We start from the raw sequence: 55,272 nt of genomic DNA on the forward strand, positions 1-55,272 counted from the left end.
CTCGTCGCGCGCGGTGACGGCGGCCCGCGCGATGGTGGCGGATCTCCCGGCGGCCGTCTCCCCGCCGCCCGAGCCGGAGCCCGAGCCGGCCATCCCCTTCGAGCAGGCGTGGCCGGAGGGCGTGGGGTCAGCCCCCACCGTCCCCGACGGGGCGCGCGTGAGCGCCCGCTGGGGCCCCGGCCCCCGCCGGATGCTGGTGGTGCAGATCGCCGCCCCGGTCGGTTCCTTCCGGGTCGCCAAGCGCTGGTTCTACGATCTGGAGGTGGAGGGCCAGTGCCAGGCCGACGACGCCGCCACCGGCGCCACGCGGTGGCTGTGGTGGGACGCCGACGCCGCCGTCCTCGCGGCGTCCCCGCACCGCAACCGGACCGAGGGGAACGACAACCCGCTGCGGCTCGCCGGGCCGGTCCCGCCGCTCACGGTGGCGATGGCGGCGGTCACGCTCGTGGGCCTGTGCCAGGAGCAGGACGTGTATACCGCCCGCGAGGTGGCCACGGGTCTGGGCACCGGCTCGGTGCGGCTGGCCATGGCGGCGCTGCTGGCCGACTCCCCCGACGTCAGCCCCGCCAAGATCGTCGCCGCCCTGGACGCCGACCCCGCGCTGCTTCCGGCCTTCTGGCCGGTGCTGACCCAGTCCGTCCGGCACGCCGCGACCCACGACAAGCCCCCGCACTGGCTGAACCGGATCCTGGACGCCGCCCTGCGGCACGCCGACACGCTGGCCGAGGCGTCCCGGCGCGGCCTGATCCCCGCCGAGGACGCCGCCTGGCCGGGCCTGGGTACGCTGGCCGATCGCCCCGGGCAGACGGCCGCCCTGCGGAAGGCGCGCGAACTGCGGCAGGCGTTGGGGCTGTAACCGGCCGTCGAAGCGGTCCGTCGACGGCCGCGTCGGGTCAGGACGCGGAGCGGTCCGGGCGGCGCAGCCGCGCCCGCAGCGCGGCGGGCGGGCGCACGCCCGAGGCCAAGATCAGGGGGACGGCCGCGAGCAGCATGGCGAGCAGGTCGGCCCACAGCGAGATCAGCCACGGGGTGGTGCCGTGCAGGATCACGCAGACCCAGACCACCAGGCTGCCCCACGCGGCGGCGGCCCACTGCCGCGCATCCCAGGCGCGTCCGGCCCGGGCCAGGCCGCCGGTGCGCAGCGCGGCGACGCCGAGCGCGACCGCGGTCAGCACCCCGGCCGTGGCGGCGGTGATCAGCGGGCCGCTGGCGGCGTAGGCCAGCAGCGCCAGGGCCACGCCCACCAGCGCCGTGCCGCGACGGCTCCGCGCGTCGGACGCCTCGGGCGCGGGCGGGACCAGGCCCGCGTCGTCCCGCCGCGCGACCAGCACGAAGGGGACGGCCACGCAGGCGGCCACCAGGACCGCGACCCACGCGGGGATCGGCAGGTCCGGGACGGCCAGCGCGACCAGGTGCAGGCCGAGGAACGGGAGCACGGAGAACACGCCGTAGGACTCCCGCCACGGCCGCTTGATCCGGCCCAGGTGGGCGGCGACGCCGTCCACGCCGAGGGCCCCGGCCCAGGCGAACAGCGGCAGGACGGCGGGCACCTGCGACTCGAACCGGAACTGCGGCAGGATGGCCACCAGCGCGCTGGTGAGGATGAAGCAGCACGCGACGGCGCCGGTCAGGCCCGCCGCGAGGGTCGCGGCGCTGGGCCGCGGCCGGCTCACAGCGAGAGACGTTCCTTGACCACGGCGGCGAGCCGCTCGGCGATCTGCTGGGCGCGTTCGCCGGTGTCGGCCTCGACCATGACCCGCACGAGGGGCTCGGTGCCCGAGGGACGCAGCAGCACCCGTCCGGCCTCGCCGAGCTCGCGCCCGGCGGCCGTGACCGCCGAGTTGACCTCGGGGTCGATGCCGGCGCGGGCCTTGTTGACGCCCGAAACGTTGATCATCACCTGCGGCAGCCGGGTCATCACGGCCCCGAGCTCGGCCAGCGAACGGCCCGTCGCGACCATCTGGGCGGCCACGTGCAGCGCCGTGAGGACGCCGTCGCCGGTGGTGGCGAACTCACTCATGATGACGTGCCCGGACTGCTCACCGCCGAGAGCGAACCCGTTGTTGTTCATCGACTCCAGGACGTAGCGGTCGCCGACCTTGGTCTGGTCGACCGCGATGCCGTGCGCCTTCATCGCCTGGAAGAAGCCGAGGTTGCTCATCACGGTGGCCACCACGGTGTTCACGTGCAGCGCGCCGGTCTGCTTGAGCGCCAGCGCCAGGATCGCGAGGATCTGGTCGCCGTCGATCAGTTCTCCCGCGGCGTCCACGGCCAGGCAGCGGTCGGCGTCCCCGTCGAAGGCGAAGCCGACGTCGGCCCCGTTCTCCACCACGGCGCGCCGCAGGTCGTCCATGTGGGTCGAGCCGCAGTTCTCGTTGATGTTGAGGCCGTCGGGCCCGGCGTGGATCGTCGTCACCTCGGCGCCGGAGCGCGCGAACGCGTCCGGGCCGGTGTGGAAGGCCGCGCCGTTGGCGCAGTCGAGGACCACCTTCAGGCCCGCCAGGCGCCCCGGCTCGCCCAGCGAGGCGACGAGGTGGGCGACGTAGTGGTCCACGGCGTCCGGCTGATCGACCACGCGGCCGACCTGCGCGCCGGTGGGGCGCGTCCATTCGGCGTCCAGGCGGGCCTCGATCATGTCCTCGAGGTAGTCGTCGAGCTTGACCCCGCCGCGCGCGAAGAACTTGATGCCGTTGTCGGGCATCGGGTTGTGGCTCGCCGACAGCATCACGCCCAGGTCGGCGTTCAGGTGGTTGACCAGGAAGGCCGCAGCCGGGGTGGGCACGACGCCCACCTTGACGACGTCGACGCCCGCCGACGCGAGGCCGGCCACGACGGCCGCCTCGAGGAACTCGCCGGAGGCCCGGGGATCACGCGCAACGAGGGCCACCGGACGGTGACCCTCGAACTGCCCGGTTTCACCGAGCACGTGCGCCGCCGCCACCGAGAGCTCGAGAGCGAGCTCTGCGGTGAGGTCGACGTTCGCCCTGCCCCGGACCCCATCGGTACCGAAGAGCCGTGGCACGGGCGTCAGCGCTTGCTGTACTGCGGAGCCTTGCGGGCCTTCTTCAGACCAGCCTTCTTGCGCTCCTTGACGCGGGCGTCGCGGGTGAGGAAGCCGGCCTTCTTCAGCGCGGGGCGGCTCGCCTCGGCGTCGATCGCGTTCAGCGCACGGGCGATGCCCAGGCGCAGCGCGCCGGCCTGGCCGGTGACGCCGCCGCCGATGATCTTGGCGATCACGTCGTAGGAGCCCTCGACGGCCGCGGTCACGAAGGGCTCGTTCACGGTCTGCTGGTGCAGCTTGTTCGGGAAGTACTCCTCCAGCGAACGGCCGTTGATCTTGAACTCACCGGTGCCCGGCACGAGCCGGACGCGGGCGATGGCCTCCTTGCGGCGGCCGGTCGCGGCACCCGGCGCGACGACGGCGGGGCGGACGCCCGGCGCCGCCGAGGAGGGCGTGCCCTCGGCGCGGTACATGATCTCGCGATTCTCACCGTCGGTGAACGTCGCGGTCTCGTCGATGACTTCTTCGGTGGCGTTGTCGGTCACGTTGTTTCCTTGGGTCACTGAGCGATCTTCGTGATCTCGTACGCCTGCGGCTGCTGCGCGGCGTGCGGGTGCTCAGGGCCGCCGTAGACCTTGAGCTTCTTGAGCTGCTGACGGCTCAGCTTGTTCTTGGGGAGCATGCCCCAGACGGCGCGCTCGACGGCCTGCCGGGGATCCTTCTCCAGCAGTTCGCCGTACGGCACGGCCTTCAGGCCACCCGGGCGGCCCGAGTGCCGGTAGGCCATCTTGGTGGTGGCCTTGTTGCCCGAGAGGGCGATCTTGTCGGCGTTGACGACCACGACGAAGTCGCCGGTGTCGACGTGAGGCGCAAAGGTGGCCTTGTGCTTGCCGCGGAGCAGCGTCGCGACGGTCGTCGCGAGACGACCCAGCACGACGTCGGAGGCATCAATCACATGCCAGTTCCTGGTGACCTCGCCAGGCTTAGGGCTGTACGTAGACACGGACGACCAATCTTCCATCGATGAGCAGACATTCTTGCGGGTGGCGCGGGGCACCCGGGGGCACACTCCAGCGCAACAGCGACTCATCCTACCGCCGCGCGTCCGAGGCACCAAATCAGCGCTCAGGAGCGCGGACACCCGCGGCGGGCGATGCCCGCGGGAGGATCTGCCGGGAACCGGCTCCGAAACGGCGCGGGAGTGGCAGTGTTGGTGCATGAGTTCAAAGGCGAACAACGCACCCTTTCACGTGAGCCATCCCGATGACGTGCGCAACGTCGTGCTCGTCGGCAACGCGGGGTCGGGCAAGACCTCGCTGTTCGAGCAGCTGCTGCGCGCGCGCATCCCCGGGTACCGCGGCGAGAAGGACACCCCCGAGCGCCTCTCGCAGCTGTACCTGGCGTCCCTGGAGAACGGTGACGTGGTCGTCAACCTGCTCGACGCCCCCGGGCACCCCGACTTCGTCGGCGAGTTGCGCGCAGGACTGCGCGCCGCCGACGCCGCCATCTTCGTCGTCAGCGCGGCCGACGGCGTCGACGCCGCGGCGCAGGCGTTGTGGGACGAGTGTGCGCGCGCCGGCATCCCGCGCGTGATCGCGCTGACCAAGCTGGACGCCGCCCACGACGACTTCGACGTGGTCGTGGAGGAACTCAAGGACAAGTTCGGCGAGGGCGTCCTGCCCACGCACGTGCCCGTGGGCCGGGGCACCGGGATCAACGGCACCGTCGGCGTCCTCTCGCGGCGGTTCCGGGACTACAGCGGCGGCGCGCCCGTGCTGCACGAGGCGGACGCCGACCATGAGGCGCTCGCCGAGCCGCACCGCGGCCCGCTGATGGAGGGCCTCATCCAGGAGGCCGAGGACGACGACCTGATGGACTCCTACCTCGAGGGCACCGATCCCGGGCGCGACTACCTGCTCAAGGACCTCATGAAGGCGACGGCGGGCGCGAACCTGTACCCGGTCGTCCCGGTCGTCCAGGGCATCGGCCTGGGCGCGGAGGAACTGCTGTCGCTGATGAAGCAGGGCTTCCCGACCGCCAGCCTGCACCCCAACCCCGAGACCGTCCGGCTCAACGGCGACCCCGAAGCGCCCCCCGTGACCGATCCCGAGGGTCCGCTCGTCGCCCAGGTCATCCGCACCACGACCGACCCGTTCGCGGGCCGGCTGTCCATGGTGCGGATCTTCGCCGGCACGATCCGGACCGACGACACGGTGCACGTGAGCGGGCACCGCTCGTTCTTCGTGGGCGAGGACGACGCCGTCCGCCCCGACCACGACGACGAGGAGCGCATCGGCCAGATCCAGCACGCGGTGGGCACCGACCTGAAACCCAAGGGCGTGGCGATCGCGGGCGAGATCGTGATGATCCCCAAGCTGACGACCGCCGAGACCGGTGACACGCTCACCTCCCGCGACGACGTCGTGGTGGTGCCCAATTGGCGCACGCCCCCCGCGCTGCACCCGGTCGCGATCCGGGCCGCCACCCGCAACGACGAGGGCAAGCTCGCCGTCGCCCTGCAGCGGCTCGCGCTCGAGGACACCGCGGTGCGCGTGAGCCGCGGCGTCCGGGACCAGTTGGTGCTGTGGACCACCGGCCAGGCGCACGCCGACCTGCTGCTCAACCGCCTCAAGGACGCCTACGGCGTCAACGTCGAGCCCGAGGAGGTGCGGATCGGCTACCGCGAGACGCTCGTCGCGCCGGCGAGCGCGATCGGGCGCCACGTGAAGCAGTCCGGCGGCCACGGGCAGTACGCGGTGGTGAACATCGAGGTCGCCCCCCTGCCGCGCGGCGAGGGCTTCCAGTTCGTCGACAAGGTGGTGGGCGGGGCCGTGCCCCGGCAGTTCATCCCGTCGGTCGAGAAGGGCATCCGGCACCAGCTCGAGAAGGGGGTCGCCACCGGCCACCCCATGGTGGACGTCCAGGTGACCCTCACCGACGGGAAGGCCCACTCGGTCGACTCCTCCGACATGGCCTTCCAGATGGCCGGCGCGGCCGCGCTCAAGGAGGCCTCCCAGGGCAACGTGGCGCTGCTGGAGCCGATCGACAAGGTGACCATCACCGTGCGCGACGACTACATGGGCGCGGTGATGACCGACCTGCCCGGACGCCGCGGGCAGATGCTGGGCTCCGACACCGAGGGCCGGCTGGTGACGATCGAGGCCCTGGTGCCGCAGTCGGAGTTGGCGCGCTACGCGATCGACCTGCGCGGCCTGACGCACGGCACGGGGTCGTTCACGCGGGCCGCGCACGGCTACGAACTGCTGCCCCCGGCGCTGGCCGACGAGCTCATCGGCTAGTCCCCCCGGCTCACCTCGTCCCGGGGCTCGTCCGCTACGGCGCGACGGGCCCCGGTTCGGCGTCCCGGGGCTCGTCGTCGACGGGGCGCTTGGCGCGCGGGAAGACCCACAGGCGCAGCATCAGGTAGATGTAGATGCCCTCGATGCACGCCGCCGTGACGCGCGCGACCATCAGGGGGACGTTCAGGGCGCCGAGCAGCGAGCCGAACCCCAGGATCCAGATCACGTAGTTGCTGATGATCACGAAGGTGTACTTGCCGGACTGCTTGCCCAGATCCCCGTGCTCGCGGAAGTTCAGCCAGCGGTTGAGCGCGAAGGCGTAGACCGAGGCGATGCCGTAGCCGATCGAGAAGATGACGCCGTAGGGGATGCCGTGGTCGGGCACGACGACGTCGACCAGCCGCAGGATGCCCATGTCCAGCAGGAACGCGCTGCCGTTGATGATCGCGTACCCGATGAACGTGACGGGGACCAGTCGCTTGAGCCAGTCCGGCAGCGCCTCACGCAGGCGCCAGGTGAAGCCCGCGAACCACCGGGCCGCGGGCCCGTCGCCGGGTTCGTGCTGGGGTGCACCCACGATCGTCCCTTCCGGCGCCGGTTCGGCGCCCGCCTCCACGCTCATATCTGCCTCAGGAACGCGATGATGCCGTCAGCGAGCATCTGCACGGCGATCGCCGCCAGCAGCATGCCCGCGATCCGGGTCAGCAGCACGGTGCCCGAGTCGCGCAGCACCTGCCTGATCGCCCCGGCGTACCGGAGGAACACCCACACGAGCAGCATGGCCGCGACGAGCGCCAGCCCGACGGTCACGTAGCCCCACACGTTCCCGTTCGCCGACTCCACGGCCAGCATCATCGCGACGATCGAGCCGGGGCCGGCCAGCAGCGGGATGCCCAGCGGGACGATCGCGATGTTGGTGTTGGACTCCAGGGTCTCGTTCTCCCCCGCCCCGGTGAGGAGCTGCATCGCCACCAGGAGCAGCAGCAGGCCGCCGGACACCTGGAGCGCCTCGATGGTGATGTGGAGGTAGTCCAGGATGAAGCGGCCGAACACCGCGAAGACGCTGATGATGCCGAAGGCGACGACCGCCGCGTTGCGCGCGGACGCCCGACGGGCCTCGGCGGACATGCCCCGGGAGAGCCCCAGGAACACCGGGAGCAGGCCGGGAGGATCCAGGATGACGAAGAGCGTCAACAGCGTCGAGAAGAACAGCTGAGGGTCGAACACGGGCCAACGCTACTGCCCCGGGGCGAGGATGCGGCCCCGAACCGGTCAGAGAGTGAAGACCGGAGTGGTGCCGGCGGGGATCGCGCCGTTGTCGACGATCTGCTTGCCGAACGGGAAACAGGTCACCGGGATCATCTTGACGTTGGCGATCGCGAGCGGGATGCCGATGATGGTGACGGCCTGCGCCGCGGCGGTGGTGAGGTGGCCGATCGCCAGCGGGATGCCGCCGATCACGAACCAGATCACGTTCATCAGCGCCGATCCGAGGCCCGCCCTGGGCTTGTTCACCACGGTCTTGCCGAAGGGCCACAGGGCGTAGGAGCCCATCCTGAACGAAGCGACGCCCACGGGGATGGTGATGATCAGCAGGCAGGCGACGATGCCGACCAGGAAGTAGCCCAAGGCCAGCCAGATGCCGCCGAAGAGCAGCCAGATCAGGTTGAGAATCGTGCGCACGTGGTGCCTCCTTGTGTCGCGTCCCAGCCTAGCGACGCGGCGGGCGCGCCACAGCGGTGATCCCCCGGAGGCGCACCGGGGCGGGGAGCCGCGGCACCCGGGTTCCCCCCGATCCACGGCCGGGAGCCGACGCCTCACCCGCGAGGGTCCCGCGTCGGCCCGTCCGCGCGGCGGCCCTGGGACGCTTCCGCCCGCCGCCGCCCGCCGCGTCCGGGACAGACCGCGGCGCCGGTATCCTCGACCGGTGACTTCCCGACCCGACGACCGGCGCCGCGTCCACCGCCAGGTCGTCTCCTACGTCCGGCGCTCGGCCCGGATGAACCCGTCGCAGGAGAAGGCTTGGGCGGCCCACGCGCCGCGCCTGGTCGTCGAGGTGCCCCGCGGCGATCGCTCGACCTCGATCCGGCCGGACGCCGGCGTGGACTGGTCGGCGACCTTCGGGCGCGAGGCCCCGCTGATGATCGAGATCGGCTCGGGGCGCGGCGAGGCGCTCGCCGCGCTGGCCGCGGCGCACCCGGAGGCCAACGTCGTCGCGTTCGAGGTGTTCCAGCCCGCGGTCGCCTCGACGCTGTCGCTGCTCACCCGCCGGGACATCGGCAACGTCCGCATCGTGCTGGCCGACGGCGCCCAGGGCCTGCGCCGGCTGGTGCGGCCCGCCGAACTGGCCCAGCTGTGGACCTTCTTCCCCGACCCGTGGCACAAGGCTCGGCATCACAAGCGCCGGCTGGTGGACCCGGGGTTCGCGGCCCTGGCGGCGTCCCGGCTGGCGCCGGGCGGCCACTGGCGCCTGGCCACCGACTGGGAGGACTACGCCCTGGCGATGCGGGAGGTGCTGGACGCCGCCCCCGGGCTCACCCCCGCGCCGGGCGCCGACGCGGACGGCTGGGCCCCGCGGTACGCCGACCGGCCCGTCACCAAGTACGAGGCCCGCGGCGCCGGGGCGGGGCGGACGATCCACGATCTTGACTACGTCCGCACCGACGACCCGGTGGACGCGCCGGCCGCGGACGCCGACGACGTCGGTGCCGGTGCCGGGGAGCCCGTCGGCGACCTGGTGCACCGGACGCCGCTGGCCCACCCCTTGGGCCAGGACCCGTTGTGACGCGCTACCGGATCGACCTGGCCTACGACGGCACCGACTTCCACGGCTGGGCCGTCCAGGACGGGCTGCGCACGGTGCAGGGCACGCTGCAGGAGTGGATCACGCGGGTGCTGCGCCTGGACGCCCCCGCCGAGTTGACCGTCGCGGGCCGCACCGACGCCGGGGTGCACGCCCGCGGCCAGGTCGCGCACGTGGACCTCGCCCCCGGCGTCGCCGAGGAACTCCAGCGCCGACTGGACCGCGTCCTGCCGCCCGACGTGGTGGTGCGCCGCGTCGCGGAGGCGCCCGACGGCTTCGACGCCCGGTTCGCCGCGGTGTGGCGCCGCTACGTCTTCCGACTCTCGGACGCCGCGGGCGACCCGCTCACGCGCGCGACGCGGGTCCGGGTGCGTGGGCCGCTGGACGTGGCGGCGCTCGACGCGGCCGCCCGACGGCTGGTCGGGCTGCACGACTTCGCCGCGTTCTGCAAGCGCCGCGAGGGCGCCACGACGATCCGGGAGATCCTGGAGGCGCACGCCGAACGGGACGAGGAGGGCACCGTCGCGGTGACGCTGCGCGCCGACGCCTTCTGTCACTCGATGGTGCGTTCGGTCGTCGGCGCGCTGGTCGCCGTCGGGCAGGGCCGGCACGATCCGGCCTGGATCGACGACCTGCTCGCCCGGCCGGAGCGTGCGGGGGATGTCACCGTGATGCCGCCGTACGGTCTGGTGCTGGAGGAGGTCGGCTACCCCGCCGACGCCGACCTGGCGGCCCGCCAGCTTCAGGCCCGCGCCCGACGAGACAGCGAGGAACAGCCGTGACCCACTACTTCGAGACGCCGACGGGCGAGGAGCACCGCCGCACGGTGTCGGCCCGGTTCTGGGACACCGACTGGGAGTTCACCACCGCGGCGGGCGTGTTCTCCTCCGACGGACTCGACCTGGGGACCGGCGTGCTGCTGCGCACCCACACCCCCGCCCCGGGCGCCCGCCGCCTGCTGGACCTGGGGTGCGGCTACGGCGTCCTGGCCGTGGCGCTCGCCAGCGCCTCCCCGGACGCCGAGGTGGACGCCGTCGACGTGAACGAGCGCGCGCTCGCCCTCACGGCCGACAACGCCCGGGCCCACGGCGTCGGGGAACGGGTGCACGCGCTGCTGCCCGACGCCGTGGCTCCCGACGCCCGCTACGACGAGATCTGGTCCAACCCCCCGATCCGGATCGGGAAGCAGGCGCTGCACGACCTGTTGCTCCAGTGGCTGCCGCGGCTGGCCCCCGGCGGCGTCGCGCGCCTGGTCGTGGGCCGCAACCTGGGAGCCGACTCGCTGCAGCGCTGGCTGATCCAGCAGGGCCACCGCTGCGACCGCACCGCCTCGGCCAAGGGGTTCCGCGTCCTGGAGGTCCGCCCCGCTTCCTGAACGCCCCCTTGGCAAGGGCGGCGGACGCGTCTAGGGTGGGCCCCACATTGGAGGCGGACGACGGTTGCCGCCGGAGAGGAGTTGCGAATGGGTATTGGCGACAAGATCTCGAACAAGGCTGAGGAACTCGGCGGCAAGATCGAGCGCGGGGTCGGTGACCTCACCGACAACGAGGAGCTCGAGGCCAAGGGCGCGGCGAAGGAAGCCGCCGCCAAGGCCAAGCAGGCCGGGGAACACGTCAAGGATGCAGCGAAGGATGTCGTCGATGACGTCAAGGACGCCACCCACGACAAGCGGCACTGACTGACGCTTCTCTCAGCAACACGACTACCCGGAGCGGGGTGGCGGGCGCAGGCCCCCACCCCGCTCCGCTGCGCTACCCTGATCTGTGGACCCGTGTGGGGGAACCCGGTGAGAATCCGGGGCTGACCCGCAACCGTGAGGCGCCAACCCGCGCCGCAGTCGGAGCACCCGCCCGGACCCAGCCAACCATTGACCCGTCGAGGAGTGCGGGGCGGCGACCACGACACGTCCACCGTTGATCGGCCCGCGCGACTCAGTGAGGAACTCGATCCGGATGAACGTCCGACGCAACGCCATCGTGGCCGGGATCGCCACGGTGCTCGCCCTCTGCCTGACCGGAGTGCTCCCCGCGCACGCCTCCGACCCCGCGGCCGCCACCAAGGCGGCCGGGTGGGTCGCACAGCAGAGCATCGACGACCCGGCCAAGGCCACCGACGCGCTCGTCGCCCTGGCCGCCGCCAACGACCCGGCGACCGCCCCCGCGGTCGAGAAGCTCACCGCGGTCCTCACCGGGAAGGGCAAGGACTACGCCGCCGGCTCGCCGGAGGCCGCCGCCAAGGTGGCCGTGGCGCTGGAGTCGGTCGGCCAGGACCCGCGCACCGCGGCCGGCGCCGACCTCATCGCGGCCGTCAAGGGCGGCATCGCCGCGGACGGCAGCTTCGGCTCCTACCCCGGCCCGTTCGCCACGGGCCTTGCCGCGGTGGCTCTGACCCGCGCCGACGAGGCCGTCCCGGACGCGCTGGGCAGCAAGCTCCTCACCTTCCAGAACGCCGACGGCGGCTTCACCTACGAGGCCGGGCAGCCCTCCGACGCCGACTCCACCGCGCTGGCCATGCAGGCGCTGAGCGCCCTGGGCGACCAGGACAACCTCGACAAGGCGATCGCGTGGGCCCAGGCCAACGTCCAGGCCGACGGCTCCTTCGCCGGCTTCAACCCCGTTAACTCCACCGCCGTCATGGCGGCCGCGCTGGCCCCCACGGGTCAGAACGTCGCCGACTCCGTGGCCTACCTCGTCGGCCAGCAGCAGCCGGGCGGCGCCTTCCAGAACGCCGGCGCCGACGACCTGTTGGCCACGGCGCAGGCCACGCTCGGCCTGGCGGGCGTCTCCTATCTGGACGCCGCCTGGTCCGAGGCTCCCTCGCCTTCGCCGACCGCCACCCCGGCCGGGACGACCGGTCCGGCCGCTTCGCCCGGCGCGACCGCCGGCGCGACCCCCGCGCCGACCGGCGCCCCGACGGCCACCGCCCCCGGCGGCGTCGACCCGTCCGGCTGGTTCGGGCCCGCCGCGGCGGTGCTCGTGCTGGCCGGTGCGGCGGTCGTGGGCTTCCGGAGCAGGGCGTCATGACCGGCCTTCGGCGCCTCGGCGCGGCCGTCGCCGCCGCAGCCCTCCTCGTGCCGGCCGCCGCGACGCCGGCGCACGCCGCGCCCGACGTCGCGCCCTGCACGGGGGTCTGGGTCGTGGTGGAGGGGCAGCGCTCGGCCTGCGCGTCCGAGCACGCCACCGGCCAGCAGGCCCTGACGTCGGCCGGCTTCACCGTGGAGGACTCCTCGCCCGGGATGCTGTGCCGCATCGGCGGACGCCCCGACACCTGCACCGTCGCGCCCAGCGGCTACTGGTCCTACTGGCAGGCGCCGCGCAACGCCGAGGGCGGCTGGGACGCCTGGACCTACTCCCAGCTCGGCTACACGAACTCCCACCCCGCGGCCGGCGCCGCGGAGGGCTGGGTGTTCGGCGACGGTCGGACGCCTCCCGCCCCCTCCCGGCGACCGACGAGGTCCCCGCGGATCAGGGCCGTCCCCGGAGGGGGGTCCCGCGAACGCCGGGCGCGACGACCTCACCGGGGTCGTCGTGACCGGGGCGGTGCTGCTGGTGGGCGGCGCCGCCGTCGCCACGGTGCTGGCCCGGCGCCGGCGTCCATGAGCCAGGTCCACCCCTGGGCCTGGTGGGCGTGGGCGCTCGGTCTCGCGGCCGCTCTCTCCCTCACCACCAACCCGCTCCTGATCGCGCTGGTCGTCCTCGCGGCGACCGCCGTCGTGCTGCTGCGCCGCACCGACGCCCCGTGGGCGCGCTCGATCGGGGTCTACTTCGTGCTGGCCGGCTTCATCGTGGCCTTCCGGCTGTTCTTCCACGTGCTGATGGGCGCCCACGGGGGCGGCACCGTGCTGTTCTCCCTGCCCGAGATCCACCTGCCCGCCTGGGCGGCCGGGATCCGGCTGGGTGGGGCCGTGACCGCCGAGGGCGTCACCTACGCCGTCTACGACGCGCTGCGGCTGGGCGCCATGCTGCTGTGCCTCGGCGCCGCCAACGCGCTGGCCAACCCCAAGCGCGCCCTGCGCAACGTCCCCGCGGCCCTGTATGAGGCGTCCGTCGCGATCGTGATCGCGCTGTCGGTGGCACCCCAGCTGATCGAGTCGGTCCAGCGGGTCCGGCGCGCCCGCCGGCTGCGCGGCGGCGCGGGTCGCGGCTGGCAGGCCGTCCGCGCCGTGGTCATCCCGGTGCTGGCCGACGCCATCGATCGCTCGCTCGCCCTGGCCGCGGGCATGGAGGCGCGCGGCTTCGGGCGGACCCGCGCCGGCTCGGGACCGTCCCGGCCGCTGGGTGCGGCGCTGCTCGCGGCGATGTTCGCGGCGACGCTGGGCGCCTTCCTGGTCCTGGGCGCCCCCGGGGCGGTCGGCTGGGGCCTGGCGCTGCTGGCTCTCGGCGTGGCCGGCACGGTGCTGGGGCTGCGCCGCAGCGGACGCCGGCTGGCCGTCAGCCGCTACCGTCCCGACCCCTGGACACCGCGCGACACCGCGCTGGCCGGCTCGGGGCTCGTGGCCTTCGCCCTGGCCGCCGCGGCGGACTCGGGCGCCTGGCCCGCCGTGCACGCCGCGTTCCACCCCTCGACCTCGCCGCTGAGCTGGCCGACCCTCCACCCGCTCATGCTGGTGCTCGCGGCGGCCGCCGCTGCGCCGTTGCTGCTCACCGCCGCCCCGCGTCCGGCCGAGTTGGGAGCGCCCGCGTGATCACCTTCGACGACGTGACCATCACCTACCCCGAGGCCGTTGCCCCCACCCTGGAGCGGGTGAGCTTCACCGTGCCCGAGGGCGACCTGGCGGTCGTGGTGGGGCGCACCGGCACCGGGAAGTCCACCCTGCTGGGCGCGATCAACGGTCTCGTCCCGCACTTCACCGGCGGCGTCCTGGCCGGGGACGTGACCGTCGCGGGGCGCTCGACCCGCGCCCACCGGCCCCGCGACCTGGCCGACGTGGTCGGCTGGGTGGGCCAGGACCCCCGCGCCGGCTTCGTCACCGACACGGTGGAGGAGGAGATCGCCTACGGCATGGAGCAGTTGGGGCTCCCCCCGGCGGCGATGCGCAAGCGCGTCGAGGAGACGCTCGACCTGATGGGCATCGCCGCCCTGCGCGGCCGCCCGCTCGCTGACCTGTCCGGGGGGCAGCAGCAGCGCGTCGCCATCGCGGCGGTCCTGGCCGCGCAGCCCCGCGTCCTCGTGCTCGACGAGCCCACCTCGGCGCTCGACCCCACCTCGGCCCAGGACGTCCTCGGCGCGCTCACCACGCTGGTCCACGAGGTCGGCCTCACGGTGGTGCTGGCCGAGCACCGCCTCGAGCGCGTCCTGCACCAGGCCGACACCCTGATCTGGCTGCCGCAGGGCGCCCGGGGCGTCGAGGTCGGTCCGCCCGCCGACGTCCTGCTGCGCTGCGACGTCCGGCCGCCGCTGGCCCAACTGGCCCGCGCGCTGGACTGGGACGAAGTGCCGGGCTCGGTGCGGGACGCCCGCCGCCGCGCCCAGCGCGAACGCATCGTCGTCACGCCTCCCGGCGTCGTTCCGCTCAGCGAGGGCCCGACGCGCGTCCGCGCGCGCGACCTGAGCGTCGCCTACGGCGCCACGGTGGCGGTCAACCACCTCGACCTGGAACTCCGGGGCGGCGAGGTCACCGCGCTGATGGGCCGCAACGGGGCCGGCAAGTCGTCGCTGCTGTGGGCGCTGCAGGGCGGCGTGCGCAGCACCGGCGCGCTCGAGATCGACGGGTCCGATCCGCGCGACCTCCCGGCGCCGCAGGCGCGGCGGCTGGTCAGCCTGGTCCCCCAGACCGCCGCCGATCTGCTCTACCTGCCCAGCGTGGCGGCCGAGCTCGCCCAGGCCGACCGGGAGACCGGCAGCGCCCCCGGCACGGCCGCCCGGCTGCTCACCGGCCTGGGCTCGGCCCTCCCCCCGGACGCCGACCCGCGCGACCTGTCCGAGGGGCAGCGCCTCAGCCTCGTCCTGGCGATCCAGCTGGCCGCCGAGCCGGGCGTCCTGCTGCTGGACGAGCCGACCCGGGGCCTCGACTACGCCATGAAGGACCGGCTGGCGCTGATCCTGGGTCGGCTGGCCGCCGACGGCCAGGCGGTCGCGGTCAGCACCCACGACGTGGAGTTCGCGGCCGCGGTGAGCCGCCGCACCCTCGTGCTCGCCGGGGGGGACATCATCGCCGACGGGCCGACCCGCGAGGTGCTGACCAGTTCCCCCACCTTCGCCCCGCAGACCGCGAAGGTGTTCGCCCCGGTCCCCGTCCTGGTGCCGGCGGAGCTGGAGGGGGCGCGGCGATGAGCATCCTGCAGCGGACGCCGACCGTCACCGCCCCCGCACCGACCGCGCCCCCGGCCCCCCGGCCGTGGCGGCGCGGGGCGATGCTCGCCCTGACCGCGCTGGCCGGCCTGGTCGCGTTCGCCTGGCCCCTGTTCCTCGCGCCGGGGTCGGTGGTCAGCCCGCTGCAGGCCCCGCTGGTGTTCGCGCTGGTGCTGCCGCTGATCCTGGCCGTCGTCGTCGCCGACCTGACCGGGGACGGCATGGACGTCAAGGCGCTGGCCATGCTGGGGGTGCTCGCTGCGGTGGGGGCGATCCTGCGGCCGTTGGGCACCGGCACCGCCGGAATGGAGCCGATCTTCTTCCTGCTGATCCTCGGGGCCGGGTGTTCGGCCCCGGCTTCGGCTTCGCCCAGGGCGCGCTCACCCTGTTCGCCTCGTCGCTCCTGACGGCCGGGGTCGGGCCGTGGCTGCCCTACCAGATGATCGCCGCGGGGTTCGTCGGGCTGGGGGCCGGGCTGCTCCCCGCGCCCGCGGCTGGGTCGAACTCGCGCTGCTCGCCGCCTGGGGCTTCGCGGCGTCGTTCGCCTACGGCTGGCTGATGGACTTCGCGTTCTGGCCCTTCGGGTTGGGGACCTCGACCCAGTTCTCGTTCGACCCGACCGCGGGACCGCTGCGGAACCTCCACGTCTTCGTCCTCTACAACCTCGTCACCTCCATGGGGTGGAACCTGGGCCGCGCCCTCACCAGCGTCGCCCTGATCGCTCTGCTGGGCCCGGGGCTGCTGCACGTCCTGCGCCGCGCCGCGCGCCGTGGCGGTTTCGCCCGTTGACGCGGGGTTGTGTCCACGCTCCCCGGTAATAGGGTGGGACACGAACGCGGGCCGCACACCCGCGGCTGACGCAGACATGAGAGGAAGTTCTTCGATGGCGACCTACACCCTTCCTGAACTCGGCTACGACTTCGGGGCGCTGGAGCCGCACATCTCCGGCGAGATCATGCAGCTTCACTACACCAAGCACCACCAGGCCTACGTGGACGGCGCGAACACGGCGCTGGACAAGCTCGCCGCCGCACGCGAGTCCGGCGACCTGGCCAACGTCAACAAGCTGGAGAAGGACCTCGCCTTCAACCTGGGCGGCCACATCAACCACTCGGTGTTCTGGAAGAACATGTCCCCCGAGGGCGGCGGTCGCCCCGAGGGCGACGTCGCAGCCGCGATCGACGAGTACTTCGGCGGCTTCGAGGGCTTCCAGAAGCACTTCAACGAGACCGCCAAGGGCCTGCAGGGCTCCGGCTGGTCGATGCTGGTGTGGGACACCATGGGGCAGCGCCTCAACATCCAGCAGCTGTTCGACCAGCAGGGCAACCTGCCGGCCGGCCAGCTCCCCATCCTGCAGCTCGACATGTGGGAGCACGCCTTCTACCTGCAGTACAAGAACGTGAAGGCCGACTACGTCGACGCCTGGTGGAACGTCGTGAACTGGGACGACGTCGCCGACCGGCTCGCCAAGGCCCGCACGGTCGGGGAGCTTTACTGATCCGGACTCCTCGGGCCCCCGCGTGAGGGGTTGACGAGGACGGGACGGCGTCGCCAGACGCCGCCCCGTTCCGCGTTCGGCCCTCAGGAACGCACGGCAATCTTGGGCAAAAGCACAGAATAAGTTGAGAATCTCTCAGGATCGGGGGAAGCTGAAGGGGTTTGAATCCCTTCTGTCACCCAGGAGCCCTTTCGTGCCTCTCTCACCCAAGCTCATCGCCGTCGCCACGAGCGCGGCCGTCCTGATCGCCGGTGGCGCCACCGCGGTCGCGGCCAGCACCCAGCCGGCCCCCCAGGTGACGGCGGTTCCCGCGGCCCTCATCGAGACCCCGCAGGCCATCGAGGTCCTCGTCTGGGCCGACGGCGGCGCCAAGCGCGTCTCCATCACCGACGCCACGGTGGCCTCCGCCCTGGCCGCCGCCGAGCTCACCCTCGGCGAGCACGACCGGGTCTCCCCCGCTCTGGGCAGCCAGCTCACGGTGGGCGACTCGATCAAGGTGTCCCGCGTCTCGGTGTCGCAGGAGACCCAGCAGGTCACCCTCGAGTTCGCCAGCACCCAGGTCCAGGACGCCACGCTGGCCAAGGGCGAGACCAAGGTGAAGACCAAGGGCGTCGCCGGCCTCCGCGAGGACGTCGTCGCGACGACCACGGTGGACGGCCAGGTCGAGGGGACCGAACTCGTCTCCCAGACCGTCGTGCGCGAGCCCGTCAACCAGGTGACCGCGGTCGGCACCAAGAAGGCCGAGGTCACCTCGCGCTCGTCCGAGCGGACGCCGGTGCCGGCGCCGGCCAAGACCACGACCAAGCCGAAGGCGTCCACGACCCCCAAGCCGGCCGCACCGAAGCCGACGACGCCCAAGCCCGAGACGTCCCAGCCGCCGGCCTCCGGCGGCGCGCTCGACCTGCGCCGCGCCGACATGTGGGACCGGATCGCCAAGTGCGAGTCGACCAACCGCTGGAACATCAACACCGGCAACGGCTACTACGGCGGCCTGCAGTTCGACCTGCCGACCTGGCGCTCGGTCGGCGGCACCGACTTCGCCGCCTACCCGCACCAGGCCTCCCGCGAGCAGCAGATCACCGTCGCGAACCGGCTCTACGACAAGCGCGGCCTGCAGCCTTGGGGCTGCCGCCACGCAGCCTGATCGCCGCCACGAGCCCCGCCCGGACATCCGGGCGGGGCTCGTCGCATGTCCGGACCTGAGCATCACGGCGCGCCACAGACGCACACGCGACAGCGCCCGGCCCCCTGACGGGGACCGGGCGCTGTCTTACGCCTCAGGCGAGGATCACTCGGCGTCCGCGGCGGGCTCGTGGCCCTCCATGGCGTCGACGAAGCCGGCCGCCTTGGCCGCGTCGGCGCTGTTGAACCAGACCTCCGCGATCGTCTGGTCGTACCAGCGGGACTCGGGGGTGTGGAACTTCATCGAGTCCTCGTTCCCCTTGATGTCGAAGCCGGCGGGCGGCTCGGTGCCCAGGTAGGAGCCCTCACCGAACTTGGACGCCTCGGCGTCCTCGGCGGGGGTCTCGATCGCCTTGGCGGCGGCGGCCTTCGGGGCCTCCTTCTTGGCCTTCTCCGCCTTGGGGGCGGCGGCCTTCGGGGCGGCCTTGGCCTTGGCCTTGCGGCCGTCCTCGACCGACTCGGTCACGATCTCGATGATCGCCATCGGGGCGTTGTCGCCCTGACGGTTGCCGATCTTCGTGATGCGGGTGTAGCCACCGTCGCGGCCGGCCATCTGCGGGGCGATCTCCGCGAACAGGACGTGGACGACGTCCTTGTCGGTGATCGTCTTCAGCACGATGCGGCGGTTGTGCAGGTCGCCGCGCTTGGCCTTGGTGATCAGCTTCTCGGCCAGCGGGCGGACCCGCTTCGCCTTGGTCTCGGTGGTGGTGATCCGGCCGTGCTCGAAGAGCTGGCTGGCGAGGTTCGCCAGGATGATGCGCTCGTGGGCCGGGCTGCCGCCGAGACGGGGACCCTTGGTGGGCTTGGGCATGGTGTGTATCTCCTAGGCGATATCAGAACTGATCGGGATCGTCGGCGAAGTCATCGCCTTCGGGGTAGCTGCTCAGCGCCGCCAGCGGGTCGAACCCGGGCGCGCTGTCCTTCAGCGCCAGCCCCATCTCGGCGAGACGCTGCTTGACCTCGTCGATCGACTTGCTGCCGAAGTTGCGGATGTCGAGCAGGTCCTGCTCCGAGCGGGACACGAGCTCCGACACCGTGTGGATGCCCTCGCGCTTGAGGCAGTTGTAGCTGCGCATCGTGAGCTTGAGCTCCTCCACCGGCAGGGCCATGTCGGCGGCGTACTGCTCGTCGATCGTGGACGGGCCGATCTCGATGCCCTCGGCGTCGGCGTTGAGCTCGCGCGCCAGGCCGAACAGCTCCACCAGCGTCTTGCCGGCGGACGCCACGGCGTCGCGCGGCGAGATGGCCGGCTTGGTCTCGACATCGACGATGAGCCGGTCGAAGTCGGTGCGCTGCTCGACGCGGGTGGCCTCGACCTTGTAGGTGACCTTCAGCACGGGGCTGTAGATCGAGTCGACCGGGATGCGGCCGATCTCGGAGTCGGGGCTCTTGTTCTGGCTGGCCGACACGTAGCCGCGGCCGCGCTCGACGACGAGCTCCATGTCGATCTTGCCGGACGCGTTCAGCGTGGCGATGTGCAGCTCCGGGTTGTGGATCTCCACACCGGCCGGCGGCGCGATGTCCGCCGCGGTGACGGCGCCGGCGCCGTTCTTGCGCAGGTACATGACGACCGGCTCGTCCTCCTCGGACGACAGCACGAGCTGCTTGATGTTGAGGATGATCTCGGTGACGTCCTCGACCACGCCCGGGAGCGTGGAGAACTCGTGCTGGTTGCCCTCGATCTTGATCGAGGTCACGGCCGCGCCGGGGATCGACGACAGCAGGGTACGACGCAGCGAGTTGCCCAGGGTGTAGCCGAAGCCCGGCTCCAGGGGCTCGATGACGAACCGCGAGCGGTAGTCGTCGACGACCTCTTCGGTCAGCGTCGGGCGCTGTGCAATAAGCATGGATGCGTTCCTTTCCACCGCCCGCTATTTGACGGTGTCCAGTGTGGGACCGGCACGGTGCCGGGCCCGAAACTCGTGGTGCGGGACGTGCCCGCGGGGGTGAACCGTCGGCGTCCGGGCCGGGACCGAAGTCCTGGCCCGGACGCCGCCGGGATCACTTGGAGTAGAGCTCGACGATCAGCTGCTCCGACACGTCGATCACGATCTGATCGCGCGTCGGGAGCTGGTGCACCAGGATCCGCATGCGGTTCGGGCGCACCGTCAGCCACGCCGGGACGACGCGCTCGTGGTGCGTCTCGCGGGCGATGACGAACGGGTCGAGGTTCGCCGACTTCGGCGCGACGTCGATGATGTCGTACGGCGTCACGCGGAAGCTCGGGATGTTGACCTTCTTGCCGTTGACCAGGAAGTGGCCGTGCACGACGAGCTGGCGGGCCTGACGACGGGTCGAGGCGAAGCCGGCGCGGTACACGACGTTGTCCAGGCGGGACTCGAGGATCTGCAGCAGGATCTCACCGGTCTTGCCGGACTTGCGCTGCGCCTCCTCGTAGTAACGACGGAACTGCTTCTCCAGCACGCCGTAGGCGAAGCGGGCCTTCTGCTTCTCACGGAGCTGGAGCAGGTACTCCGACTCCTTGGTGCGGCCGCGGCCGTGCACACCCGGGGGTACGCGCGACGCTCGAACGCCTTGTCGTTGCCCACCAGGTCGGTGCCGAGCCGGCGGGACTTCTTGGTGATGGGGCCGGTGTAACGGGCCATGGTTGATCAGTCCTTCTTATCTATCGACTCGGGCTCAGACGCGGCGGCGCTTCGGCGGACGGCAGCCGTTGTGCGGCACGGGGGTGACGTCGGAGATCGGACCGATCTCCAGGCCCAGCGCGCCGAGCGAACGGATGGCGGTCTCACGGCCGGAGCCGGGGCCCTTGACGAAGACGTCGACCCGCTTCATGCCATGGTCCATGGCGCGACGACCGGCGGCCTCGGCGGCCATCTGGGCGGCGAACGGGGTCGACTTGCGGGAGCCCTTGAAGCCGACGGTGCCGGCGGACGCCCAGGAGATCACAGAACCGGTGGGGTCGGTGATCGAGATGATGGTGTTGTTGAACGTGCTCTTGATGTGAGCCTGCCCGGAGACGATGTTCTTCTTCTCCTTGCGGCGGACCTTGCCCTTCGCCGCGGCAGCCTGAGCCTTGGTACGGCCTGCAGTAGCCATATGTGTCAGATTCTCCTGGTTTCGTTAGCCGAGTGGCCCCGCGTCAGCGGGCCTTCTTCTTGCCGGCGACAGCCTTCTTCTTGCCCTTGCGCGTGCGCGCATTGGTCCGCGTCCGCTGGCCATGGACCGGGAGGCCCATGCGGTGACGACGGCCCTGGTAGCTGCCGATCTCGATCTTGCGACGGATGTCGGCGGCGACGCTACGACGAAGATCACCCTCGGTCTCGTAGCTGGATTCGATGAAGTCACGCATCGCGACGAGCTGCTCGTCGGTCAGGTCCTTCACGCGGACGTCGCCGCTGATGCCGGTGGCGGCCAGGATCTCCTTGGCACGGGTGCGACCGATGCCGAAGATGTAGGTGAGGCCGATCTCCAGACGCTTCTCGCGCGGGAGGTCGACTCCGATGAGACGTGCCATCAGGCGGTTCCCTTTCTCGTGTCGGCCCGTGGGCCGCGAAGGTGTGTGGCGTGCGGCGTCCCGTGCGCCTGAGCGCGGGCCCCGGCCTTCGTCCGGAGGTGGTTCCGACGGGGAGGCACGTGAGCACTGGGCTCACTCCCCGGCGGGTATGCCGTCACGTTGTTGTGTTGTGTTGGAGGGGCTCCAACGGTGATTGCGTCCCTCCGGCCACGCAGCGGGCTGATCAGCCCTGGCGCTGCTTGTGGCGAGGGTTCTCGCAGATCACCATCACGCGACCGTGCCGGCGGATGACCTTGCACTTGTCGCAGATCTTCTTGACGCTCGGCTGAACCTTCATCGAGCTACTTTCTGCTTGGCGCCGCACACGGGTGTCCCCGCACACGACTGGGTGGATTTCGTTGAGAACTCGGACTACCGGTGCCGGAAAACGATGCGGCCGCGGGTGAGATCGTAAGGGGACAGTTCGACGACCACTCGGTCAGACGGGAGGATGCGGATGTAGTGCTGCCGCATCTTGCCACTGATGGTCGCCAGCACCTTGTGCCCGTTCGTGAGCTCCACACGGAACATCGCGTTGGGCAGAGCCTCGACGACGGTGCCCTCCATCTCGAGGGCGCCTTCCTTCTTAGCCATGATCTCCTTGGTTGCAGACATGCGTCTCCTGTGGACACAGGTGACCGACTGCCTATACTACTCCGGCTCAGGCCCACCCCCAAATCGGAGCGGACGGCCGACGCGCGGCCCCGAGCGCGGCTCAGAAGGGGAGGAAACCCAGGACGCCGATCACCAGCACCAGCAGGAGGACGGCGCCCACCACCGCCCCCGCGACACCCAGGACCAGGCCCGTCGACGGGCTCTTGGCCTGCGCCAGTTCCCCGGGGGGCTGCGTGCCGGCCTGCACGACCGCCGGCACGTCGTAGGTGACCTCGCCCGGCACCACCTCGACGACCGGGGCGATCTCCCCCAGCGTCCGAGCGGCGAAGGCGGTGTCCAGCAGGCGGGGGTAGGCGTCGGCGTCGACCTGGCCGCCCTCGTACGCCGCGTTCAGGCGCGCGACGATGCGCTCGCGTTCCCCATCCGAGAGGGGCGCGTCGGGCGTGGCGCGGTATTTCGAGGATCGCGGCAGCTCAGGCATGGCCCCAGCCTAGCCGCGGCACCCTCCCCCGGCACCGGGCTCCCCCGGACCATGCCCTCAGAACAGGCCGACGATGCGGCCGTCGGGGCCCAGGTCCATCCGCTCGGCCGCCGGGTGGCTGCCCAGGCCGGGCATCGTTTGCATCTGCCCCGACAACGCGTACACGTAGCCGGCGCCCGCCGCGAGCCGCACCTCGCGGATGGGCAGCGTCCAGCCGGTCGGCGCGCCCCGATCGGTCGGGGTGGCCGTCGTCGACAGGTGCGTCTTGGCGACCAGCACCGGCAGCTCGCCGTACCCGAGATCGGTGTAGCGGCGCAGGTCCGCGGCGGCGGCCGGGGCCAGCTCCACGCCGTCGGCGCCGTACACCTTGGTGGCGAGCTTGCGCAGCTTCTCGGTGAGGGGGTCGGTCAGTTCGTAGGTGTAGCGCAGGTGCGTCACGTCCTGCGTGGCGGCCAGCACCTGAGCGACCAGGTCGTCGGCGCCCGCTCCGCCCTGGGCCACGTGCCGCGTGATCGCGACGCGGACGCCGCGCTGCGCCGCGAACCTCCGGATCACCTCGTGCTCGCTGTCGTGGTCGTCGGGGAACGCGTTGATCGCGACGACGGCCGGGACGCCCGCCCCCGCCACGATGTCGAGGTGGTGACCCAGGTTCGCCAGCCCCGCGGCGACGTCGCTGGGGCTCTCGACGAGCATCTCGGGGGCAGGGGCTTGCCCGCGACCACCTTGTACCGGCCCGAGTGCACCTTCAGGGCGCGCACCGTGACGACGACGACGGCGGCGTCGGGGACGAAGCCGGAGGTGCGGCACTTGACGTTGACGAACCGCTCGAAGCCCAGGTCCGCGCCGAACCCGGCCTCGGTGACGACGATGTCGGAGCGCGACAGCCCCACGTGGTCGGCCACGATGGAACTGTTGCCGGTGGCGATGTTGCCGAACGGCCCGCAGTGAACCAGAGCCGCCTGCCCCTCCAGGGTCTGCAGCAGGTTGGGACGGACGGCGTCCCTGAGCAGCACCGCCATGGCGCCGGCGGCCTGCAACTGCTCGGCGATGACGGGGGCGCCGTCGCGGCTGAACCCCACGACGATGCGGCCCAGCCGGGCGCGCAGGTCCTCCAGCGAGGTGGCCAGCGCCAGGATGGTCATGACCTCGGACGCCGCCGTGATGTCGAACCGGCTCTGCCGCGGCACCCCGTCGAGCCGCCCGCCCAACCCCAGCACCACGTTGCGCAGCGCGCGGTCGTTCATGTCCAGGACGCGGCCCCACGTGATGGAGTGCGGCTCGATGTCCAGCGCGTTGCCGTGCTGCAGGTGGTTGTCGACCATGGCGGCCAGCAGGTTGTGGGCGGCGGTGACCGCGTGGAAGTCGCCGGTCAGGTGCAGGTTCATCGCCTCCATGGGGATCACCTGCGCCAGGCCGGCACCGGCGGCGCCGCCCTTGATGCCGAAGACGGGCCCCAGCGAGGGCTGACGCAGCACGGCGGTCGCGTTGAGCCCCGCGCGCCCGAGTCCCTCGACCAGGCCCACGGTCGTGGTGGTCTTGCCCTCGCCCAGCGGGGTCGGGGACACCGCGGTGACGACGACGTAGCGCCCGGTGGGGCGGCGCCGGCCCACGGCGTCGAGTTCCACCTTGGACGCGTGACGGCCGAAGGGCTCGAGGTCGTCGGGGGTCAGTCCGAGCAGGGCACCGATCTCGGGCAGCGGCCGCAGCGTCGCGGCCTGGGCGATCTCCAGGTCTGAGGGCACGTCCCCATTCCTACACCGTCGCGCCGACACGTGCAGGCCCCGCGCGATCTTCGCGCGCGGACGCCGGTGCACGCGGCGAAGCCGGCGGCGGAACGGCGTCCGGCGCAAGATCCTGCGATGACGCCGTGATGGAGACCCGGCGGCTCAGTCGGCCAGGGGCCCGAACGGGAGGCCGCGGGCGGCCAGTTCGCCCTCGCCCCCGTCGGGGGCCGTGAGCACCCACAGCCCATCGGGGGTGACGGTGATGGTGTGCTCCCAGTGCGCCGAGCGGGAGCCGTCGGACGTGACGACGGTCCACTCGTCGTCCAGCGTGACGCCCTGGTCGGAGCCGAGGGTCACCATCGGCTCGATCGCCAGCGCGAGGCCCTCGGTGATCCGCGGGCCGCGCCCGGGGCGTCCGTAGTTGGGGACGTCCGGCGGCTGGTGCATCTGCGTGCCGATGCCGTGGCCGGTGTAGTCGCGCAGGATGCCGTAGCGCTCGCCGTGGCCGCGGATCGACCGCTCGATCGCGTGGCTGATGTCGGTGACGCGGCCGCCCAGGTGCGCCGCCGCGATGCCCGCCCACAGCGCCTCGCGGGTCACGTCGCTGAGCCGCTGGTCGGCCTGCGACAGCTCGCCCACGCCGAAGGTGATGGCCCCGTCGCCGTGCCAGCCGTCGACGATCGCGCCGAAGTCCACCGACACCAGATCGCCGGCCACCAGGACGCGCGCGCCCGGGATGCCGTGGACGACCTCCTCGTTGACCGAGATGCACGTCACCGCCGGGTAGGGCGGGTAGCCGAAGGACGCCCCGTAGTGCAGGAACGAGCTGGACGCCCCATGGGCGGCCAGGACCTCGCGCGCCACGGCGTCCAACTCACCGGTCGTGACGCCGGGGCCGCGGCCTCCCGCAGCGCGATGTGCGTCGCCGCGACGACCTTGCCGGCGCGCCGCATCGCGACGAGCTGCTCGGTGGTCTTCAGCTCGACGCCCTTGTTCCTCACTTGCGGCCGAGCCTCGCATCGAGCGCCCACCGGATGCGGTCGGCGACGTCCTCGACGCTGCCGTCGGCGTCCACCTCGATGAGGAGGCCGCGCTTGCCGTAGAGGTCGAGCAGCGGTGCGGTCTCGATGCCGTAGACCTCGATGCGCTTGCGGATGGTCTCCTCGTTGTCGTCGGCGCGACCCTCGATCTCGGCGCGCTTGAGCATCCGGTGCGTCAGCGAGTTCGGGTCGGCCGTCAGCGCGACCACGCCGTCGAGGCGCATGCGCGCGGCCCGCAGGTGCTTGTCGAACGCCGCCGCCTGCTCCAGGGTGCGGGGGTAGCCGTCCAGGAGGAAGCCGCGGCTCTTGCGGACGTCCGGCTTGGACAGCCGGTCGAAGACCATCTCGTTGGTGACCTCGTCGGAGACCAGGTTGCCGCCCGCGATGAGCGCCTCGATCTTTTTGCCCAGGGCCGTGCCGAGCGCGATGTTGTCGCGGAACAGCTGGCCCGTGGAGATCGTGGGGATGTTGTAGTGGTCGGCGATCCCGCCGGCCTGGGTCCCCTTGCCCGCTCCGGGCGGACCCATGATGAGGAGGTTCACCGCAGGAATCCTTCGTAGTTACGCTGCTGCAGCTGGCTCTGGATCTGCTTGACCGTGTCGAGGCCGACGCCCACCACGATGAGGATGGAGGTGCCGCCGAACGGGAACTGCTGCGAGGTCCCCATGAACAGGAACGCGAACGCGGGGAGCAGCGCGATGAGGCCGAGGTACAGCGAGCCGGGGGCGGTCAGCCGCGACAGCACGTAGGCCAGGTACTTCTCGGTGGGCTTGCCGGCCCGGATGCCCGGGATGAAGCCGCCGTACTTCTTCATGTTGTCGGCAACCTCCTCGGGGTTGAACGTGATCGCCACGTAGAAGTACGCGAAGGCCACGATGAGCAGGAACATGAGCAGGTTGTGCCAGACCGAGGAGCCGGCCATGTTGACGTTGATCCACGCCGCCACCGGGTTGTCGGGGGCGAACTGCGCGATCATCACCGGCAGGTACAGGATCGAGCTGGCGAAGATGACGGGGATGACGCCGGCCTGGTTCACCTTCATGGGGATGTAGGTCGTGCTGCCGCCGACCAGGCGGCGCCCCACCATCCGCTTGGCGTACTGCACGGGGATCCGGCGCTGGGCCTGCTCGACGAAGATGACGCCCAGCATGACGAGCGCGCCCACCGCGATCACCGCGGCGAACGTCAGCCAGCCGTTCGCGTTCGGGAGGGTCAGTCCGTTCCACTCGATGGTGCCGCGGCTCATCGCGATGCCCCAGACCTGGGCGGGGAACGCCGCGGCGATCTGGGTGAAGATCATGACCGACATGCCGTTGCCGACGCCGCGCTCGGTCACGAGCTCGCCCAGCCACATGACGATGCCGGTGCCGGCGGTCATGGTGAGCACCATCGTGATGATCGGGAACAGGCTGGTGTCGTAGACCAGGGGCAGGTCGCAGCCGCGGAACAGCTGCCCCGTGATGGCCATGGTCACGAACGCCGTGGACTGCATGACCGCCAGGACGATCGTGAGGTAGCGGGTGTACTGGGTGATCTTCTGCTGGCCGGCGCCGCCCTCCTTCTTCAGCGCCTCCAGCCGCGGGATCACCACGGTCAGCAACTGCAGGATGATCGACGACGTGATGTAGGGCATGATGCCCAGCGCGAAGATCGCCAGCTGCAGCAGCGCACCGCCCGAGAACAGGTTGATCATCGAGTAGATGCCCGCCGCATCACCGGTGGTCGCCTCGATGCGGCACTGGTTGATGTTCTGCAGGTTCACGTTCGGCGCGGGGATCACCGAACCGATGCGGAACACGGCGAGGATCGCCAAAGTGAACAGGATCTTCCTGCGCAGGTCAGGTGTCCTGAACGCGTGGACAAAGGCGGAGAGCATCCGGTTCCTTACGGTGATGTCTGGAGCTGCGGGCGGGCCGTGGGCCCAACCTGTCTGACTGTACCAAGTCTCCCCCGCCAAGCCTGCATCGGGCTTGCCATCGGCAACATCATCGTGACCATGGGGCGACGAGCTCCGGACCGTTGTTGCGGACGCTGTTCACGGCCGTGGAGACCTGGAACGTCTGCAGGCCCTCCGGGGTGCGCAGCAGCGGCAGCGCGTCCGCAGGGTCGGTCCGCTGCGGGTCCAGCCAGCTCCCCCAGTCCGCCGGTCGGATCACCATGGGCATCCGGTCGTGGATGTGGCCCAGGGCGTCCGTCGCCTCGGTGGTGATGATGGTGCAGGTGGTGAGCCAGCTGTCGTCGGTCGGGTCGCGCCAGAACTCGTACAGCCCGGCCATGACGAACCCGCCGGCGCGTCCGTCGCCGGGGTGCAGGTACCAGGGCTGCTTGTAGGGCTTGCCGTCGCGCTCCCCCGGCGTCCACTCGTAGTAGCCGTCGGCGGGGATGAGGCAGCGCCGCTTGGCGAAGGCGGCCGCGAACGCCGGCTTCGTCGCGACGGTCTCGGAGCGGGCGTTGATCATCCGCGCACCGCCCCCGGCCGACTTCGACCAGGACGGCACGAGCCCCCACCGCGGCGTCACCAGCTTCCGGACGGCCTCGCCCGTGCCCTTGTCGACGCGCTCGACCACCGCGGCCACGGGGTCGGTCGGCGCCACGTTGAAGCTCGGAACGGGCTCGTCGACGACCTCCTCGATCAGGAAGGTCTCGACGATCTCCTCGGTGCTCTCCGACGCTGCGAACCGTCCACACATGGCGTCAGCCTAACCGCCGGGGACGCGAGAACGGCGGGCCCCGAGGGGACCCGCCGTTCACGGTGATGCGTCTCAGACCTGCGTGGCGGTGCCGCCCGCGGCCTCGATCTTCTCCTTCGCCGAGGTGGTGTAGGCGTTGACCTCCACCTCCAGCTTCACGGAGACGTCGCCGCTGCCCAGGACCTTGACCAGGCGGCCGTCACGGACGGCGCCCTTCTCGACGAGATCCGCGACCGTGACCTTGCCCCCCTCGGGGAACAGCTCGGCCAGCTTGCCGACGTTCACGACCTGGTACTCGACCCGGAACGGGTTCTGGAACCCACGCAGCTTCGGCAGCCGCATGTGCAGCGGCATCTGGCCGCCCTCGAACGCCGCGGGGACGTTCTTGCGCGCGCCGGTGCCCTTGGTGCCGCGGCCGGCGGTCTTGCCGCCCTTGCCGCCCTCGCCGCGACCCACGCGGGTCTTGGCCGTCTTGGCGCCGGGCGCCGGGCGCAGGTGATGTGCCTTCAGCGCCATGTCACTCAACCTCCTCGACGGAGACGAGGTGGATGACGGTGTTGGCATAGCCGCGGAACTGCGGCGTGTCCTCACGCTCGACCACGTCACCGATCTTCTTCAGCCCGAGGCTGCGGAGCGTCTCGGACTGGTTCTTCTTCGCGCGGTTCGCGCTCTTGACCTGGGTGATGCGGAGCTTGCCCATCAGGCGGCCCCCTCCTTCCGCGCCTTCAGCAGCGCCGCCGGAGCGACGTCCTCGACGGGCAGGCCGCGGCGGCGAGCCACCGCTTCCGGCTCCTCGAGCTGCTGCAGCGCCTCGACCGTGGCGTGCACCACGTTGATGGCGTTGGCGCTACCCAGCGACTTGGCCAGCACGTCGGAGATGCCTGCGCACTCCAGCACGGCGCGGGCCGAACCGCCGGCGATCACACCGGTACCCGGCGACGCGGGACGCAGCAGCACGACGCCGGCGGCCTTCTCGCCCTGGACGGGGTGCGGGATGGTGCCCTGGATGCGCGGGACGCGGAAGAAGTGCTTCTTCGCCTCCTCGACACCCTTGGCGATCGCCGCGGGCACCTCCTTGGCCTTGCCGTACCCGACGCCCACGGTGCCGTCACCGTCGCCCACCACGACGAGCGCGGTGAAGCTGAAGCGGCGGCCGCCCTGGACGACCTTCGCGACGCGGTTGATCGTCACGACGCGCTCGAGGTACTGGTTCTTCTCCTCGCGGTTGTCACGGCCACGTCGATCATCGCGGCCGCGACGCTCGCCACCACCCTGGCCGCGCTGGCCACGGGCGTTCGCGTTTTCGTTCGCCATTGTTGTCCTTTCCGCTCTGATCAGAATCCGAGGCCGGACTCGCGTGCGCCGTCAGCCAGCGCAGCGATCCGTCCGTGGTACTGGTTGCCGGCGCGGTCGAACACGACGTTCTCCACGCCCGCCTTCTTGGCCCGCTCGGCCACGAGCGAGCCGACCTGCTTGGCCTTCTCGCTCTTGTCGCCGGACGCCGCACGCACGTCGGCCTCCATGCTGGACGCCGAGGCGAGGGTGCGACCGACGGTGTCGTCGACGATCTGCGCCACGATGTGTCGCGAGCTGCGGGTGACCACCAGGCGCGGACGCTCGGTCGTCCCGAAGATCGACTTGCGTCCCCGCACCTGACGGCGCAGACGCGCCTTGGTGCGAGCAGCCATGCCCTTGTTGTTCGACAGGGAGATAGCCATGGTCACTTACCAGCCTTTCCGACCTTGCGGCGAACGTGCTCGCCGGCGTATCGCACGCCCTTGCCCTTGTAGGGCTCCGGCTTGCGCAGCTTGCGGATGTTGGCAGCAACCTCGCCAACAACCTGCTTATCGATGCCCTGCACCGAGAACGCGGTCGGCTTCTCCACGGTGAAGGTGACACCCTCGGGGGCGTCGATGATCACCGGGTGGCTGAATCCGAGGTTGAACTCCAGCTGCTGAGGGCCCTTGCTGATGACGCGGTAACCGACACCGACGATCTCCAGCTTCTTCTCGTAGCCCTGGGTGACGCCGATGACCATGTTGTTCACCAGCGTGCGCGTCAGGCCGTGGAGGGACCGGGACTCGCGCTCGTCGTCCGGGCGCGTCACCTCGATCTCCCCCGCGTCGTTCTTACCGACCTTGATGGGCTCGGCGACGGTGAGGTTGAGGGTCCCCTTGGGGCCCTTGATCTCGACGTCCTGCCCCTCGAGCTTGATCTCGACACCGGCCGGGACCGTGATGGGGAGCTTTCCAATACGCGACATGTTTTTTCAGCTCCTCTCTCACCAAACGTAGGCGAGCACTTCGCCGCCGACGCTCTTACGTGATGCTTCCTTGTCGGTCAGCAGGCCCTGCGAGGTCGAGATGATCGCGACGCCGAGGCCGCCGAGCACCTTGGGCAGCGCGTTGCTCTTGGCGTAGACGCGCAGGCCGGGCTTGCTGATCCGGCGCAGGCCCGCGATGGAACGCTCGCGGTTCTGGCCGTACTTCAGGGTGATGTTCAGGGTCTTGCCGACCTCGCCTTCGGCGGGGTCGATGACCTCGTAGGACGTGATGTAGCCCTGCTGCTTCAGGATCTCGGCGATACCCACCTTGATCTTGCTGTGCGGCATGGAGGTCGAGTCGTGGTACGCCTGGTTGGCGTTACGCAGACGCGTCAGCATGTCTGCGATCGGATCGGTCATTGTCATGGCGTTTTGCGGCCTCTTTCTCGCCGTGGTTTCCCCGGGGCGTTCGTGCCCCGGGGACCTTCAGCGTCAGGATTCTTGGGAGTTCTGGTGAATCACCAGGACGACTTGGTGACGCCCGGCAGCTCACCGCGGTGGGCCAGGTCGCGCAGACACACGCGGCACAGGCCGAACTTGCGGTAGACGGAGCGCGGACGCCCGCACTTGTTGCAGCGGGTGTAGGCGCGGACGGCGAACTTCGGCTTGCGCGCCTGCTTCACCTTCAAAGCGGTCTTAGCCATCGATCAGCTCACTTCCTCGACATCTGCTTCTTGATCTGGCTCTTGGAGCCGGTGAAGGCGCGCTTGCGGGCGACGGCCTTCTTCGGATCGTTCTCCGGCGCCTTGAACGGGAAGCCCAGGTGCTTCAGCAGCGCCCGGCCCTCGTCGTCGTTGGTCGCGGAGGTGACGAACGTGATGTCCATGCCGCGCACGCGGTCGATCTTGTCCTGATCGATCTCGTGGAACATGACCTGCTCGTTCAGGCCGAAGGTGTAGTTGCCCTGGCCGTCGAACTGGCGGGCCGACAGACCGCGGAAGTCGCGGATGCGCGGCAGCGCCAGGGTCAGCAGACGGTCGGCGAACTCCCACATCCGGTCGCCGCGCAGCGTGACGTGGCAGCCGATCGGCATGCCCTCACGCAGCTTGAACTGGGCGATGGACTTGCGCGCCTTGGTGACCTGCGGCTTCTGGCCGGTGATGGCCGTGATGTCGCGGATCGCGCCGTCGATGACCTTGGAGTCACGCGCCGCCTCGCCGACACCCATGTTCACCACGATCTTCACCAGACCGGGGATCTGCATGACGTTGTCGTAGGTGAACTCTTCGTTCAGCGCGGGGCGGATCTCCTCGCGGTACTTCTGCTTCAGGCGGGGCAGTTCCTTGACGGACTCAGCCATCTCAGATCTCCTTCCCGGTGGAACGGGCGATGCGCACCGAGCGCTCGGACGTGTACTCGCTGCCGTCGGGGCGACGCTTGGTCACCTCGACGCGCTTGTGGCCGACGCGGGTGGTCTTGGCCTTGGGCCCGGTCCCGGAGACGACGAGCGCCACGTTCGACACGTGGATCGGCGCCTCGGTCTCGATGATGCCGCCGGTGTTCTTGCCGGCCGCGTTCGGGTTCGCCGGGGTGTGCTTCTTGACGACGTTCACGCCCTCGACGATCACGCGCTGCTCCGCCGGGAAGACCTTGATGATCTCGCCCGTGCGGCCCTTGTCCTGACCCGCGATCACCTTGACGGTGTCGCCCTTCTTCACATGCAGGGACTTAGCCATCTCAGATCACCTCCGGAGCCAGCGAAATGATGCGCATGAACTTCTTGTCGCGCAGCTCGCGGCCCACCGGGCCGAAGATGCGCGTCCCGCGGGGCTCGCCATCGGTCTTGAGGATGACGGCCGCGTTCTCGTCGAACTTGATGTAGGAGCCGTCGGGACGACGGGTCTCCTTGGTGGTGCGGACGATGACGGCCTTGACGACATCACCCTTCTTGACGTTGCCGCCGGGGATGGCGTCCTTGACCGTGGCGACGATCTTGTCGCCCAGGCCCGCGTAGCGACGCTTCGAGCCACCGAGAACGCGGATGCAGAGGATCTCCTTGGCACCCGTGTTGTCGGCGACCTTCAGTCGCGACTCCTGCTGGATCATTCTTCATATCTCCTTTGTTCGCCGGTTCCCGCGAGGGGCCTGGCGGACGATGCCGGCTGCCGCACGCGTGCGGCGCGCCGAAGGTCTTCGCTGGTCGGGTTTCCAATCCGGGGTCAGCTCGTCTTCGGCGCCGGCGGGTGTGCTACTTGGCCTTCTCGACGATCTCGATCAGGCGCCAGCGCTTGGTGGCCGACAGCGGGCGGGTCTCCATGACGCGGACGCGGTCGCCGATGCCGGCGGCGTTCTCCTCGTCGTGGGCCTTCAGCTTCAGCGTCTTGGTCATGACCTTGCCGTACAGGGCGTGCTTCACGCGCTGCTCGACAGCGACGGTGATGGTCTTGTCCATCTTGTCGCTGACGACCAGGCCCTCACGGACCTTGCGAGCGTTGCGCTCGACCGTCTCACTCATCTGTGGTCCTCTTACTTCTCGACGTCAGGGTCGGGGACGATGCCCAGGTTGCGCTCCTGGAGCACGGTGTAGACCCGGGCGATGTCCTTGCGGACCTCGCGCAGGCGCCCGTGGGACTCCAGCTGGCCGGTGGCGGCGGCGAAGCGGAGCGTGAACAGCTCCTCCTTCAGCTCGGCCACCAACTTGTTGAGCTCCTCGCGGCTCCGGCCGCGCAGGTCTGCGGCGACCAACGACTGCGCCATCAGATCTCACCTGCTTCCCGCTTGATGAAGCGTGCCTTGAAGGGCAGCTTGTGGATGGCGAGGCGCATGGCCTCGCGGGCCACCTCCTCGGACACGCCGGACAGCTCGAAGAGCACGCGACCCGGCTTGATGTTGGCGACCCACCACTCGGGCGAACCCTTACCGGAACCCATGCGGGACTCCGCGGGGTGCTTGGTCATCGGACGGTCCGGGTAGACGTTGATCCACACCTTGCCGCCACGCTTGATGTGACGGGTCATGGCGATACGGGCCGACTCGATCTGACGGTTGGTCAGGTAGGACGACTCCAGGGCCTGGATGCCGAACTCGCCGAACGCCAGCTTGGTGCCACCCTTGGCCATGCCATCACGCTTGGGGTGGTGCTGCTTGCGGTACTTGACGCGACGGGGAATCAGCATCGGGTCACGCTCCTTCGGTCTGCTGAGCCTCGGCCGCGGGGGCCTCGGCTGCGGCTTCGGCGCGACGGCGTCCGCCGCGCTCGGGACGGTCGCCACCGCGGTTGTCGCGACGCGGGCCACGGCCCTGACGACGCTGACCACCGCCGGCGTTGGCGCGGGCGGCACGCTGGGCGGCGCGCTCGGCGCGGTTGCCCGAGACGTCACCCTTGTAGATCCACACCTTCACGCCGATGCGACCGAACGTCGTACGGGCCTCGTAGAAGCCGTAGTCGATGTCGGCGCGCAGCGTGTGCAGCGGGACGCGGCCCTCGCGGTAGAACTCGGAGCGGCTCATCTCGGCGCCGCCCAGACGGCCGGAGCACTGGATCCGGATGCCCAGGGCGCCCGACCGCATGGCGGTCTGCTGCGCCTTGCGCATCGCGCGGCGGAAGGCCACGCGGGCGCTGAGCTGCTCGGCGATGCCCTGGGCGACGAGCTGCGCATCGATCTCGGGGTTCTTGACCTCGAGGATGTTCAGCTGCACCTGCTTGCCCGTCAGCTTCTCCAGCTGGCCGCGGACGCGCTCCGCCTCGGCGCCGTTACGGCCGATGACGATGCCCGGACGCGCGGCGTACAGGAAGATGGTGACGCGCTCGGAGCGACGCTCGATCTCGATCGAGCTGATACCGGCCCGCTCGAGGTTCTCGGTCAGCCACTCGCGGATCTTGACGTCCTCCGAGACGAGCTCGGAGTAGTTCTTGTCGGCGTACCAGCGGCTGGTGTGGTCGGTGGTGATGCCGAGGCGGAAGCCGTTCGGGTTGATCTTCTGTCCCATGCTCAGGCTCCCTTCGTGCCCTTGGGCTCGACGACGACGGTGATGTGCGCGGCGCGCTTGTTGATCCGGCTCGCGGAGCCCTTGGCCCGCGGGCGGATGCGGCGCAGCGTGACGCCCTCGTCGACGAAGGCCTGGCTGATGAACAGGTCATCGGCGCGCAGGCTTTCGGCGTTCTCAGCGTTGGCGGCCGCGGAGGCGACCACCTTGTAGACGGGGTCCGAAGCGGCCTGCGGCGCGAACCGCAGAACCGCGAGGGCCTCGTTGACATCCATGCCGCGGACGAGGTCGACGACACGACGAACCTTGGTCGGGGACATCCGGACGTGACGCGCGATGGCGTACGAGCCGGGACGGTCCCCGAGCAGCGCAGCGCGGCGGCTGGGCCGCGTCTTCTCTGTGCTCATGAAATCCAATTCCTCTTCTTCGTCAGCGCCGGCGCGACTTCTTGTCATCCTTCACGTGACCGCGGTAGGTGCGCGTCGGGGCGAACTCGCCCAACTTGTGACCCACCATGGCCTCGGAGATGAAGACCGGGATGTGCTTGCGACCGTCGTGCACCGCGATGGTGTGCCCGATCATGTCGGGGCTGATCATCGAACGGCGCGACCAGGTCTTGATGACGTTCTTGGTGCCCTTCTCGTTCTGAACGTCGACCTTCTTGGCCAACGAATCATCGATGAAGGGGCCCTTCTTCAGGCTGCGTGGCATTTCTTCCTACTCCCCGATCAGCGCTTCTTGCCGGACTTGCGGCGACGAATGATGAGCTTGCTGCTCGCCTTGTTCTTGTTGCGGGTCCGGCCCTCGGGCTTGCCCCAGGGGCTCACCGGGTGACGGCCACCGGACGTCCGGCCCTCGCCACCGCCGTGCGGGTGGTCGATCGGGTTCATGACGACGCCGCGGACGGTCGGGCGGACGCCCTTCCAGCGGTTACGACCGGCCTTGCCCCAGTTGATGTTCGACTGCTCGGCGTTGCCGACCTCGCCGACCGTCGCGCGGCAGCGGACGTCCACCATGCGCATCTCGCCCGAGGGCAGACGCAGCGTGGCGTGCTTGCCCTCGCGGGCCACCAGCTGGATGCGGGCGCCGGCCGAACGGCCCATCTTGGCGCCGCCACCGGGACGCAGCTCCACCGCGTGGATCACGGTGCCCACGGGGATGTTGCGCAGCGGCAGGTTGTTGCCGGGCTTGATGTCAGCGCCCTCGCCGGCCTCCACCATGGCGCCCTGGGCCAGGCCCTCGGGAGCGATGATGTAGCGCTTGGCGCCATCGAGGTAGTGCAGCAACGCGATGCGGGCGGTGCGGTTGGGGTCGTACTCGATGTGAGCGACCTTGGCCGGCACGCCGTCCTTGTCGTAGCGCTTGAAGTCGATGAGGCGGTACGCCTGCTTGTGGCCGCCACCGATGTGACGGGTGGTGATCCGTCCCTGGTTGTTGCGGCCGCCGGTCTTCTTGATCGGAACGGTCAGCGACTTCTCGGGGGTCGAACGCGTCAGCTCGGCGAAATCCGAGACCGACGAGCCGCGACGGCCCGGAGTCGTGGGCTTGTACTTACGAATAGCCATTTATCAATCAGTCCTTCGATGCCCCGACTCAGTTGCCCTGGCCGAAGATGTCGATCCGCTGGCCTTCGGCGACCGTGACGATCGCACGCTTGGTGTCGGGCCGCTTGCCGGCGCCGTAGCGCAGCCGACGGCTCTTGCCCGCGCGGTTGATGGTGTTGACCGAGGTGACCTTGACGCCGAAAACCTTCTCGACGGCGATCTTGATCTCGGTCTTGTTGGCGCCCGGCGCGACGAGGAACGTGTACTTGTTCTCGTCGAGCAGGCTGTAGCTCTTCTCGCTGACCACGGGCGCGAGCAGGATGTCGCGGTGGTCGTGGATCTTCAGCTCGTTGCTCACTTGTCAGCCTCCTTGGCGTCGGACTCGGTGGCGACGGCCTTGACCGACTTGCCCTTGGCGGGGCCGGCCACGAACGCCTCGAGCGCCGCGGCGCTGAAGACCACGTCATCGGCCACGACCACGTCGTAGGCGTTGAGCTGGTCGACGGCGAGCACGTGGATCGAGGCCACGTTGCGCAGGCTCAGCCAGGCGAGGTCCTCGTCGCGGTTCAGCACGACCAGCACGCGGCGACCCTCGACCGTCTCCAGGGCCTGCAGAGCGGCCTTGGTCGACGGCTTCTCGCCGGTCACGAACGAGTCGACGACGTGGATGGCGCCGTCACGGGCGCGGTCGGACAGGACACCGCGCAGGGCGGCGGCCACCATCTTCTTGGGGGTCCGCTGGGCGTAGCCGTGCGGGGTGGGCCCGTGCACGATGCCGCCACCGGTCCACTGCGGGGCGCGGCGCGAACCCTGACGGGCGCGGCCGGTGCCCTTCTGACGCCACGGCTTGGCGCCACCGCCGCGGACCTCGCCGCGGGTCTTGGTGGAGTGCGTGCCCTGGCGAGCGGCGGCCTGCTGGGCCACGACGACCTGGTGGATCAGCGGGACGTTGGTCTGGACGTCGAAGAGCTCGCCGGGGAGCTCCGCGGTCTTCTTGGTGCCGAGAACGGCGACCTTGCGGGTCTCACTCATGCTCAGGCTCCCTTCTTGGCAGCGGTACGCAGCACGACGAGGGCACCCTTGGGGCCGGGGACGGAGCCCTTGACCAGGATGAGGCCGCGCTCGGGATCGACCGAGTGGATGGTCAGGTTCTGCACGGTCACCTTCTCGACGCCCATGCGGCCGGCCATGCGCATCCCGGGGAACACACGGGACGGCGTGGAGGACTGGCCGATGGAGCCCGGCGAACGGTGCTTGCGGTGCACACCGTGGCTGGCGCGCAGGCCGTGGAAGCCGTGGCGCTTCATGACGCCCGCGGTGCCCTTGCCCTTGCTCACGCCGGTCACGTCGACGACCTGGCCGGCCTCGAACGCGTCCGCGTTCACTTCCTGGCCCAGGGTGTACTCCGACGCGTCGGCGGTCCGGAGCTCGACGAGGTGGCGGCGCGGCGTCACGCCGGCGGCCTCGAAGTGCCCGGTCTCGGGACGGTTGACGTTCTTCGGCTTGACGGCGCCGTAGGCCAGCTGGACGGCGTTGTAGCCGTCCTTCTCCGGCGTGCGGACCTGCGTGACGACGCAGGGGCCCGCCTGGATGACGGTGACGGGGACGACCTTGTTGTTCTCGTCCCAGAGCTGGGTCATGCCGAGCTTGGAGCCCAGGATGCCCTTGACGGTGCGATCGTTAGTCATGGCAGCGGACCTCACGGAAGCTTGATCTCGATGTCGACGCCCGCCGGGAGATCGAGACGCATGAGCGAATCGACCGTCTTGGGGGTCGGATCGAGGATGTCGATGAGCCGCTTGTGGGTGCGCATCTCGAAATGCTCGCGGCTGTCCTTGTCCTTGTGGGGAGAACGGATCACGCAGTACACGTTCTTCTCGGTCGGCAGGGGCACGGGGCCCGCGACCTGAGCGCCGGTACGGGTGACCGTGTCGACGATCTTCTTCGCCGACGTGTCGATGACCTCATGGTCATAAGCCCGGAGTCGGATCCGGATCTTTTGTCCCGCCATGGATATCCTTACTTCGTCGTGGGCCGACTAGCATCATGCCGCCCCTCGTCGGGTCTCCCGGTTGAGAAACCCCTTGTCACTCCGACCCCGAGGTCGGGCGTGTCGCGCCTTTCGGGCCGCGCTGTCTCATCGAGAACTCATGAGGCGTGGTAGGGCCCGGCGGAGACCGCCCGGCTGCTTCGGGGAGGCGTTACTGCGGAACCCGTCCGGCGCTCGCGTCGAACGGCCTTGCCGCAACCAGCGTCAAAGCAACCCGTCTATTCTGTCACCGAGCGCCGGTGGGGGCAAATCAGAGATCGCCACCCGGCACTCCGGGCCGCGCCACCCGACGCGGTGGGTGGTCACCCTGGATCGCGTGGGGGCCATCCCCGGAAGGTCACCCGCGCGGGTGGCCATGACGGGGTGGGCCTGACTAGCCTCGTCAGGGTCACCCGGCGTCCGCGACGCCCACCCCCACCCGAAGGACGCCGTGCCCTCCCCCACCCCACCCGACGCGCTGTCGCTGCGCTACGGCCTCAACGACCTGCGCCGCAACGCCGGCGTCACGGCCGCGCTGTCGGTGGTGCTCGTGCTCACCGCCGCCCTGCTGACCGGGGGCGCCCTGGCGATGGAGCGCCTCACCGGCTCGATCGACCAGCTCTTCGACCAGGCCCGCCCGCCCCACTTCCTGCAGATGCACGTCGGCGCGTACGACCCGGCCGCCCTGGACGCCTTCGCCGCGGACCACCCGCAGGTCCGCGACTGGCTGGTCGAGGAGATGGTCGGCTTCGACTCCGCGGCGCTGTCCTGGACGCGGCCCGGCACCGGCGAGGGCGGCAGCTTCGCCGCGAGCGTCATCGACAACCTCTTCGTCGCGCAGAACGAGGGCTTCGACCTCCTGCTCGGCCCCGACGGCCGGGCCGCCCGGCCCGCGCCCGGGGAGGTCTTCCTCCCCGTCGCGCAGCAGCGCACCTTCGGCGTCCGGGCCGGCGACGTCCTGACCGTGCAGACCCTCGCCGGTCCCCGCGACCTGACGGTCGCCGGGTTCGTCCGCGACGCCCAGATGGCGTCCTCGCTGTCCTCGGCCACCCGGCTGCTGGTGACGCCCGAGGACCTCGCCGCCCTGAACGCGGCCGGCGGCGGCGCCCCGGAGATCATCGTGGAGTACCGGCTCGACGACCCGGCCGGGGCGGCCGCGCTGCAGGCCGCCTACGAGCGCACCCCGGACCTGCCCCGCAACGGCCAGGCGATCACCTACGACATGATCCGGCTGATCAACACCTTCAGCGACGGCCTGGTCGCCATCGCGCTCATGTTCGTGAGCCTCGTGCTGATGGTGATCGCCCTGCTCAACCTCCGGTTCGTGATCCGCGGCACGCTCGAGGACGAGGTCCGCCAGATCGGGGTGATGAAGGCCATCGGCCTGCCGAACGCCACGATCGTGGGGCTGCACCTGGCGCGGTACCGCCTCATGGCCGCCGGCTCCTGCCTGATCGGGGGCGCACTGGGGATCGGGGCCGCGCAGGCGCTGTCCGCCGCGGCCGCGGGCTCCTACGCCGCGGCACCGATCACGCCGGCGACGATCCTGATCCCGCTCGCCGCCCTGGTCGCGGTGTACCTCATCACCGTGGGGATGTGCCGCGGCGTCCTGCGCGGGGTGCGGCGGGTCCAGGTGGTCGACGCCCTGGTCCACGGCAGCCTGATGGACGACCGGAGGACGGCCGCGACCGCCGCCCGGCAGGCGCGGCTCGCGCGGCGCGGCGGCCTGGCGCACGGACGCCTCGGGCTGGCCGCCCGGCTCGCCCTGCGCGACCTGCGCGCCGACGCCCGGCAGTGGGCGCTGCTGCCCGCGGTGTTCGGCCTCGCGGCGATCGTCATGATCCTCCCCACCACGCTGCTGTCGACCTTCACCGATCCGCGGTTCGTCACCTACCTCGGCGCCCCGGACGCCGACCTGCGCGCCGACCTGGCCTTCTCCCCCACGCTCGACGCCGACCGCGACCGGCTCGTGGCCGCCTGGGCGTCCGATCCCCGGGTGACCGACGTGCGCCCCTACGCCACCGTGCTGTTCCAGGCCCGCGGGGCCGAGGGCTGGGAGGCGCTGCGGGCCGAGGTCGGCGACTACACCGGCGCGACCGTCTCGTTCGCCGAGGGGCGTGCGCCCGTGCCCGGCGAGATCGCGCTGTCGCACCTCAACGCCTCCAAGCTGGGACTGGCGACCGGCGACACCCTCACGCTGCGGCGCGGCGACGCCGAGACGAGCGTGCGCATCAGCGGGACCTACTCCGACGTCACCAGCGGCGGCTACACCGCCAAACTGCCCGGCGAGGTGACGCACGACGCCTCCGCCTACGTGGTGTACGCCGACGCCGCCGGCGGAGCCGACGCGGAGGCCCTCGCCGCGGACCTGGCCGCGGCCTCGCCGGCGGCGTCCGTCATCGGGATGCGGGAGTACACCCGGCAGACGCTGGCGCACATCACCGACGCCTTCGCCCGGGCCGCCGCCGTGGCGGTGGGGTTCGGGCTGGGCGTGGCCACCCTCATCACCGTGCTGTTCCTCAAGCTGCGGCTCGCCCGGGAACGGCGCTCGCTCGGCGTGCTGTCCGCGCTGGGCTTCTCCGGGCGCGAACTCGCGGCCCAACTCCGGCTCAAGACGCTGCTCACGGCCGGCGCCGGCACCGCGCTGGGCGTCGTGCTCGCCGCGACGGCGGGCGACGCCCTGGTCGGGACGCTGGTCTCGGCCGCGGGGCTCGGGGTCGCGCGCTTCACGCTCCTGCCGGACGTCCCCCTCACCTACCTCGCCTACCCCCTCGGGCTGCTGGCGGCGGCGCTGATCGGCGCCCAACTGCTCGGCCGCGGCCTGCGGCGGGCCGACAAGAGCCGCTGGCTGGCCTGACCGGCGACCAGGGCGCCCGCCCGACGACCGACCCACGAACGGAGTCCCCCATGACGGCCCCAGCCATCCTGAGCGCACGCGGCCTCGGCCGGACGTTCCCCACCACCGAGCCGCCCACCACCGTCCTGACGGGCGTCGACCTGGCGGTCGCGCCCGGCGAGTTCGTCGTCGTCATGGGCGCCTCGGGGTCGGGCAAGTCGACGCTGCTCTACTGCATCAGCGGGATGGACCGCCCCACGTCGGGGACGGTCGAACTCGAGGGCCGCGACCTCACCGGCCTGGACGACGACGAGATGAGCCGCGTCCGGTTGACCCGGATGGGTTTCGTGTTCCAGCAGCCCTACTTCCTGCCGAACCTCACGGTGCGCGACAACATCCTGCTGCCGGCGCTCAAGGCCGCGCCCGGGGACGCCGCGGCGGCTGCGGCGCGGGTGGACGCGCTCATGGAACGCTTCGAGATCGGACACGTGGGCGACCACGGGGTCACCGAGGTGTCCGGGGGCCAACTGCAGCGCGCCTCGATCTGCCGCGCGCTGGCGACCCAGCCGGCGATCACCGTCGCCGACGAGCCGACCGGCGCCCTCAACAGCGCCATGACCGCCGAGGTGATGGACGCCCTGGTCGCGGTCCGCCGCGACGGCGCGACGCTGGTGATGGTGACGCACGATCCCTCCTGCGCCGCGCGCGCCGACCGCGTGGTCTACCTCCGCGACGGCCGCGTCCAGGCCGAGCGCCATCTCGGTCCGTGGACGGCGCAGGCGGCCCAGGACCGCGAGGACGACGTGCTGGGATGGCTGCGAACGCTGGGCTTCTAGGGGTTCCGCGTGCGTCCCGAACCGTCAATACTACAACACGTAGGACGGCGTTGTGGAACCTCCCCGAACGGGACCCCCCGCGGCCCGGATCGCACTAATGTGGACCTGTGTCCGGCCTCGACCGGGGTCGGCGGACAGCGACGCAGAGGATAGGTTCGCATGTCGGTTGATCCCGAACAGCTCACCTTGGCGGGCGGGTTCCCCGCGGCCAACGACGAACAGTGGGAGGCGGAGGTCCTCAAGGTCCTCAACCGCGGCCGCCCCGAAGACAAGCAGCTCACCGCCGCCCAGGGCCTCAAGCGCCTGACCACCACCACGCTGGACGGGCTCGACATCGCCCCGCTGTACACCTCTTCGCCCGAGGACGGCGCGCTGGGCTACCCCGGCTCGATGCCGTTCACCCGCGGCGCGAGCGTGCGCGACGGCTCGGCCGTCGCCTGGGGCGTCCGGCAGCTGCACGAGGACCCCGACGCGGCCGTCACCAAGCAGGCGATCCTGGACGACCTCGAGCGGGGCGCCACGTCGGTGTGGCTCCGCGTCGACCCCGACGCCATCGCCGCCGAGGACCTCGCGACGGTGCTCGCCGACGTCCAGCTCGACCTGGCCGCGGTCCGGGTCGTCAGCAACACCGACCCCGTGGGCGCCGCCCGCGCCCTGATCGAGGTCTTCCGGACCTCCGGCGACGACCCCGCCAACCTCAAGGGCAACCTGGGCGTCGACGCCCTGCGGCACGCGGCCCTCACCGGGACCGCGCCCGACCTGTCGGCGCACCGCGAGATCGTCGCCGAGGCCACCGAGTCGCTGCCCGGCGTCGTCGCGCTGACCGTCGACGCGCTCCCCTACTCCGGCGCCGGCGCCGACGACGTGCAGGAGCTCGCCTTCGGGATCGCGACCGGCATCGAGTACCTCCGCGACCTGGAGTCCGCGGGCATCGACCCCGACCTGGCCGTGACGCAGATCGAGTTCCGGGTCTCGGCGAACGCCGACCAGTTCATGACGATCGCCCGGCTGCGCGCGCTGCGCCGCCTGTGGGCGCGCGTCACCGAGGTCGCGGGCGTCCCCGAGCCGCTGCGCGGCGCGCACACGCACGCCGTCACCAGCCCCCGGATGTACTCCACCGTCGACCCGTACGTGAACATGCTGCGCGCCACCATCGCCACCTTCGGCGCGGCGGCCGGCGGCGCGGACGCGATCACGGTGCTGCCCTTCGACCACGCGGCCGGGCTCCCGACGCCGTTCTCGCGGCGCATCGCCCGCAACACGCAGGTGATCGCCGCCGAGGAGTCGCACCTGGGCCGGGTCATGGATCCGGCGGGCGGCTCCTGGTACGTCGAGAGCCTCACCGACGAGCTCGCCCAGGCCGCCTGGAAGCTCGTGGGCGAGATCGAGGCGGCGGGCGGCATGGCCGCGGCGCTGGCCTCCGGCGACGTCGCGGCGCGGATCGCCGCCACGAACGAGGCCCGGGCGGCGGCGCTGGCCACCCGCGGCGTCGAGCTCACCGGCGTGAGCATGTTCCCCCTGGCGAACGAGAAGAAGTTCGCCGCCAAGCCGCGCCCCGAGGCCCCCGCGCTGGGCGGCCTGAAGCAGATCCGGGACGCGGAGGTCTTCGAGGCCCTGCGCGAGCGCGCCTGGGCCCACGAGGCCGCCACGGGGACGCCCCCGCAGGTCCTGCTGGCGTGCCTCGGCGCGCAGCGCGACTTCGGCGCCCGCCAGGGCTTCGCGTCCAACGTCCTGCTCGTCGGCGGCATCGCCCCCGCCGAGAGCCACGGCGGCACCCCCGACGAGATCGCCGCGCGGGCCGCCGAGGCCGGCGCCAAGGTCGCCGTGCTGGCCAGCTCCGCCAAGGTCTACGCCGACCAGGCCGTTCCCGTCGCCGAGGCCCTGCGGGCCGCCGGCGTCGAGAAGGTCTACCTGGCCGGCCGGCTCGCCGAGGCGGGCGACGTCCCCGAGGGGCTCTTCGACGGCACCATCGCCCTGGGCATGGACGTCGTGGCCTTCCTCGACACCACCTTCGACACGCTGGGAGTGACCCGATGATCCCCCGTTACGACTCCGTCCCGCTCGGCGACGCCACGCCGAGCCCCGACGCCGACCAGGCCTACGCGGCCGCGCTCGCCGAGGCGGGCGGTGACGGCACCGGCTGGGAGACCCCCGAGCAGATCGCCGTCGCGCCGCTGTACACCGAGGCGGACACCGCCGGGCTGGACTTCCTGGACACGCGTCCGGGGATCCCGCCCTTCCTGCGCGGGCCCTACTCCACGATGTACGTGAACCGGCCGTGGACCATCCGGCAGTACGCCGGCTTCTCCACCGCCGCCGAGTCCAACGCGTTCTACCGCCGCAACCTGGCCGCCGGCCAGAAGGGCCTCTCGATCGCGTTCGACCTGGCCACCCACCGCGGCTACGACTCCGACCACCCGCGCGTCGCGGGCGACGTCGGCATGGCGGGCGTGGCGGTGGACTCGATCCTGGACATGCGCCAGCTCTTCGAGGGCATCCCGCTGGACCAGATGTCGGTCTCGATGACCATGAACGGCGCCGTCCTGCCGGTGCTGGCGTTCTACGTCGTCGCCGCCGAGGAGCAGGGCGTCAAGCCCGAGCAGTTGGCCGGAACCATTCAGAACGACATTCTGAAGGAGTTCATGGTCCGCAACACCTACATCTACCCGCCTGCGCCCTCGATGCGGATCATCTCCGACATCTTCGCGTTCACCAGCGCGAACATGCCGAAGTTCAACTCGATCTCCATCTCCGGCTACCACATGCAGGAGGCCGGGGCGACCGCCGACATCGAGATGGCCTACACGCTGGCCGACGGCGTGGAGTACATCCGCGCCGGCCAGGCCGTCGGGCTGGACGTCGACAAGTTCGCGCCGCGCCTGAGCTTCTTCTGGGCGATCGGCATGAACTTCTTCACCGAGGTCGCCAAGATGCGCGCCGCGCGCATGCTGTGGGCCCGCCTGGTGAAGGACGCGGGGGCGAAGAACCCCAAGTCGATGTCGCTGCGCACGCACAGCCAGACCTCCGGCTGGTCGCTCACCGCCCAGGACGTCTTCAACAACGTCACCCGGACCTGCCTGGAGGCGATGGCCGCGACGCAGGGCCACACCCAGTCGCTGCACACCAACGCGCTGGACGAGGCGATCGCGCTGCCGACCGACTTCTCGGCCCGCATCGCCCGCAACACCCAGCTGTTCATCCAGCAGGAGTCCGGCACGACGCGTCCGATCGACCCGTGGGGCGGCTCGGCGTACGTCGAGCGCCTGACGGCCGAGCTCGCCGCCAAGGCGTGGGCGCTGATCGAGGAGGTCGAGGAGGCCGGCGGCATGGCCAAGGCCATCGAGGCCGGCATCCCGAAGATGCGCATCGAGGAGGCGGCCGCCCGCACCCAGGCCCGCATCGACTCGGGCCGCCAGCCCGTGGTGGGCGTCAACAAGTACACCCTGGAGGACGACGAGGAGTTCGAGGTCCTCAAGGTCGACAACGCCTCGGTGCGCGCCGAGCAGATCGCCAAGCTGGCCGCGCTGCGCGAGCAGCGCGACGAGGCCACCACGCAGGCCGCGCTCGACAAGCTCACCTGGGCGGCCGCCAACCCGGATCCGACCGACCCGGAGCGCAACCTGCTCAAGCTGGCGATCGACGCGGCCCGCGCCATGGCGTCGCTGGGCGAGATCTCCAGCGCGCTGGAGAAGGAGTTCGGGCGCTACACCGCGCAGATCCGTACCATCAGTGGTGTGTACAGCAAGGAATCCGGAGACACGGCGTCCACCGCGGCCACGACCGAACTGGTCGAGCGCTTCGAGGAGCTCGAGGGTCGCCGCCCGCGCATCCTGGTCGCCAAGATGGGCCAGGACGGCCACGACCGCGGCCAGAAGGTGATCGCCACGGCCTTCGCCGACCTCGGCTTCGACGTCGACGTCGGCCCGCTGTTCCAGACGCCGGAGGAGGTCGCCCGGCAGGCGATCGAGGCGGACGTGCACGTGGTGGGCGTCAGCTCGCTGGCGGCCGGCCACCTGACCCTGGTGCCGGCCCTGCGCGCCGAGCTGGACAAGCTCGGCCGCGAGGATCTGATGATCGTCGTGGGCGGCGTCATCCCGAGCCAGGACTTCGCCGAGTTGCGCGAGCACGGCGCCGACGCGATCTACCCGCCCGGCACCAAGATCCCCGAGTCCGCGCACGAGTTGCTCGGGATCCTGATCCAGCGTTTGGAGGATGCCGCGGCATGAGGCAGACACTGGACCCGGCGACCCTTGCAGAGCACGTGGTCGCCGGGTCTCGTGCACATATCGCGCGTGCGCTGACCCTCGTCGAGTCGTCGCGTCCCGACCACCGCGATCGGGCACGAGAACTGTTGACCCTGCTGCGTCCCCACACCGGGGGCGCGGTCCGCGTGGGCATCTCCGGCGTCCCCGGCGCCGGCAAGTCCACCTTCATCAACGCCATGGGCACCCGGCTGATCGAGCGGGGCCACCGGATCGCCGTCCTGGCGGTCGACCCCTCCTCCTCCCGCTCCGGCGGATCGGTGCTGGGCGACCGGACCCGCATGGCGGACCTGGCCGAGACCGACGCGGCCTTCATCCGCCCGTCCCCCTCGGGCAACCACCTGGGCGGCGTCGCGCGGGCGACCCGCGAGGGCATGCTCATCATGGAGGCGGCCGGCTTCGACACCATCTGGGTCGAGACCGTCGGCGTCGGGCAGTCCGAGGTCGCCGTCGCCGGCATGGTGGACACCTTCCTGCTGTTGATGATCGCCCGGACCGGCGACCAGTTGCAGGGCATCAAGCGCGGCATCCTGGAGATGGCCGACGTCATCAGCGTCAACAAGGCCGACGGCGACGGCGCGGGCGAGGCCCGGGTCGCCGCCCGCGAGCTGACCATCGCCATGAAGCTGATCAAGGGGGCCGGGGAGCGCCGCACGCCGGTGCTCACCTCCAGCTCCTACACCGGGGACGGCCTGGACGAGGTCTGGCAGGCGGTGCTGGACCACCGCGCGACGTTGGCGGCCGACGGCAGCCTGGACGCCCGCCGCGCCGCGCAGCAGCGTGACTGGATGTGGGCGCTGGTCCAAGCCGACCTGGCCACGGCGCTGCGCCGCAGCCCGGGCGTCCGGGCGATGACCAAGCACCTCGAGTCGGCGGTGTCCTCGGGCGAACTCAGCGCCGTGGAGGCGTCCGCCGAGATCCTGGACGCCTTCCGCCGCGACTTCTAGGCCGCCGCTCGCCACGACGAACGCCGGGGACCCTGCGGTCCCCGGCGTTCGCGCGTCGCCAGGCTCAGGCGTACACCGCCGAGAGCAGCTCGACGTGGAACACCGCGGCCGGCTTGGCGTCCTTGCCGCAGGACTCGGCGCGCGGCTCGGACTCCTGCCGGGTCACGGTGAGCTCCCAGATCTGCCCGTCCACGCGCGTCACCGTCACGGAGTCGCCGTCGGCGACCGCGGCGAGACCGATCGGGTCCGTGAACGCCTCCCGCGCCCGGACCCAGGAGACGGCGGCGCCCTCCCGGGGTGGCAGCCAGCTGACGCTGCGGTCGTGCTGCTCGTTGAGCGTGCCCACCGCGAGCTTGCCGGACGCCGCGGCCTCCAGCACCTCGACGCCCAGCGTGGGCGTCAGGCGGGCCAGCACCTGCCCGTACGGCAGGAGCACGCCGGTCGGCGCGAACCGGTGGCCGCTGGTGTGGGAGCACTCCCACACGCGCAGGTCGCGCTCGGCGAGCGCCTCGACGATCGGACGCCCCACCAGGGCGCAGCAGCGGTCGCGCTTGGCGTTGGTGCACACGAGCAGCACCGGATCGGCCGGGTGGAGCCAGGGCGCCTCGACCGGACGCGTCTGGGCCAGGTGCTCCCACGGCAACGTCAGCACCTCGGCGGGATCGTCGACCTCGCCGCTGAGCAGCCAGGCCGCGCCGGCCAGCCCGCCGGCCACGAACACGCGCCGCGGCCCGCCGTGGGAGTCCGCGTGCTGCCCCGGGCGCCGGATCAGGATGGCGCGCCCGCCGTGAGCGGCGGCGGCGGCCTCGATGCGGGCGCCGAGATCGGGGTCGAGGTGCGACTGGGTGAAGGCGTCGCGGCCCCACGGGCCGGGCTGCTCCAGGGCGACCCAGAAGGACGCCTGCGGGGCCGTGCCGAAGGCGGACAGGCCGCCCCAGCCCAGCGAGCAGGAGTCGGGCGGCAGAGGGGGATTCGCAGGATGGTTCATCGGGGCATCCTTCGCCAGAGGGGACGGGGGACGAACGGGGCGACGAAGAACATCGCCCGGAGCTGCCAGGGGATCCACAGGACGGGGGCTCCCCCGTCCGCGAGCCGGCGCGTGACGGCGTCCGCCACCTGGGCGGGCGTCGAGGAGAACACCGCGGGCTTCATCCCGCGGGTCATCCGGCCGACGACGAAGCCGGGCCGGGCGATCACGAGGTCGACGCCGCTGCCGTGCAGCGCGTCGGCCAGGCCGGAGGCGAACCCGTCGAGCCCGGCCTTGGCCGAGCCGTAGACGTAGTTGGCGCGGCGCACGCGCACCCCCGCCACCGAGGAGAAGGCCACGATCGCGCCGCGCCCGCGCGGGCGCATCCGGGCGGCCAGCACCGTCAGCAGTGAGGCCTGGGCGACGAAGTCGGTGGTGAGGATCCGCACCACCTCGGCGGCGTCGCCCTCGGCGCGCTCCTGGTCCCCCAGGACGCCGAAGGCGAGCACCGCGACGCCGATCTCGCCGAAGCGTCGCTCGATGTCGGCGACCAGCGCGGGGTGGGCCGCCGTCTCGTCGGCCTCGAAGTCCACGACCTCGACGGTCCCGCCGGCGGCGGCCACCGCCGTGACGGCCTCGCGGGCGTCCGAGCCGGGCCGCACGGCCAGCACGACCGTGGACGCCTCGGGCGCCAGGCGCGTCGCGATCTCCAGGCCGATCTCGGACCGGCCCCCGAAGACCACCACGACGCCTCGGCTCATAGGCTCCCCCGCAGGGCGCGCAGCCGCGTGAGCGTGGCGTCGCGGCCCAGGATCTCCATGGACTCGAACAGCGGGGGCGACACGCGCGCGCCGGTCACGGCCACGCGCAGCGGCCCGAACGCGAACTTGGGCTTGACGCCCAGGCCGTCGACGAGCGCGGCGCGCAGGGCGGCCTGGATGCCCGCGTGCTCCCATTCCCCGAGGTCCTCCAGCGCCGCGGCCGCGGCGTCCAGGATCTCGGCGGCGTTCTCGGGCAGGCTCGCCCGGGCGTCGTCGGCGACCACGATCGCGTCGTCGGCCGCCAGCAGGAACGCGATCTTGTCCGGCACCTCGGACAGCAGTACGAGCCGCTCCTGGATCAGCGGCGTCGCGGCGCGCAGCACCCGCACCTGCTCGGCGCTGGGACGCTCCCAGGCCCCCGTGAACGCCAGGTGCTCCAGGATCGCGTCGGCGAGTCGCTCGGGGCTGAGCGCGCGGATGTAGTGCCCGTTGAGCCAGTTGAGCTTGTCGAGGTCGAAGACCGGGCCCACGGTGTTCACCTTGGACCAGTCGAAGCCGGCGACGAACTCGTCGAACGTCGAGACCTCCTGCTCGCCGTCGGCGGGCGGGTAGCCCAACAACTGCAGGAAGTTGACCAGCGCCTCGGGCAGGTACCCCTGCTCGCGGAACCACATGAGCCGGGCGGCCGGATTCTTGCGCTTGGAGATCTTGGACTTGTCGGTGTTGCGCAGCAGCGGCATGTGGGCGAACGCGGGCACGTCCCAGCCGAGCCAGCGGTACAGCAGAGCGTGCTTGGGGGTGGAGCTGATCCACTCCTCGCCCCGCACGACGTGCGTGATCCCCATCAGGTGGTCGTCCACGACGACGGCCAGGTGGTAGGTGGGGAAGCCGTCGGCCTTGAGGATCACCTGATCGTCGGGGTGGGGTGCGGCGACCGGGCCGCGCACCAGGTCGTCGAACGTCAGCTCGACATCGTCGGGGATACGCATCCGCACCACGGGCGTCTCCGAGAAGCCGGGCAGCGCCGCGCGTTCCTCCCGCGTCTTCCCCAGGCACAGCCGGTCGTAGCCGGTCACGGCCTGCTTGGACGCCTGCTGCTCGGCGCGCAGCGCGGCCAGCCGCTCGCCCGAGCACCAGCACAGGTAGGCGTGCCCGTCGGCGAGGAGCTGCTCGACGAAGGGGCGGTACGTGTCGAGCCGCTCGGACTGCCGGTAGGGCGCGTACGGGCCGCCGACGTCGGGCCCCTCGTCCCAGCCCAGGTCCAGCCAGCGCAGCGTCGAGAAGATCTGCTCCTCGGACTCGGGCACGTACCGGTTGCGGTCGGTGTCCTCGATGCGCAGCACGAACTGCCCGCCGGTCTTCCTGGCCCAGGCCAGGTTGAACAGCGACATGTAGGCGGTGCCGACGTGCGGGTCGCCCGTGGGCGAGGGGGCCACGCGCAGGCGCGCGGGGACGAGAGCAGCTTCAGTCATGATGTCGTCAAGGGTATCGCCTCACGGCTGGGCGCCCGGCTCGCCCCCGTAGCGCCCCGCACGTGCGTCAGCGCGTCCGCCTCCGCGAGGTGCACGTGCTTGATCACGCCGACGACCTCGGTGGACCACCCGAGCTCGCGGGCGGACTCCCAGGCGATCCCGACCCAGCTGCGTCCCGGGAGGACGGGCCCCCAGGCGTCCTGCTCGAACGGCGCGGCGCGGAACGGGCCCCCGGGCGAGGGCGCGAGGCCGGCGAACACGTCGGCCAGGTGCTGGTCCGCGCGCGTCAGGATCGTCACGGTGCCGCGCTCGCCCAACCCGGACGCGAGCTCGCTGTCGGGATCGAGCAGGCCGACCACGCGGGCCGGCTCCCCCAGCGCCACCAGGACCGAGCTGACGGTGAGGCCGCGGCGTTCGCGCCCCTCCCCCGCCGCCCACAGCGTCACGGGCGACACCAGCCGCCCCCGGAACCGGCGGGCCGCGTCTCGCGAGGCCGCGGGGGTGGCGAACGGATGCGTGCGATGGATGCTCACGCCCCCACCCTAGGACGCCGAACGGGCGGCCCCGCCGAAGCGGAGCCGCCCGTGGGCGTGCGGTGGGACCTCAGACGGTGGCGGCCTCGAAGGCGACCTTCTGGCTGCCGACCTTGTTCAGCGCCCAGCCGATGACCAGCAGCGACACGCCCACGCCGATGGCGAAGAGGCAGACGCCGAAGGAGAGCACCGAGGTGAACAGCGACGCGCGGAGGAACGAGCCGTTCATGACCGTGCCGCGCTGCTTCGTCAGCTCCTCGGCCTTGGCGGTGTCGCCGGCGTTCTTGGCGGCGGTGGCGGCGGCACCCAGCTCGGAGTAGGTCATACCGTTGCTGCCCTTGAGCGCGTGGGTGTTGATGATGTCGGCCTGGGCCAGCGCGGACAGCGGGCCGGACACGGCCGCGCCCTGCATGAACTTGGCGTCGTTGGGAACCGTGATCTTCTCAGCGGACAGCTGCGAGACGACGACACCCCAGACGACACCGCCGGTCAGGGTGAAGAGGATACCCATGACCATGGACACGATGCCGGCCATCTTGAGGGGCTTGAGGTTCATTCCGGTGCTCCTTTGAAGCTTCTGCAAGGACCCCTCCATGGGACCCTCGGACCGTTGAAAACTCTACTACTACATGGCGTAGAAGTCGAGCTATGGCAAGCCTTACCTGCCCGAAGTTGACAGTGAAACTTCACACCCTCCCGGGGTATCCGGCGCCGCCCCTTGTCCTGGCGTTTCGCCACCCGGATCACGGCGTTCCCGGCGTCCGGCGTCCGGCCAGAATCGCTGGGCAACCGACGCCCAGGACGGCGGAACCGGCCGCGCCCGGGCATGACGAAGGGCCCGCACCATGACGGTGCGGGCCCCTCGGTGTCGTTCAGATCGTCACTTGATGATCTTGGTGACGTTGCCGGCGCCCACGGTGCGGCCACCCTCGCGGATGGCGAACTTCAGCGCCTCCTCCATCGCGATGGGCTTGTTCAGGTGGACGGTCATGCTGGTGTTGTCACCGGGCATCACCATCTCGGTGCCCTCGGGCAGCTGAACGACGCCGGTCACGTCGGTGGTGCGGAAGTAGAACTGCGGGCTGTAGTTGGAGAAGAACGGCTTGTGACGGCCACCCTCCTCCTTGTTCAGGATGTAGACCTGAGCCTCGAAGTCGGTGTGCGGCGTGACCGAACCCGGCTTGCACATGACCATGCCGCGCTCGACGTCGTCCTTCTTGGTGCCGCGGAGCAGCAGGCCGACGTTCTCGCCCGCGCGACCCTCGTCGAGGATCTTGCGGAACATCTCGACACCGGTGACCGTGCTGGTCTGCTTGGTCTCGCGGATGCCGATGATGTCGATGGTCTCGCCGGTCTTGACGATGCCGCGCTCGATGCGGCCGGTGACGACGGTGCCACGACCGGTGATCGTGAAGACGTCCTCAACGGGCATCAGGAACGGCTTGTCGGTGTCGCGCTCCGGCTGCGGGATGTACTCGTCGACCGCGTTCATGAGCTCCATGATCGAGTCGGCCCACTTCTCGTCGCCGTTCATGGCCGGGAAGGCCGCGACGCGGACGATCGGCAGGTTGTCGCCGTCGAACTCCTGCGCGGACAGCAGCTCGCGCATCTCCATCTCGACGAGCTCGATGAGCTCCTCGTCGTCGACCATGTCGCACTTGTTCAGCGCGACGACGATCGCCGGCACGCCCACCTGGCGGGCCAGGAGGATGTGCTCACGGGTCTGCGCCATCGGGCCGTCGGTGGCGGCGACCACGAGGATCGCGCCGTCCATCTGAGCGGCACCGGTGATCATGTTCTTGACGTAGTCAGCGTGACCGGGGCAGTCGACGTGCGCGTAGTGACGGTTCTCGGTCTGGTACTCGACGTGCGAGATCGAGATCGTGATGCCGCGCTGACGCTCCTCGGGGGCCTTGTCGATCTGATCGAAGGCCGAGACGGCGTTCAGCTCGGGGTAACGGTCGTGGAGCACCTTCGTAATCGCCGCGGTGAGAGTGGTCTTGCCGTGGTCGACGTGCCCGATGGTGCCGATGTTGCAGTGCGGCTTGGTCCGCTCAAACTTGGCCTTTGCCACTTGGGCTCCTCATTTCCTTCTTCGCCACCGCATGGTTTGCGAGGCGCACGATTTGCTTGACTTCGTGGGTCGAACCGCCCGAAGGCGGACCTTCCCAATCTTCCTCCAGCGTCCGGGGCGAGTCAAACCGACCCACCCCCGGACGCCGAGGCGTGAACTATGCGGGAGTCCCGCCGGCGATCACTCGCCGCCGCGACCCTTCTCGATGATCTCGTCGGCCACGGACTTGGGCACCTCGCCGTAGGAGTGGAACTCCATCGCGTAGGACGCCTGGCCCGACGTCTTCGACCGCAGGTCGCCGACGTAGCCGAACATCTCCGAAAGAGGAACAAGCGCGCGCACGATTTGATTCCCGTGCGCCTCGTCCATGCCCTGGACCTGACCGCGGCGAGAGTTGATGTCGCCGATGACGGTGCCCAGGTAGTCGTCGGGGGTCGTGACCTCGACGGCCATCAGCGGCTCGAGCAGGGCCGGGTCGGCCTTGCGGGCGGCCTCCTTGAAGACCATCGAGCCGGCGATCTTGAACGCGAGCTCGGAGGAGTCGACGTCGTGGTAGGCGCCGTCGAGCAGCGTCACCTTGATGTCCTCCACCGGGTAGCCGGCCAGCGGACCGAAGGCCATGGCCTCCTGGATGCCCTGGTCGACCGCGGGGATGTACTCGCGCGGGATGCGGCCGCCGGTGACGCCGTTCACGAACTCGTAGCCCGCGCCCGCCTCCTGCGGCTCCAGCGCGACGATCACCTTCGCGTACTGGCCCGAACCACCGGACTGCTTCTTGTGCGTGTACTCGACCTTCTCCACCGCACGGCGCAGGGTCTCGCGGTACGCGACCTGCGGCTTGCCGATGTTGGCCTCGACCTTGTACTCGCGGCGCATCCGGTCGATCAGCACCTCGAGGTGCAGCTCGCCCATGCCGGCGATGATGGTCTGGCCGGTCTCCTCGTCCGTGTGGACGCGGAAGGTCGGGTCCTCCTCCGCCAGCCGCTGGATGGCGGTGGAGAGCTTCTCCTGGTCGGACTTGGTCTTGGGCTCGATCGCCTGCTCGATGACGGGGTTCGGGAACTCCATCGACTCGAGGATGATCGGGGCCTGCGGGTCCGCCAGGGTCTCGCCCGTGGTGGTGTCCTTCAGACCCATGACCGCGCAGATCATGCCGGCGCCGATCTCCGAGATCTCCTCACGCTTGTTCGCGTGCATCTGGTAGATCTTGCCGACCCGCTCCTTCTTGCCCTTGGTGGCGTTGAGCACCTGCGTGCCCGCCTTCAGGATGCCGGAGTAGACGCGCACGTAGGTCAGACGACCCAGGTGCGGATCCTGCGCGACCTTGAACGCCAGGGCCGACAGCGGCTCGGTGTTGCTGGGCTCGCGGTGCATCACGACCGTCTCGTCGCCGGGCTTGAAGCCTTCCATCGCCGGCACATCGAGCGGCGAGGGCAGGTAGTCGATGACCGCGTCCAGCATCGGCTGCACGCCCTTGTTCTTGAAGGACGTGCCGCAGACGACCGCGGTGAACTTGTTGTCCAGGACGCCGCGGCGGATGGCCGCCTTGATCGTCGGGACGTCGATCACGTCGCCGGAGTCCTCGGCCAGCAGCCAGATCTCGGCGAACTCGTCGTCGTTGTCGGCCAGCACCTGGATCAGCTCCTCGCGGGCCTCCTCGGCGGCGACCTGCAGGTCGGCGGGGATCTCCTCGACGGTGTAGTCCTCACCGATCGCGGTCTCGCCGCGCCACATCAGCGCACGCATGCCGACCAGGTCGATGACGCCCTGGAAGTCGGCCTCGGCGCCCACGGGCAGCTGCAGCACCGCGGCGGTCGCGTTCAGCCGCTCGCGGATCGTCTTGACGACGAACTCGAAGGACGCGCCGGTACGGTCGAGCTTGTTGACGTAGCAGATGCGCGGCACGCCGTACTTGGTGGCCTGACGCCACACCGTCTGCGACTGCGGCTCCACGCCGGCGACACCGTCGAACACCGCGACGGCGCCGTCGAGGACGCGCAGCGAGCGCTCCACCTCGACGGTGAAGTCGACGTGGCCCGGGGTGTCGATGATGTTGATCAGGTGGTCGTGCCAGAAACACGTGGTCGCGGCCGACGTGATGGTGATGCCGCGCTCCTGCTCCTGCTCCATCCAGTCCATGGTCGCCGAGCCCTCGTGGGTCTCACCGATCTTGTAGTTGATGCCGGTGTAGAACAGGATGCGCTCGGTGGTGGTGGTCTTGCCGGCGTCGATGTGGGCCATGATGCCGATGTTGCGGACTTTGGCCAGGTTCGTGGTTAGGTCAATGGCCACGGGTGGTTCCCCTCTTGATTGCTTGGTTCGTCGACTCAGGACAGGCGCGAAGCCCTCTCCCCAGGAAGGGAGAGAGCTTCGGCTCGATCACCAGCGGTAGTGCGCGAACGCGCGGTTCGCCTCGGCCATCTTGTGGGTGTCCTCGCGCTTCTTGACGCTCGCGCCGAGGCCGTTGCTCGCATCGAGCAGCTCGTTCATGAGGCGCTCGGTCATCGTCTTCTCGCGGCGCTGCCGGGAGAAGGTGACCAGCCAGCGCATCGCCAGCGTGGTGGAGCGGTTCGGCTTCACCTCGACGGGGACCTGGTAGGTCGCGCCACCGACGCGGCGG

61 protein-coding genes, 5 pseudogenes and 1 riboswitch (2 of these 67 only partly in view) are annotated in these 55,272 nt (G+C 70.9%); of the genes and pseudogenes, 17 read left to right on the plus strand and 49 right to left on the minus strand.

The features are described from left to right. Nucleotides 1–856: the end of a DUF7824 domain-containing protein gene (locus G7070_RS02710; RefSeq protein ID WP_166231787.1), read on the plus strand. The gene continues 2,336 nt to the left of window position 1, outside the view; 856 of the gene's 3,192 nt are visible here — the last part of the coding sequence; the start codon falls outside the window, past its left edge; it ends in the stop codon at nucleotides 854–856. 37 nt (nucleotides 857–893) lie between these two features. Here G7070_RS02710 and G7070_RS02715 read toward each other — a convergent pair whose 3' ends face one another. From G7070_RS02715 to rplM, 4 genes are read right to left on the minus strand one after another with little or no spacing between them, the layout of a single operon-like run. Further along, entirely contained in the window at nucleotides 894–1,673 is a 780-nt protein-coding gene (locus G7070_RS02715; RefSeq protein WP_166231789.1) for a hypothetical protein, read from the minus strand. After that, the gene (gene glmM / locus G7070_RS02720; protein WP_166231791.1) at nucleotides 1,670–3,022 is read right to left on the minus strand and encodes a phosphoglucosamine mutase; all 1,353 of its coding nucleotides are present in this window, start codon (nucleotides 3,020–3,022) and stop codon (nucleotides 1,670–1,672) included. The genes G7070_RS02715 and glmM overlap by 4 nt, the downstream gene beginning before the upstream one ends. A 5-nt stretch (nucleotides 3,023–3,027) precedes the next feature. After that, complete coding sequence (rpsI, locus tag G7070_RS02725) at nucleotides 3,028–3,546, minus strand: 30S ribosomal protein S9 (RefSeq protein ID WP_166231793.1); 519 nt, start codon at nucleotides 3,544–3,546, stop codon at nucleotides 3,028–3,030. 14 nt (nucleotides 3,547–3,560) lie between these two features. Continuing rightward, nucleotides 3,561–4,004, minus strand: coding sequence for a 50S ribosomal protein L13 (rplM, locus tag G7070_RS02730; protein WP_166231795.1), 444 nt, complete (start codon nucleotides 4,002–4,004; stop codon nucleotides 3,561–3,563). Nucleotides 4,005–4,251: 247 nt separating this feature from the next. Between rplM and G7070_RS02735 the strand changes: the two genes are divergently transcribed. Next, a complete protein-coding gene (locus G7070_RS02735; RefSeq protein WP_246227253.1) occupies nucleotides 4,252–6,300 on the plus strand; it encodes an elongation factor G in 2,049 nt (682 codons plus the stop codon). Nucleotides 6,301–6,334: 34 nt separating this feature from the next. Here G7070_RS02735 and G7070_RS02740 read toward each other — a convergent pair whose 3' ends face one another. From G7070_RS02740 to G7070_RS02750, 3 genes are all read right to left on the minus strand, one after another. Further along, nucleotides 6,335–6,808, minus strand: coding sequence for a GtrA family protein (locus G7070_RS02740; RefSeq protein ID WP_246228164.1), 474 nt, complete (start codon nucleotides 6,806–6,808; stop codon nucleotides 6,335–6,337). Between the two features lie 110 nt (nucleotides 6,809–6,918). Then, the gene (locus G7070_RS02745) at nucleotides 6,919–7,527 is read right to left on the minus strand and encodes a MarC family protein (RefSeq protein ID WP_166231801.1); all 609 of its coding nucleotides are present in this window, start codon (nucleotides 7,525–7,527) and stop codon (nucleotides 6,919–6,921) included. 45 nt (nucleotides 7,528–7,572) lie between these two features. Then, a complete protein-coding gene (locus G7070_RS02750) occupies nucleotides 7,573–7,983 on the minus strand; it encodes a YccF domain-containing protein (protein WP_166231803.1) in 411 nt (136 codons plus the stop codon). 244 nt (nucleotides 7,984–8,227) lie between these two features. Between G7070_RS02750 and trmB the strand changes: the two genes are divergently transcribed. The 10 genes and pseudogenes from trmB to G7070_RS19385 all read left to right on the plus strand — a co-directional run bounded on the left by trmB (nucleotide 8,228) and on the right by G7070_RS19385 (nucleotide 18,036). Continuing rightward, the gene (gene trmB / locus G7070_RS02755) at nucleotides 8,228–9,085 is read left to right on the plus strand and encodes a tRNA (guanosine(46)-N7)-methyltransferase TrmB (RefSeq protein ID WP_246227255.1); all 858 of its coding nucleotides are present in this window, start codon (nucleotides 8,228–8,230) and stop codon (nucleotides 9,083–9,085) included. Further along, complete coding sequence (truA, locus tag G7070_RS02760; RefSeq protein WP_166231805.1) at nucleotides 9,082–9,885, plus strand: tRNA pseudouridine(38-40) synthase TruA; 804 nt, start codon at nucleotides 9,082–9,084, stop codon at nucleotides 9,883–9,885. Before trmB ends, truA begins: the two co-directional genes overlap by 4 nt. Further along, on the plus strand, nucleotides 9,882–10,478 hold the full coding sequence (locus G7070_RS02765) for a class I SAM-dependent methyltransferase (protein ID WP_166231807.1): 597 nt from the start codon (nucleotides 9,882–9,884) through the stop codon (nucleotides 10,476–10,478). The genes truA and G7070_RS02765 overlap by 4 nt, the downstream gene beginning before the upstream one ends. Nucleotides 10,479–10,565: 87 nt before the next feature. After that, complete coding sequence (locus G7070_RS02770) at nucleotides 10,566–10,781, plus strand: CsbD family protein (protein WP_166231809.1); 216 nt, start codon at nucleotides 10,566–10,568, stop codon at nucleotides 10,779–10,781. A gap of 76 nt (nucleotides 10,782–10,857) precedes the next feature. Beyond that, a riboswitch (cobalamin riboswitch) is annotated at nucleotides 10,858–10,971 on the plus strand. Between the two features lie 84 nt (nucleotides 10,972–11,055). After that, complete coding sequence (locus G7070_RS02775) at nucleotides 11,056–12,126, plus strand: prenyltransferase/squalene oxidase repeat-containing protein (protein WP_166231811.1); 1,071 nt, start codon at nucleotides 11,056–11,058, stop codon at nucleotides 12,124–12,126. A gap of 572 nt (nucleotides 12,127–12,698) precedes the next feature. Continuing rightward, entirely contained in the window at nucleotides 12,699–13,787 is a 1,089-nt protein-coding gene (locus G7070_RS02780; RefSeq protein ID WP_431977927.1) for a CbiQ family ECF transporter T component, read from the plus strand. After that, complete coding sequence (locus G7070_RS02785) at nucleotides 13,784–15,376, plus strand: ABC transporter ATP-binding protein (RefSeq protein WP_166231815.1); 1,593 nt, start codon at nucleotides 13,784–13,786, stop codon at nucleotides 15,374–15,376. Before G7070_RS02780 ends, G7070_RS02785 begins: the two co-directional genes overlap by 4 nt. Before the next feature lie 80 nt (nucleotides 15,377–15,456). Next, nucleotides 15,457–16,183: pseudogene (locus G7070_RS02790) on the plus strand (ECF transporter S component). Between the two features lie 94 nt (nucleotides 16,184–16,277). Continuing rightward, nucleotides 16,278–16,892 (plus strand): superoxide dismutase, encoded by a 615-nt coding sequence (locus G7070_RS02795; protein WP_166231817.1) that lies wholly within the window; start codon nucleotides 16,278–16,280, stop codon nucleotides 16,890–16,892. A 193-nt stretch (nucleotides 16,893–17,085) separates the two neighbouring features. Beyond that, complete coding sequence (locus G7070_RS19385; protein WP_166231819.1) at nucleotides 17,086–18,036, plus strand: transglycosylase family protein; 951 nt, start codon at nucleotides 17,086–17,088, stop codon at nucleotides 18,034–18,036. Between the two features lie 357 nt (nucleotides 18,037–18,393). Here the strand turns inward: G7070_RS19385 and rplQ are convergent. From rplQ to rpsJ, 34 genes and pseudogenes are all read right to left on the minus strand, one after another. Continuing rightward, nucleotides 18,394–18,885: pseudogene (gene rplQ / locus G7070_RS18275) on the minus strand (50S ribosomal protein L17); the annotation flags it as partial. 22 nt (nucleotides 18,886–18,907) lie between these two features. After that, the gene (locus G7070_RS02810; protein ID WP_166231822.1) at nucleotides 18,908–19,921 is read right to left on the minus strand and encodes a DNA-directed RNA polymerase subunit alpha; all 1,014 of its coding nucleotides are present in this window, start codon (nucleotides 19,919–19,921) and stop codon (nucleotides 18,908–18,910) included. Between the two features lie 154 nt (nucleotides 19,922–20,075). Continuing rightward, nucleotides 20,076–20,680, minus strand: a pseudogene (gene rpsD, locus G7070_RS02815) (30S ribosomal protein S4). 34 nt (nucleotides 20,681–20,714) lie between these two features. Beyond that, the gene (rpsK, locus tag G7070_RS02820; protein WP_166231823.1) at nucleotides 20,715–21,134 is read right to left on the minus strand and encodes a 30S ribosomal protein S11; all 420 of its coding nucleotides are present in this window, start codon (nucleotides 21,132–21,134) and stop codon (nucleotides 20,715–20,717) included. A gap of 43 nt (nucleotides 21,135–21,177) precedes the next feature. Next, the gene (gene rpsM, locus G7070_RS02825; protein ID WP_166231824.1) at nucleotides 21,178–21,552 is read right to left on the minus strand and encodes a 30S ribosomal protein S13; all 375 of its coding nucleotides are present in this window, start codon (nucleotides 21,550–21,552) and stop codon (nucleotides 21,178–21,180) included. A gap of 223 nt (nucleotides 21,553–21,775) precedes the next feature. Continuing rightward, the gene (gene rpmJ / locus G7070_RS02830) at nucleotides 21,776–21,889 is read right to left on the minus strand and encodes a 50S ribosomal protein L36 (protein WP_020575560.1); all 114 of its coding nucleotides are present in this window, start codon (nucleotides 21,887–21,889) and stop codon (nucleotides 21,776–21,778) included. A 74-nt stretch (nucleotides 21,890–21,963) separates the two neighbouring features. Then, on the minus strand, nucleotides 21,964–22,185 hold the full coding sequence (gene infA, locus G7070_RS02835) for a translation initiation factor IF-1 (protein WP_129459183.1): 222 nt from the start codon (nucleotides 22,183–22,185) through the stop codon (nucleotides 21,964–21,966). Between the two features lie 121 nt (nucleotides 22,186–22,306). Further along, on the minus strand, nucleotides 22,307–22,687 hold the full coding sequence (locus G7070_RS02840; protein ID WP_166231825.1) for a DUF1707 SHOCT-like domain-containing protein: 381 nt from the start codon (nucleotides 22,685–22,687) through the stop codon (nucleotides 22,307–22,309). Between the two features lie 57 nt (nucleotides 22,688–22,744). Beyond that, a pseudogene (locus tag G7070_RS02845) lies at nucleotides 22,745–24,429 on the minus strand (formate--tetrahydrofolate ligase). Between the two features lie 144 nt (nucleotides 24,430–24,573). Further along, nucleotides 24,574–25,364: pseudogene (map, locus tag G7070_RS02850) on the minus strand (type I methionyl aminopeptidase). A gap of 44 nt (nucleotides 25,365–25,408) precedes the next feature. Further along, complete coding sequence (locus G7070_RS02855; RefSeq protein ID WP_166231826.1) at nucleotides 25,409–25,993, minus strand: adenylate kinase; 585 nt, start codon at nucleotides 25,991–25,993, stop codon at nucleotides 25,409–25,411. Then, nucleotides 25,990–27,327, minus strand: a complete 1,338-nt coding sequence (gene secY, locus G7070_RS02860) for a preprotein translocase subunit SecY (protein WP_166231827.1) — start codon at nucleotides 27,325–27,327, stop codon at nucleotides 25,990–25,992. The genes G7070_RS02855 and secY overlap by 4 nt, the downstream gene beginning before the upstream one ends. A 109-nt stretch (nucleotides 27,328–27,436) precedes the next feature. After that, nucleotides 27,437–28,141 (minus strand): SOS response-associated peptidase, encoded by a 705-nt coding sequence (locus G7070_RS02865; protein WP_166231828.1) that lies wholly within the window; start codon nucleotides 28,139–28,141, stop codon nucleotides 27,437–27,439. Between the two features lie 72 nt (nucleotides 28,142–28,213). Further along, nucleotides 28,214–28,657, minus strand: coding sequence for a 50S ribosomal protein L15 (gene rplO, locus G7070_RS02870; RefSeq protein WP_166231829.1), 444 nt, complete (start codon nucleotides 28,655–28,657; stop codon nucleotides 28,214–28,216). A 1-nt stretch (nucleotide 28,658) separates the two neighbouring features. Further along, on the minus strand, nucleotides 28,659–28,841 hold the full coding sequence (gene rpmD, locus G7070_RS02875; RefSeq protein ID WP_166231830.1) for a 50S ribosomal protein L30: 183 nt from the start codon (nucleotides 28,839–28,841) through the stop codon (nucleotides 28,659–28,661). Next, on the minus strand, nucleotides 28,841–29,455 hold the full coding sequence (gene rpsE, locus G7070_RS02880) for a 30S ribosomal protein S5 (RefSeq protein ID WP_166231831.1): 615 nt from the start codon (nucleotides 29,453–29,455) through the stop codon (nucleotides 28,841–28,843). The genes rpmD and rpsE overlap by 1 nt, the downstream gene beginning before the upstream one ends. A gap of 20 nt (nucleotides 29,456–29,475) precedes the next feature. After that, nucleotides 29,476–29,859 (minus strand): 50S ribosomal protein L18, encoded by a 384-nt coding sequence (gene rplR, locus G7070_RS02885; protein WP_166231832.1) that lies wholly within the window; start codon nucleotides 29,857–29,859, stop codon nucleotides 29,476–29,478. A 2-nt stretch (nucleotides 29,860–29,861) separates the two neighbouring features. Beyond that, nucleotides 29,862–30,404, minus strand: coding sequence for a 50S ribosomal protein L6 (rplF, locus tag G7070_RS02890; protein WP_166231833.1), 543 nt, complete (start codon nucleotides 30,402–30,404; stop codon nucleotides 29,862–29,864). An 18-nt stretch (nucleotides 30,405–30,422) separates the two neighbouring features. Further along, on the minus strand, nucleotides 30,423–30,830 hold the full coding sequence (rpsH, locus tag G7070_RS02895) for a 30S ribosomal protein S8 (protein WP_166231834.1): 408 nt from the start codon (nucleotides 30,828–30,830) through the stop codon (nucleotides 30,423–30,425). Nucleotides 30,831–30,922: 92 nt separating this feature from the next. Then, nucleotides 30,923–31,108 (minus strand): type Z 30S ribosomal protein S14, encoded by a 186-nt coding sequence (locus G7070_RS02900; protein WP_129459131.1) that lies wholly within the window; start codon nucleotides 31,106–31,108, stop codon nucleotides 30,923–30,925. Between the two features lie 8 nt (nucleotides 31,109–31,116). Further along, nucleotides 31,117–31,764: a 50S ribosomal protein L5 gene (gene rplE / locus G7070_RS02905; RefSeq protein WP_166231835.1), complete on the minus strand. Its 648-nt coding sequence runs from the start codon at nucleotides 31,762–31,764 to the stop codon at nucleotides 31,117–31,119. A gap of 1 nt (nucleotide 31,765) precedes the next feature. Then, nucleotides 31,766–32,140, minus strand: a complete 375-nt coding sequence (rplX, locus tag G7070_RS02910) for a 50S ribosomal protein L24 (protein WP_211198156.1) — start codon at nucleotides 32,138–32,140, stop codon at nucleotides 31,766–31,768. Nucleotide 32,141: 1 nt separating this feature from the next. Beyond that, on the minus strand, nucleotides 32,142–32,510 hold the full coding sequence (gene rplN, locus G7070_RS02915; protein WP_166231836.1) for a 50S ribosomal protein L14: 369 nt from the start codon (nucleotides 32,508–32,510) through the stop codon (nucleotides 32,142–32,144). A 142-nt stretch (nucleotides 32,511–32,652) separates the two neighbouring features. Beyond that, the gene (rpsQ, locus tag G7070_RS02920) at nucleotides 32,653–32,919 is read right to left on the minus strand and encodes a 30S ribosomal protein S17 (protein ID WP_166231837.1); all 267 of its coding nucleotides are present in this window, start codon (nucleotides 32,917–32,919) and stop codon (nucleotides 32,653–32,655) included. A gap of 11 nt (nucleotides 32,920–32,930) precedes the next feature. Beyond that, the gene (gene rpmC, locus G7070_RS02925; RefSeq protein ID WP_166231839.1) at nucleotides 32,931–33,161 is read right to left on the minus strand and encodes a 50S ribosomal protein L29; all 231 of its coding nucleotides are present in this window, start codon (nucleotides 33,159–33,161) and stop codon (nucleotides 32,931–32,933) included. After that, entirely contained in the window at nucleotides 33,161–33,580 is a 420-nt protein-coding gene (gene rplP / locus G7070_RS02930) for a 50S ribosomal protein L16 (protein WP_166231841.1), read from the minus strand. Before rplP ends, rpmC begins: the two co-directional genes overlap by 1 nt. A 4-nt stretch (nucleotides 33,581–33,584) precedes the next feature. Beyond that, entirely contained in the window at nucleotides 33,585–34,394 is an 810-nt protein-coding gene (gene rpsC, locus G7070_RS02935) for a 30S ribosomal protein S3 (protein ID WP_166231843.1), read from the minus strand. A gap of 2 nt (nucleotides 34,395–34,396) precedes the next feature. Then, entirely contained in the window at nucleotides 34,397–34,798 is a 402-nt protein-coding gene (gene rplV / locus G7070_RS02940; RefSeq protein ID WP_166231845.1) for a 50S ribosomal protein L22, read from the minus strand. Nucleotides 34,799–34,820: 22 nt separating this feature from the next. Continuing rightward, nucleotides 34,821–35,102, minus strand: a complete 282-nt coding sequence (rpsS, locus tag G7070_RS02945; protein WP_166231847.1) for a 30S ribosomal protein S19 — start codon at nucleotides 35,100–35,102, stop codon at nucleotides 34,821–34,823. Between the two features lie 17 nt (nucleotides 35,103–35,119). Then, on the minus strand, nucleotides 35,120–35,956 hold the full coding sequence (rplB, locus tag G7070_RS02950; protein WP_166231849.1) for a 50S ribosomal protein L2: 837 nt from the start codon (nucleotides 35,954–35,956) through the stop codon (nucleotides 35,120–35,122). Between the two features lie 28 nt (nucleotides 35,957–35,984). Then, a complete protein-coding gene (gene rplW, locus G7070_RS02955; protein WP_206079906.1) occupies nucleotides 35,985–36,293 on the minus strand; it encodes a 50S ribosomal protein L23 in 309 nt (102 codons plus the stop codon). Continuing rightward, entirely contained in the window at nucleotides 36,290–36,967 is a 678-nt protein-coding gene (gene rplD / locus G7070_RS02960; protein ID WP_166231851.1) for a 50S ribosomal protein L4, read from the minus strand. Before rplD ends, rplW begins: the two co-directional genes overlap by 4 nt. Nucleotides 36,968–36,969: 2 nt before the next feature. Further along, on the minus strand, nucleotides 36,970–37,623 hold the full coding sequence (gene rplC / locus G7070_RS02965; RefSeq protein ID WP_166231853.1) for a 50S ribosomal protein L3: 654 nt from the start codon (nucleotides 37,621–37,623) through the stop codon (nucleotides 36,970–36,972). A gap of 11 nt (nucleotides 37,624–37,634) precedes the next feature. Then, entirely contained in the window at nucleotides 37,635–37,946 is a 312-nt protein-coding gene (gene rpsJ / locus G7070_RS02970; protein WP_166231855.1) for a 30S ribosomal protein S10, read from the minus strand. Between the two features lie 469 nt (nucleotides 37,947–38,415). Between rpsJ and G7070_RS02975 the strand changes: the two genes are divergently transcribed. From G7070_RS02975 to meaB, 5 genes are all read left to right on the plus strand, one after another. Further along, nucleotides 38,416–40,821: an FtsX-like permease family protein gene (locus G7070_RS02975; RefSeq protein WP_166231857.1), complete on the plus strand. Its 2,406-nt coding sequence runs from the start codon at nucleotides 38,416–38,418 to the stop codon at nucleotides 40,819–40,821. Between the two features lie 50 nt (nucleotides 40,822–40,871). Next, the gene (locus tag G7070_RS02980; RefSeq protein ID WP_166231859.1) at nucleotides 40,872–41,636 is read left to right on the plus strand and encodes an ABC transporter ATP-binding protein; all 765 of its coding nucleotides are present in this window, start codon (nucleotides 40,872–40,874) and stop codon (nucleotides 41,634–41,636) included. Between the two features lie 159 nt (nucleotides 41,637–41,795). Further along, nucleotides 41,796–43,673 carry a methylmalonyl-CoA mutase small subunit gene (mutA, locus tag G7070_RS02985; protein ID WP_166231861.1) on the plus strand — a complete coding sequence of 626 codons (1,878 nt, stop codon included), beginning with the start codon at nucleotides 41,796–41,798 and terminating at the stop codon, nucleotides 43,671–43,673. Then, nucleotides 43,670–45,862, plus strand: coding sequence for a methylmalonyl-CoA mutase (gene scpA / locus G7070_RS02990; protein WP_166231863.1), 2,193 nt, complete (start codon nucleotides 43,670–43,672; stop codon nucleotides 45,860–45,862). The genes mutA and scpA overlap by 4 nt, the downstream gene beginning before the upstream one ends. Next, the gene (gene meaB, locus G7070_RS02995; RefSeq protein ID WP_166231865.1) at nucleotides 45,859–46,845 is read left to right on the plus strand and encodes a methylmalonyl Co-A mutase-associated GTPase MeaB; all 987 of its coding nucleotides are present in this window, start codon (nucleotides 45,859–45,861) and stop codon (nucleotides 46,843–46,845) included. The genes scpA and meaB overlap by 4 nt, the downstream gene beginning before the upstream one ends. A gap of 64 nt (nucleotides 46,846–46,909) precedes the next feature. Here meaB and G7070_RS03000 read toward each other — a convergent pair whose 3' ends face one another. From G7070_RS03000 to rpsG, 8 genes are all read right to left on the minus strand, one after another. After that, the gene (locus tag G7070_RS03000; protein WP_166231867.1) at nucleotides 46,910–47,833 is read right to left on the minus strand and encodes a ferredoxin family protein; all 924 of its coding nucleotides are present in this window, start codon (nucleotides 47,831–47,833) and stop codon (nucleotides 46,910–46,912) included. Further along, nucleotides 47,830–48,573, minus strand: coding sequence for an SDR family NAD(P)-dependent oxidoreductase (locus G7070_RS03005; protein ID WP_166231869.1), 744 nt, complete (start codon nucleotides 48,571–48,573; stop codon nucleotides 47,830–47,832). Before G7070_RS03005 ends, G7070_RS03000 begins: the two co-directional genes overlap by 4 nt. After that, complete coding sequence (gene gltX, locus G7070_RS03010) at nucleotides 48,570–49,964, minus strand: glutamate--tRNA ligase (RefSeq protein ID WP_246227588.1); 1,395 nt, start codon at nucleotides 49,962–49,964, stop codon at nucleotides 48,570–48,572. Before gltX ends, G7070_RS03005 begins: the two co-directional genes overlap by 4 nt. Nucleotides 49,965–50,041: 77 nt before the next feature. Beyond that, entirely contained in the window at nucleotides 50,042–50,578 is a 537-nt protein-coding gene (locus tag G7070_RS03015) for a flavin reductase (RefSeq protein WP_166231873.1), read from the minus strand. A gap of 70 nt (nucleotides 50,579–50,648) precedes the next feature. Further along, complete coding sequence (locus G7070_RS03020; protein ID WP_206079907.1) at nucleotides 50,649–51,134, minus strand: aromatic ring-opening dioxygenase LigA; 486 nt, start codon at nucleotides 51,132–51,134, stop codon at nucleotides 50,649–50,651. 324 nt (nucleotides 51,135–51,458) lie between these two features. After that, nucleotides 51,459–52,652, minus strand: a complete 1,194-nt coding sequence (gene tuf, locus G7070_RS03025; RefSeq protein ID WP_166231877.1) for an elongation factor Tu — start codon at nucleotides 52,650–52,652, stop codon at nucleotides 51,459–51,461. A 180-nt stretch (nucleotides 52,653–52,832) separates the two neighbouring features. Further along, nucleotides 52,833–54,944: an elongation factor G gene (gene fusA, locus G7070_RS03030; RefSeq protein WP_166231879.1), complete on the minus strand. Its 2,112-nt coding sequence runs from the start codon at nucleotides 54,942–54,944 to the stop codon at nucleotides 52,833–52,835. 87 nt (nucleotides 54,945–55,031) lie between these two features. Beyond that, a protein-coding gene (gene rpsG, locus G7070_RS03035) for a 30S ribosomal protein S7 (RefSeq protein WP_166231881.1) crosses the window boundary here: on the minus strand, nucleotides 55,032–55,272 show its 3' portion. 230 nt of this gene lie beyond the right edge of the window; only the last 241 of its 471 coding nucleotides appear in the window; its start codon lies beyond the right edge, outside the window; the stop codon is at nucleotides 55,032–55,034.

Source organism: Propioniciclava coleopterorum, from assembly GCF_011393335.1.
Classification (GTDB): Bacteria; Actinomycetota; Actinomycetes; order Propionibacteriales; family Propionibacteriaceae; genus Propioniciclava; species Propioniciclava coleopterorum.

Bases quoted from the DNA above. Each gene is read 5' to 3' on its own strand.
- secY (WP_166231827.1), bottom strand. From the start codon at position 27,327: ATGCTCTCCGCCTTTGTCCACGCGTTCAGGACACCTGACCTGCGCAGG.
- G7070_RS02795 (WP_166231817.1), top strand. From the start codon at position 16,278: ATGGCGACCTACACCCTTCCTGAACTCGGCTACGACTTCGGGGCGCTG.
- rpmC (WP_166231839.1), bottom strand. From the start codon at position 33,161: ATGGCGCAGTCGTTGGTCGCCGCAGACCTGCGCGGCCGGAGCCGCGAG.
- rpsE (WP_166231831.1), bottom strand. From the start codon at position 29,455: ATGGCGAACGAAAACGCGAACGCCCGTGGCCAGCGCGGCCAGGGTGGT.
- infA (WP_129459183.1), bottom strand. From the start codon at position 22,185: ATGGCTAAGAAGGAAGGCGCCCTCGAGATGGAGGGCACCGTCGTCGAG.
- rpsK (WP_166231823.1), bottom strand. From the start codon at position 21,134: ATGGCTACTGCAGGCCGTACCAAGGCTCAGGCTGCCGCGGCGAAGGGC.
- rplP (WP_166231841.1), bottom strand. From the start codon at position 33,580: ATGCTGATTCCCCGTCGCGTCAAGTACCGCAAGCAGCACCACCCCAAG.
- G7070_RS02980 (WP_166231859.1), top strand. From the start codon at position 40,872: ATGACGGCCCCAGCCATCCTGAGCGCACGCGGCCTCGGCCGGACGTTC.
- G7070_RS02900 (WP_129459131.1), bottom strand. From the start codon at position 31,108: ATGGCTAAGACCGCTTTGAAGGTGAAGCAGGCGCGCAAGCCGAAGTTC.
- rplO (WP_166231829.1), bottom strand. From the start codon at position 28,657: ATGGCGCTGAAGGCACATCACCTGCGCCCGGCGCCCGGCGCCAAGACG.
- rplD (WP_166231851.1), bottom strand. From the start codon at position 36,967: ATGAGTGAGACCCGCAAGGTCGCCGTTCTCGGCACCAAGAAGACCGCG.
- rpsQ (WP_166231837.1), bottom strand. From the start codon at position 32,919: ATGAGTGAGACGGTCGAGCGCAACGCTCGCAAGGTCCGTGAGGGCCTG.
- G7070_RS02775 (WP_166231811.1), top strand. From the start codon at position 11,056: ATGAACGTCCGACGCAACGCCATCGTGGCCGGGATCGCCACGGTGCTC.
- G7070_RS02770 (WP_166231809.1), top strand. From the start codon at position 10,566: ATGGGTATTGGCGACAAGATCTCGAACAAGGCTGAGGAACTCGGCGGC.
- G7070_RS02840 (WP_166231825.1), bottom strand. From the start codon at position 22,687: ATGCCTGAGCTGCCGCGATCCTCGAAATACCGCGCCACGCCCGACGCG.
- rplB (WP_166231849.1), bottom strand. From the start codon at position 35,956: ATGGCTATTCGTAAGTACAAGCCCACGACTCCGGGCCGTCGCGGCTCG.
- rplR (WP_166231832.1), bottom strand. From the start codon at position 29,859: ATGGCTATCTCCCTGTCGAACAACAAGGGCATGGCTGCTCGCACCAAG.
- rplV (WP_166231845.1), bottom strand. From the start codon at position 34,798: ATGAGCACAGAGAAGACGCGGCCCAGCCGCCGCGCTGCGCTGCTCGGG.
- G7070_RS03000 (WP_166231867.1), bottom strand. From the start codon at position 47,833: ATGAACCATCCTGCGAATCCCCCTCTGCCGCCCGACTCCTGCTCGCTG.
- rpsM (WP_166231824.1), bottom strand. From the start codon at position 21,552: ATGGCACGTCTCATCGGAGTCGACCTCCCGCGCGAGAAGCGTCTGGAG.
- rplC (WP_166231853.1), bottom strand. From the start codon at position 37,623: ATGACTAACGATCGCACCGTCAAGGGCATCCTGGGCTCCAAGCTCGGC.
- meaB (WP_166231865.1), top strand. From the start codon at position 45,859: ATGAGGCAGACACTGGACCCGGCGACCCTTGCAGAGCACGTGGTCGCC.
- rpsJ (WP_166231855.1), bottom strand. From the start codon at position 37,946: ATGGCGGGACAAAAGATCCGGATCCGACTCCGGGCTTATGACCATGAG.
- G7070_RS03020 (WP_206079907.1), bottom strand. From the start codon at position 51,134: ATGAACCTCAAGCCCCTCAAGATGGCCGGCATCGTGTCCATGGTCATG.
- G7070_RS02780 (WP_431977927.1), top strand. From the start codon at position 12,699: ATGAGCCAGGTCCACCCCTGGGCCTGGTGGGCGTGGGCGCTCGGTCTC.
- scpA (WP_166231863.1), top strand. From the start codon at position 43,670: ATGATCCCCCGTTACGACTCCGTCCCGCTCGGCGACGCCACGCCGAGC.
- rpmJ (WP_020575560.1), bottom strand. From the start codon at position 21,889: ATGAAGGTTCAGCCGAGCGTCAAGAAGATCTGCGACAAGTGCAAGGTC.
- rplF (WP_166231833.1), bottom strand. From the start codon at position 30,404: ATGTCGCGTATTGGAAAGCTCCCCATCACGGTCCCGGCCGGTGTCGAG.
- rpmD (WP_166231830.1), bottom strand. From the start codon at position 28,841: ATGGGCAAGCTCCGCATCACCCAGGTCAAGAGCGCGAACCGCGCGAAG.
- G7070_RS03005 (WP_166231869.1), bottom strand. From the start codon at position 48,573: ATGAGCCGAGGCGTCGTGGTGGTCTTCGGGGGCCGGTCCGAGATCGGC.
- rplE (WP_166231835.1), bottom strand. From the start codon at position 31,764: ATGGCTGAGTCCGTCAAGGAACTGCCCCGCCTGAAGCAGAAGTACCGC.
- rplN (WP_166231836.1), bottom strand. From the start codon at position 32,510: ATGATCCAGCAGGAGTCGCGACTGAAGGTCGCCGACAACACGGGTGCC.
- rpsH (WP_166231834.1), bottom strand. From the start codon at position 30,830: ATGACAATGACCGATCCGATCGCAGACATGCTGACGCGTCTGCGTAAC.
- rpsC (WP_166231843.1), bottom strand. From the start codon at position 34,394: ATGGGACAGAAGATCAACCCGAACGGCTTCCGCCTCGGCATCACCACC.
- G7070_RS02865 (WP_166231828.1), bottom strand. From the start codon at position 28,141: ATGTGTGGACGGTTCGCAGCGTCGGAGAGCACCGAGGAGATCGTCGAG.
- mutA (WP_166231861.1), top strand. From the start codon at position 41,796: ATGTCGGTTGATCCCGAACAGCTCACCTTGGCGGGCGGGTTCCCCGCG.
- rplX (WP_211198156.1), bottom strand. From the start codon at position 32,140: ATGGCTAAGTCCCTGCATGTGAAGAAGGGCGACACCGTCAAGGTGATC.
- G7070_RS02810 (WP_166231822.1), bottom strand. From the start codon at position 19,921: ATGCTTATTGCACAGCGCCCGACGCTGACCGAAGAGGTCGTCGACGAC.
- gltX (WP_246227588.1), bottom strand. From the start codon at position 49,964: ATGTCGCTGTTCAACCTGGCCTGGGCCAGGAAGACCGGCGGGCAGTTC.
- rpsS (WP_166231847.1), bottom strand. From the start codon at position 35,102: ATGCCACGCAGCCTGAAGAAGGGCCCCTTCATCGATGATTCGTTGGCC.